Here is a 57,671-nt window from a genome sequence, read left to right as displayed (position 1 = left end):
TCCATCTTTTTATCTTTACTCATTGCTTTCTTCTCCTTCAATCATTCCTTCTGCGAATCTTTTGAGCCATGAAAAGAGAGCCAAAATTTCAATGGTTATTGCTTTGTATAATTTCGGATCTTGATTTATAATCCATTCCATAAGTTCACTATCATTATTTTTTTTATAGTTTTGCCGAAGCCAGTCATTTACTTGTTCATATATGATTTTGTAGGCTTCTTTTGAAGCACTCCCCTTACCTTTTTTAGAAAAAATAAAGGCAAAGGTTCCTGCTAAGCCATTAACTTGAACATAAGTAGGTATTTTCTTTACATAAGACTGATACTTTTCTTGTATTTCTGAACTATTTTCTAAAACACTATTTACACAATCATAAGCAAACTTAGCTCTATTTAATTCACTCTGTTTCATATTTGATAATTCAGTTGCCATTTTTGTTGACCTCCTTCACTATTAAACAAATTCACTTCTATAAATCCTTTTCCTATAGTTTCATTTCCACCGATTTGGAGGATTTTAAGATTATCTCCATCTTTTTCAAAATTTTTCTCAAAGAAATCTTTTACTTCATTTTCATCAAAATTTTTTAAATCTGTTTTACACTTAATAAAATCTTCTAATTTTCCTGTTAAACAAGTTTTATTGTCTTTTTTAATTTTCTTTATACCTTCGCAATTTTGGGAGTTATTATCAGATTCTACTTCTATATCCTTACTCCTATCTAAAAACAATGGAGAAAAAAACACTATTGAATACATTACAGTTTCAGCTGGAAGGTATTCTTCTGTAAATAAGGCTCCTTGGTCAACTGTTCCTGTTTCGTTATTTATTTTTATTCTTGTTATAACTTCTGTTGAAAGCTTTACAAAATCTGTAAAATCATCGTCGGATAGAACTATTAATCTTTCTTTTAAGCTATCTTCTTCTATTCCTGTAAGTTTTGATAGAGTTTGAGCTAATTCAGAGACTTCCTGTTTTTTCTCAACTTCAAATAAATATTCTTCTAAAACAACTTGATTTCCTTTGACAATTAATTTACTTTCGTTGGAAACAAGAGCTTTTCCTTCGTCTTCAACTTTATAGATTTCAGCCTTAAATTCTCTGTCATCTATTTTTATTTCATTTGTTAATAAAGCCATCTTTAAATCAGATTCTAATCTTTTTAGAACAGCAGGACAGGTTGCATAAGCAAAAACACCTTTTAAAGATTTAACAGGAAATAACAAAATCCTTGCATCTGCAAAGGCTATTGAACTTGAAAATTGGATGAAGTCTAAATCTTCCTCAAAAAACTTTTTTATACTTTTACTTGCATTTGTTCCATCATATCCAAAAATAAGGTGTATTTTTATTTCTTCTTTTATTTTTTCCTCTTCATTCTCTTTGCTTTTAGCTTCTAATTCAAAAGCATCTCTTATACTTCCTTTTAGCGTTGAAGCTTCTATCTTAGGAAACCCTGTATGTCCTTCTCTTTGTATAGGTAAATCAACAATTCCCAAATCATTCCCACTCCCAGCATGGACAGGAGTTATTGCCCTTATAAAAAATGGTATTGCTGTTTTGAACATAATCTATTCCTCCAAAATGTTTTTGAGATTCTGTAAGTTTTTTAATTTGAAATTTTTAAAAAGTTTTTGATAAGTTCTCGATGTTATTTTTCCCTCTTTTATATCTTTAGGTGCAAGTGATAGGCAGAAATAGCAAATTTCAAATTTTACCTTTTTATTTTCAAAAAGTTTCTCTAACTGTAAGATTTTATTTTCATTAATGAGTTTGAATTTATTTTTACAGGATTTTTCATCAATACTGAATGAATACAAAGTCAATATGTATTTATGGATTTTTTTCTTTAGAAAATTTAATTCGATCAGTTGTTTATTTTTGATTTGTTTGATCAGACTTTTAAAGTTTTTTCCTTTTAATAGATAAGTAATGGGTTTAATTTCTATCCAGACAAATTCTTCGCTATTTTCAAGATATATATCGATATCTGTTTTTTCTATATCTAAAGATTTTCCGGTTTCAACTTTCTCAAAAGTAAAATTTTCTAAACAGTTATTTTCCGTAAACTTTTTATTAAAAAATTGATTGACAAAATACTCATAGACTAAATATTCTACAAATTGTCCAAAAGCATCTTCTTTAAAGACAGTTTTTTCAGAAGTTAATAATAAAATTTTCCCTAAAGGAGTTAATTTATTTCCATCTAATAGACCTTTTTTTATTAGAAACCCTTTTTCTTCATCCGATAATTTATCTAAATTTTTTAGAAATGGATAATATAAATCTAATAAACTTTTCTCTAATTCTATTGGTAAAGGTTCTACAGAAATTAAATCATTTTCTTTTTCTATGCTTTCAAATGTATAAACTACTTCATAACAAAAAATCTGAGCTATTGTAGATATATACGGTATAACACCTTTGTATCCACCTGTGATATTAAAGATTACTTCATCGCTTCCATATACAGTTTGATTGTTTTTATCCTTTGCAACAACTTCATATATTGTGTCAATTAAATTGTTAAGTCCATTTTTAAAAGTTTCTGTGCTGTCTATTCTTAAATCTTCAATATATTTAAGTTCAACTTTATTTATCTTTAATTCTTCTTTTATACCTTCACTTTCTAAAGCTTCTTTTAAAATTTCTCCAACAAAATAACCTTCATTCGTATCAGATATTATTAGATAGATATCTAATTCTTCATCTTTTTTGTTTTCTTTATCTAAATTTTCTCTCAATTTGTGAAGACTTGTAAGTTCGGCACTTGCATTTGGAAAACAATGTGTAGAGAAATCTTTTAGATATCGATATATATCTTTCTTTTTAATGTCTTCCATCCAATTTTTACTATATTTTTCTTTTAAATTTTTATCTTTCCTAAAGTATTCTAAAAATCTTCGTATTTTTGTAAACTCTTCTTTCTTACATTTCTCAATTTTAGTAAACTTTTTTTCAAATTCTTTATCGTTTAAAAATCTAGACAAATTTTCTACTAAAGATGAACCTACTGTTGTTATTACGATCATTAGTTATCTCTCCTATCTATATAATTTCCCACAAGTGTGATTCCAAATCCTTGCTTCCTTAATTCTTTGAATTCACTAATACTTCTAAAATGAAAGCATCTTATAATTTTGCTGAAATCTGTTTCTGTAGTCTCAAAATAATATACACTTCCTCTAGGAACAGCTCTATTCATGGGTTTTAGTCTTTTTTCTTTTAAATCAAACCCTCCGATTGATAAATACTTCCCTGTGGATATTGATAAAAGTTTTAATTCGATCTCTTCATCACACCAATCAGGTTTAAATTTTTGAAATTCTTTTGAATTCATCCATTCTGCTAAGTATCCATTCTTAAACACCGCTGGTGTAAGCAAGTAAAGTTTAAAAATAGAAGAGTTTCCGTCTATATTTATAGCTTTAATTTCTTCATCGATATTTTCATTTAAACGTTGGTAGTAAACTACTTTATTTTCCCCACCTAACTTTAAATATCCTTCATCATTCAGGTCTAATCCATCAAATTCAACGAAAATTTTTATTTTTATGTCTTCTTCATTTTTTAGTCTTGTTAATTGAACTCTATATAGTTTGCTTTCTTCCACAGAATTGGTAGTTTGATTTATCCCAATACCTATTTTGTATTCAGAAGTAATAATTTCATTTGTCGAAACTTTATCTGTTACATCAGAATTTTTTGATAAATAATTTTTAAAGTCTTGCTGATATATATATCCTTTAAAGTTCTCTACATTACCATTTTTGAACATTGGAATTTTAGGTAAGTTAACATTAGATAGGGTGCTATCATTCAGATACAAAGGATATAAGTTAGAATAACTTTCTTCTCTTTTAGAAACTAAATCATATGGGGCGGGATATAGAAGATTTTTAGTAATTTCGTCGTATAACGCTATATTTAATATTTTTAAATTTTCCCTTAGCTCATTTAAAGTTTCCTGAGTTAAAGGTATGTTGTTTTGAGCGATATATGCAGATAATATCGCTCCATATATTGTAGATGGGTAAGGTAATGATAAAGTATTTGCTATGGTTTCTTCTCCTAAAGAGAAGGGCTTGCCATCTCTAAAAAACAGTGTATCAAAAGGGTTTATTAGAATTTTCATACTAAAATCTCCCTCTCTAAAAACTTAATTATGTTTAACATTCCAAAAAAGTTTTGAAGATTATAATTTTCGTAATCTATTAATTGATTTAAATGATTATTCATTAAACCTATTGCTTTTTTCTTTTCTTTTTTATCAGAAATATTACAGCTTCTTTCTAAAACTCTTTTACTTTCAGCAAGAATAAAATTTTGTTTTTCTTCTAGTTCTATTTGTTCTTTTACTTTCTCTAAATTTTTTTCTTCATATAAATAAAAATCAATAAAAATTTTCCTAAAACTTTCTTCTAATTTTGTTATAAATGAGCTATTGAATTCTTCACTTACAACTATACTTTCATATATATTTTGTATATACTTAAGCTTATCCCATTTGTATATAGCTTTTCTAATTTCTCCTGAGCGTTTTAGAACGGCTATTCCAAAAGCGTTTTTGTCATCTAAGCTTTTCGCTTCTTCTTCTAATTTATTAACCCAATCTAAAACAAGGCTTAATGGGTCTTTGTAGTGAGCTATGACTATTCCTGCTGAGAAGGTTAGGTTTTTGTTTTCCTTTTTATAGCAAACTAATGGACAATTTACTAAATCATCAAATGCTTTTCTAAAATATTCTAAAACCTCAAACAAGTATTTTAGATTTATAAAACCTAAAAAATCATCTCCACCAGCGTAAACGGTTTTGCCTCTTTGTATTCCATCTAATTCGCCATCTAAGTGTTTTCTAGAATGTTCCGCAAATTTTAACAAGTTATAAGATAAAGCTTTATGAAAATCTTTTAATTTACTCATATCTTTCAAATACTCTCCACTTAGCCATTTGCCCATATTATCACCATCAAATTTTATAAGAGCATAGTATCTGGTTATTGGTATTTTGTCTTTTTTTGCTAATTGATAAATTTCTTGAAGTTTATTCTTTGCTTCAGATAATTTATTTTTATTTAAACCGTAGTCTTCGAAATATTTTTTAGTTAAATTTTCCTCATAATAGAGTTGTTCGTTGAAAAGTTCCCCTTGTTTTAAGTCTTTTTCATATTCTTCTAATTTGTTTTTTAGTATATCTGAAGCCCTATTCTTGACATTGAGAAAAGAAATTTTTGCTGTAGATGGAAATTCTCCTGATTTGTTCTTGTTATAAAACCTTTTTACAAAGCAAATTCCACAAAGACCTTCATTGTTTTCTATAAGATAGCTATCTGGAAGTAGTAAAGAGTTTTTACATACAAATGCTGGTTCTGTTCCCTCATTTTTTTTGAATTTAATATCTCTATAAACAATTGCATCTCTTTCTCCACATATTGAACATTTTCTATGATTTTCTTCTGTATCAAACTGTTCAAAACATCGAACGTTTTTTATAGCTCCTAAATATTTTTCAGCTTCTTTATATGCGCTTTGGTAAGAATTGTTTTCTATCGGATAAAAAAGCCAATAGATATTGAAGTATTTTGTTATGTGATCATTGAATTTTAATGAAAATTCTTTTTCATTTTTAGATATAGATTTATATTTTCCTTTTATATTTTTTAAGGTTTCATTGGCTATCTTGTTTTTCCAGTAGAGTAGGGTTCTAAATTCAATATCTCTGCCAATTATTTCTAAATTTTCTTCTACCACATTTTTAAATACTACAACAAATTTATTTGAAATCGAATGGGCTTTTTCTAAATCTCCACTTGGCATTATAATTTCGGCACCTTTTTTCTTTGCTAATTTTACAGCTTCTTTCGTTAATTCCGATAAAATTTGACTTCCTGCAAATAAATCTCTTGTTTTTCTCGCTTGCGATATAAAACTTTGAACAGGTGTGATAGTGAATGTGAAAATGTATTCTTTACCCATTTAATTACTCCCTGCTTAGCATAGATTTTTCTTTTGAAGAATAGAATTTTTAAAATTTGTAATTGTATTCAATTGTTCTTTCGATACTTTTTGATTGTCTGGTAGAGCTATATTCAATGAGGTGATTATTGGATAATATTCTTTATCTTTCTTTATTACTGACACATAACAAGGAGAAACAAATCGGTCTATGTTACTAAAAACTTTTGCTTTCCCACATCTACAATCATGTGTCATTTGCCCTATGTGTTTTAAGATTTCATCATAAGAACTATAGGCTATATTTCCAATTTCTACGTTCCTAATAAAAGGATAATTTTCTTCCTTTTTCTCTTTTCTAAAGTTAAATTTAAAATTTGGATTTATAGATTTTATTAACTCTTGAATTCCTTCTATAAATTGAAGATTTGCATAATCAAACTCTGTATTATTAATTCTTGATATTCTTATACTTCCAAATCCTCTTCGGCTTCTTCTCCCAAAACCACCTATAATTGTTGATAAAATGAATAAATTTTTTATAGTTTCTTTATTTTTTAGATTTTGAAATAAAAACTCTATATTGAACTTTTGATGTGGGGCATAAGCAGGTATGTTTGCTCTATTTTTATGTGGTAATAAGTGATATCTACAAATCGATGTAATTTGTTCTACTTTTATCCTAAAACTACCCTTTCTATCAGTACTTCCAAAGATTTCATTTTCTTTTCTTTTTAATTCTGGAATAGGCAATTCTGGATGTAAAGCTCTAAACCAGAAACGAAGCATTCCTTTAAATTCGGAAGGCCTAAGTTCTAAGGTTTTCCCATCTCCACCATACATAAACATCGGAGTTATAATTTCACATTCAAATGTAATTTTTTCCATAGTAGCTCCTTTTTTTCTTTACTACTATTAACACCTTTTATTCTAATCTTCTGACATTATCTCTATCATCCCAAAGCCTTGGGAGTTTTTTGCTCCAAGTCCTGCGTCGTAAATAACTTTAAACATTTCTGGTTTTGTTTTTATTTTGAAAATTCCTTCATAAGCCTCTATTGGAAAATCTTTATATTTGAAAAGAACTTTTTTAATATTTTCAGGCTTTATTTCTATAGGGAAATTTTCAATTTCTTCCCCAGTGATGATATTGTATTTTTTTGCTAGATTTTTTCTTATCAGCTCATTAAATTCTTTTTCCTGTGGGGAGTAGTATCTATAATACTTCTTTTCGTTTTCAAATGTTCTATAAACTGTGATAGGGGATAAAGTTTTTATATAAAACTCTTCTTCAAATTCCGGCAAAGGTTGTATTTCTATAGATTCTAAGAAAAGGATATTTTTACCTAAAATTACTTTGTCCTTTTTTATAAATGTTTCTCCCAGATTTTTGGTAATGTCTGATATAGAAGAGGATACGAATAAAGTAATAGGTGTTTTGTATTTTATTTTTTTAAATTTTTTTAGAGGAACAAAATGTTCTGACTGGATTTTGGAAAAAGTAAATAGTTTAAAAGGTCTTCCTTTATAAAAAAATCCCATGTCATGCAAGAAATCCGAAAGAACTTTTGGTAAATTTTTGTATAACATAACTTGAAGTGCGTAGTTATGATGCAGTGGCAGAGATATATATTCTAAATCTGAGCTAAAAGATAATTTTAATCTCAATTTATCCCTCCCTCTCAAATTATAGAAATTTTTCATAAAGTTTTCAATTATAGGTAAAATTGTAAAAAATGGTCTTTTTGAATCAATATAACAACCCTATATTATCCGGTTTTTTTACCATTGCGAGCTACACATAGAAAAAAAGGTTTATAACGAACAACAATACACCAGCTCCAGTCCTCAGGAAATAAGTCTTCAATTTTATAACCTATTTTAAGCCAGTTTGCGCAATATATTCTAGGATTGGTCAATTTCTCCTCATTTCCATGAATTTTAAAAATTTCTGTTTCAAAACAATTTTTTTCCATAATTTTTCTCCCTATTGTTCCATTAAATCTATTTAAAACGAGGCTTTTAAAAAATATGCTTTATCTCATTTGAAACAAAAATATCATTTATATATAATAACCATCCCGCATTATTAAAATTTCATATTTTATAATACTTTGGAGGTTATAGAATGAAATATAGAAGTTATACTGTGCACAATTTCAGGGAAATACCACAGGTAAGAGAAAAACTTACCCCTGAACAGCAGTTTGATATCGAAGTTGTGGCACAGGTTTTTCCGTTTAAAACGAATAATTATGTCGTTGAAAAGCTTATTAATTGGGATAATCCCCTAGAAGACCCTATTTTTAGATTAACATTTCCCCAGAGAGGAATGCTTCTTGATGAAGATTATGAAGCAATAGCAAATTTATTAAAACAAAATGCACCAAAAGAAGTTATCAGGGAGAAGGCAAATGAGATTCGTATGAAACTTAATCCTCACCCTGCAGGGCAGAAATATAATGTTCCTCAAATAAATGGAAAAAAACTTCACGGAGCGCAGCACAAATACAGAGAAACAATTCTATTTTTTCCAAAACAGGGGCAAACCTGCCACGCATATTGTTCTTTTTGCTTTAGATGGCCTCAGTTTGTTGGAATAGATGAGCTTAAGTTTGCAATGAAAGAGGTTGAACTACTGATTGAGTATATAAAGGCTCACCCTGAAATCACAGACCTGTTATTTACCGGTGGTGACCCTCTTATTATGAAAACAAAAATTTTAAGACAATATATAGAGCCTATTCTTGAAGCAAGAATTCCTCATTTAAAAACAATAAGAATCGGTTCAAAAGCACTTGCATTTTGGCCATATAGATTCACAACCGATGATGATGCAGATGACCTTATAAAACTTTTCAGAGAAATTAGAGAAGCCGGATATCATCTTGCATATATGGCTCATTTTAATCATTATCAAGAGCTTGAAACAGAAGAAGTAAAAGAAGCAGTTGACAGGATTCTCTCAACAGGAGCTATTATCAGAACACAATCTCCTATTCTTAGACATATAAATGATAGTGCAGAAACTTGGGCAACTATGTGGAAAAAGCAGGTTCAAATGAATATGATTCCTTATTATATGTTTATGGCAAGGGATACAGGAGCCCAGCATTATTTCGGAGTTCCACTGGTAAGAGCTTGGGAAATATTTAGAAAGGCTTATAGCTCTATAAGTGGAATAGCCAGAACAGTAAAAGGGCCATCAATGTCTGCAACACCCGGAAAAGTCAGAATGTTAGGTGTAGCCGAATTTAATAATGAAAAAGTTATGGTTCTGGATTTTCTGCAAGGAAGAAATCCTGAATGGGTAGGAAAGCCATTCTTTGCAAAATATAACCCTGAGGCTATGTGGTTAGATGAGTTAGAGCCTTATGGTTCAGATAGATTTTTCTATGAAGATGAACTTGATGAGATGTTAAAATTAGAAGAGATTTTTGTCTAAGGAGGCAAACTTGGAACATCAGGGAATAGTTATTCTTGATTTTGGTTCACAGTATACACAGCTTATAGCAAGGAGAATAAGAGAGATTCATGTTTACAGTGAAATTTTGCCTTATAACGCTTCCATTGAAGAGATAAAGAAACACAATCCAAAAGGAATTATATTCTCAGGAGGTCCTGCATCTGTTTATGAACCGGGAGCACCTAAGCCTGATGAAAAGGTATATGAGCTTGGTCTTCCAATACTTGGAATATGCTATGGACTTCAGGTAATAACACAACATTTCGGTGGTGAAGTTGTAAAAGCAGAAAGACACGAGTATGGTAGAGCAGAGCTTGAGATACTAAACCATGAGGATTTATTTAAAAATATTCCAAATGAGATACATGTCTGGATGTCCCACGGGGACAGGGTAACAAAACTTCCTGAAGGATTTGAGCCTATAGCAAGAACATATAACGCACCATTTGCAGCTATAAGAAATAAAGAAAAGAAAATCTGGGGAGTTCAGTTTCATCCGGAAGTGTCCCATACATATATGGGAAAAGATATTCTTAAAAACTTTGCCGTTGAGATTTGCGGTTGCAAACAGGACTGGACAATGGGCAGTTTCCTTATGGAAAAGGAAGTGGAAATTAGAGAAATGGTTGGAAATAAAAAAGCAATATGTGCTCTGTCCGGTGGTGTTGATTCATCTGTAGCAGCTGTTTTAGTCCATAATGCTATTGGAGATAATCTTACCTGTATATTTGTTGATAATGGTCTTCTCAGAAAAGGAGAAAGGGAACAGGTTGAGAAAACATTTAGAGACCATTTCCATATTCCGCTTATAGTAGTTGACGCAAGGGAAAGATTTTTAAATGCACTAAAAGGTATTACAGACCCAGAGCAAAAAAGAAAGATAATAGGAAATCTTTTTATAGAGATATTTGAAGAGGAAGCCAAAAAAATCCCAGATGTTGAGTTTCTTGTTCAAGGGACTCTTTATCCGGATGTTATAGAAAGTGTTTCTGTAAAGGGCCCCTCAGCCGTTATTAAAACTCACCATAACGTCGGTGGATTGCCTGAAAGAATGAACCTAAAACTGATTGAACCGTTAAGAGAGTTATTCAAAGACGAAGTTAGAGAGCTTGGAAAAGAGCTTGGTCTTCCGGACGAGATTATATACAGACAGCCATTCCCGGGACCGGGTCTTGCAATAAGAATAATTGGTGAAGTTAATGAACAAGACCTGAATATCCTCAGGGAAGCAGATGCTATAGTTGTAGAAGAAGTTAAAAAAGCAGGCTTATACAGGGATTTATGGCAGTCTTTTGCTGTTTTACTGCCTATCCATACCGTAGGAGTTATGGGAGATTACAGAACATATGAAAAGGTAATAGCCGTTAGAGCTGTTGAGTCAACAGACGGAATGACAGCAGACTGGGCAAGACTTCCTTATGACCTGTTAGACAGGATAATGAGGAGAATAATAAATGAAGTTCAGGGGGTTAACAGGGTAGTTTATGATATAACCTCAAAACCTCCTGGCACAATTGAATGGGAATAAAAAGGAATTAGATATGAAAAAAACAATATTTTCTATATTAGGGCTTGCCCTAACTTTTAATTTTTCTTTTGCTGAAAGCGATTTATTAAAAACAGCAAAGCAGTATTTTAAACCTCTTCCAAAAATCTTTCCTTCTAAGGAAAATCCTTTAACTCCGGAAAAAATAAAGCTTGGGAAAATCCTATTTTATGAAAAAAGAATATCAATAGACGGCACAACAAGTTGTGCAAAGTGCCATCCAATTGAATATTACGGAACAGATAAACTTCCAAAATCACGGGGGAATTTTTCAAAGGAAAATCCAAGGAATGCCCCTACTGTTTTTAATGCAGCAGGACAGATATCAGAGCACTGGAGAGGAGATAGAAAAGACGTTGAAGATCAGGCAAAAAGGGCATTACTTGGTAAAGGATCATTTGGCGCTCCTTCTTACCAGTGGGTAGAAGAAAAACTAAAAGAAATAAAGGGATACCAAGAGCTATTTAAAAAAGCATTTCCTCACGATAAAAATCCAATAACTGTTGACAATTATGCAAAAGCGATTGGAGCATGGGAAAGGACACTTTCTACTCCTTCAAGATTTGATGAGTTTTTAAGAGGAAATGAAAATGTATTAACAGAAAAAGAGAAAAGAGGATTAAAAACGTTTATCTCCGTTGGTTGTGTAGCATGCCACTCAGGAGCACTTTTAGGGGGAACTATGTATCAAAAATTTGGTATAGTTGAGCCTTACTGGAAGTATACAAAAAGTAAAAAGATAGATTTAGGAAGGTATATTGTTACTAAAAAGGAAGAAGACAGATATGTTTTTAAGGTTCCACCTTTAAGAAATGTTGAGATGACAGCTCCTTATTTCCACGATGGTTCGGTAAAAAGTCTAAAAAGAGCAATCTGGATAATGGGGAAAGTCCAGCTGGGAAAAGATTTATCAAAAACTCAGGTTGAAGATATAGAAGCATTTTTAAAATCTTTAACAGGAAAACTATCACAAGATATCATGACAGTTCCTATTATGCCTAAATAACTATTTTTAATCGGTAGTTTTTACTTATTAATAGATTTAGACTGTTATTTGCTTCAAATATTGTTAAATTCTTTATGAGGAATAATTTTTTATAAAAGGCCTGGGAGGAGGAAAATGGAGAAATTAGTTGTCGGAAATATAAAATTCAAAAAGCCGGTAGTTGAAAAGTTAGTAGATATCCATTATGTAGTGGAAAAAGAAGGGAAAGAAGTTTTAAAACACAAGTATTTTATACTTACCTATGATGAATTTGATAAATCCAATGATGAATTAATTAAATCTCTTAATGAAAAGGATATAAAGCTACTGGTAATTGATGAAACAGTGGCTATAGATTTTGGAGATGAGGAAATACAGAAACATCTTGATACTACTATAATGTATGATAAACAATGGATTGAATCTAAATCTCCGGATAAAGCAAACTTTGAAAGATGGCTTGTTGAATTTGTTGACCAGCTGATTTTTACAGATAGAGGTAATTGTCCAGTTTAATCAGGCAACATCTGAAAAATCAAGCATGTCAGGAATTTTATAAAATTTCTTATTTTCAATATAAAAGCTGTATCTTTGCTGGAGATGTGTTTTCTTAATTCCTAAAATATCTGCAATATGATTCAAACATACTCCCTTTTCCAGCATATGAACAACGAAAGTATCCCTCAATATAGAAAAGGTATATCGTGAGGGAAGCCCAGCTTTTCTAAGACTGTTTTTGAACATTATTTCAACACTTCTTGGTGATATAGGAGTATCGGATTTTTTGGAAGAGAATATAAAATCTTTAGGTTTTTCACGTTCAATGAATAACTTGAGCTCCTGTAAGATTGTTCCAGGTAATATGATTTTTCTGGAATGTTTACCGGTTATATTAATTATTCCTTCACTCAGATCTAAATCTTTTATCTTTAGGGAAAGAATCTCATTTAATTTCATACCACAGCAATATCCGAGCCCTATAATAATTCTATGTCTTGGGTTTTTAATATGGGAAATCAGTTTTTTGATTTCAGTTCTGGTTAAAATCTCAGGTATGTTTTCATTTAACTGAGGAAGGTTTATATCTGAAAAGTTAATTACATTAAGTAATTTTTCATAAAAAAGCCTGAGTGCCATATAAGATGTTTTTATTGTGCTGGGTTTTTTATTTTCATTTCTAAGATAATTGAGGTATGCCTGTATGTCCTTTGGTTTAATATCTTGAGGTTTTTTTCTAACAAAATCTAAGAAATTTTTATTTATCTGAAAATATAGTTGTTTTGTTTTTCCTGAAATATTTTCACTGGAAATAATCGGAAAAAGATAACAGGAAGGGTCAATATCTTTCTCATCAAATAAAAACAGAATTTTATTATAGACTTTTGTAATCCCTGGAAGGACAAAATATCCCCTTTCTTTTGATAAAAACTCCTTAAAATGCTTTTCAAGGAGTTCTTTATGCTTACTGTGAACCAGAAAGTTGCCTTTGTAAGATAGTTTAACCATTAAAAGTATAATATTATAAAAACAGGAGAAAAGAAAGAGATGGAGAAAAAAAGGGTATTTATAACAGGAATAGGTTCAGGTTTAGGCTATGCTTTTGTTAAGTATTTTCTTGATGAAGGATATGAGGTATATGCTTTAAGCAGACGTTTACCAGAGGAGTTTAAGGAAAAAATTCATTTCCAGCAATGTGATTTACTTGCACTTGAAACGGTATATCCTTCTACACAAAAACTTCTTCAAAATGTTAAAAGGCTTGACTTTGTGATATTAAATGCAGGTCTTTTGACTCCTCTAAAAGATATACATGATACTCCCATATATGAAATGGAACAAATGATGGATGTTAACGTATGGGCAAATAAAATAATACTTGATTGTGTTATGGATTTGAAAATAGAAGTTCCACAGATAATAACGATATCATCAGGGGCTTCCGTAAACGGAAATAGAGGCTGGCACGGATATTCCATTTCAAAAGCTGCATTGAATATGCTTGTAAAACTTTATTCACGGGAAATGGAAAACACCCATATAATAGCCCTTGCTCCCGGTTTGATAATGACTCCAATGCTTGAGGAATTTGTTTTATCTGCAGATGAAAATAAGTTTCCATCGGTCAAAAGGATAAAAAATGCTCCTAAAATGACACCGGAAGAGGCTGTTGAAAATATTATGAATAAGATGGATAAACTTAAAGATATCCCATCTGGTAGTTATGTAGATATTCGAAATTTATGATATTTATCTTTTGTTTTTTGAAAATAGCGTATTAATTTATAATTTACTGATAATGCAAAAAAGGAGGGCATAAATGATAAAGGTCAAACCGGAAACACTGGAGAAGATGAAAAGATTTGCGGAAAATTTTGCCGAAAAATCTGGAACAGTGGTAAATCCAAATAAAGAAGCTGCAGAGGCTGTAATACAGGGGCTTGCAGCCCATGTGGATGAACTTGGGAAACCACTCTGTCCATGTAATTTCTATCCAGATAAACAGGAAGAAGTTAAAAAAAGAAGATGGATATGTGCATGTAATGAAATGCAGATTTTCAAATACTGCCACTGCTTACTATTTACTACAGAAGAAGGCCTCCCAATTACAGAATACCTTCCAGAATGGCATGAAGGAAGACAGATTTACGGTCTTGTAAAAGACCCTACTCCAGATAAAGGAAGAGCTCTTTCAAAGCCTGAAAAAATATATGAGGCATTAAAAGAGTATGTAGAAGAACATGGACTTGATATTCCAGATGAAGAAATCAGAAAATTTGCTGAAGAAACAGCTAAGAAAAAATGAAAAAAATTATATTTGCCTTTATATTTCTTTTCCTCGGGGTGCTTGGAATTGTTTTTCCGGTTATCCCGGGAATTCCTTTTCTTTTAATTTCTGCCTTTTTGTTTGGTATTATTCCCCATAGTTTTGTCCTTAAAGTTTTGAAAAAAGTAAAGACAGAAAACAAAAGGTCTCGATTTAACAAGATGATTAATTACGTATTAATCAAGTATGTCTATGAGAAGGAGCCTATCGAGATAAATGCCAAAAATTGAACCATTTGAGCATTTTTATAAAAGATATGAACAGTGGTTTGAAAAACATCATCCTGTTTATTTGTCTGAAATAGAAGCCCTTAAAAAAGTTATTCCGGAAGGAAAAGGTATAGAGATAGGAACAGGCACAGGCAGGTTTTCTGTTCCTTTTGGTATTAAATACGGAGTTGAACCTTCTTTAAAGATGGCACAGATTGCAAAAAATCGGGGAATTCAGATTGTTAGAGGAATAGCTGAAAAACTACCTATCAAAAATAATCAATTTGATTTTGTCCTTATGGTAACAACAATATGTTTTGTTGATAACCTGAAAAAATCCTTTGAAGAGGCCGCAAGAATATTAAAAAGAAACGGTTATATAGTCCTTGGATATATAGATAAAAACTCTCCTTTAGGTCAGTTTTATCTGGAGCATAAAGAGGAAAATCCCTTTTACAAATATGCAACATTTTATTCAACAGAAGAAGTGGTTTCATTGCTAAAAGAAACGGGATTTGGGGATTTTGTTTTTTATCAAACTGTTTTTAAAATGCTTGACCAGATAAAAGAGCCTGAACAGGTAATTAAAGGTTATGGGAAAGGTTCATTTGTTGCACTTCAGGCTAAAAAGCTATTTTGATAAGATTTCTATTATCTCCGATAAAGGCTCTGGTAAGGATTTTAATTGAAATTCTTTCCATTCCCCAGTTCTTGGATGCTTAAATCCTAATTTATATGCCACAAGGGCGTGGTATTCCAGCATATCTGATGCTTTTTGTGCCTCCGGTGTTGGCAGTTTGCTTTTTTTAAAACCGTAGATTTTATCATTTAGTAGTGGATGTCCTATTGTGGAAAAATGAACCCTTATTTGATGGGTTCTTCCTGTATGAAGTTTTATATCAACCATTGTTAGATTATGTTTTTCCCAAACTTGTTTAACCCAGTATTCTGTAAGTGCATTCCTGAGATTTGTTGCTACTGTTCCCATCTTTTGTCTGTTATAAATTGACCTGCCGATTGGAATATCAATTAGTCCGTAAGATTTTTCAGGGATACCGGTTATTATTGCTATATACCTTTTATCCACTTCTCTGTTTTGGAATTGCTTTTGAAGTTCCTTGTGGGCAAATTCTGATTTAGCGATAACCATTAAACCTGCAGTGTCTTTGTCAAGTCTGTGAACAATTCCTGCCCTTTCTCTGCCACCAAACTCAGACACATTTTCAAAATGATAAAGCAGTGCATTTACCAGTGTTCCGGAAGTATGTCCCGGAGAGGGATGGACAACCATATGTGGCGGTTTATATATAACGGCTATATCCTTGTCTTCGTAGTATATATCAAGAGGGATATTTTCAGGTTCTATTTCTATTTTTTCCGGTGGTGGAATGATTAACCTGACTTCCTGTCCTTCTTTTATTTTAGTTGAAGGTTTTTTAATCTGTTTGTCGTTTATATAAACCAGACCGTCTTTGATTAATTTTTGGTAGTAAGACCTTGAAAATTCCGGATATGCCGAGGCTAAAAACTGGTCTAATCTTTTTCCACTTTCTTCTGTTTTGAATGTTAAAACTTCCTGTTCCATAGCTTTATCAAATTTTATCATAGTCAAAAGTTAAAAAGCCTTTAAAATGTATAATGTATCCTGTTAAGTGCAAGGTGTAGAAATGGAAAATAAAAATAGGCTTTTTATTGCTATTGCCCTTAATGTTCTGATTGTGATAGCCCAGATTATCGCAGGACTTTATTCAGGTTCGCTGGCACTTCTTACAGATGCTATCCATAATTTTCAGGATGTCGTTTCTCTAATAATTGCATATATAGCCGTTGTTTTTATGGCAAAAAAGCCAACTAAAAGGATGACCTTTGGATATCTCCGTTCCGAAGTAATGGCAGGTTTTATAAACTCCGCATTTTTGCTTGGTGCTATATTTCTAATTATCCTTAACTCTATAGAAAGGCTATTTAAACCTGAAGAGGTTCAGAGTATATATCTGATAGTTATCGGGGGAATAGCCTTTGTAATCAATGGATTTTCTGCATGGCTACTTGGTTTTCATCATCACCATCATCACGGAGAAGAAGACCACCATCACCGCGAAGATTTGAATATAAGAGCTGCTTATCTACATCTACTTAGCGATGCGGGAATTTCTCTTGGGGTGGTTATTGGTGGAATTATTATGTATTTTTACGGGGTTTACTGGGTTGACCCTCTTATATCAATACTGTTTAGTTTGTATATTCTGAAAGAAACAATTCCTGTCCTTAAGAAAAGTTACATGATTTTGATGGAAGCCACCCCTTCAAATGTAAACGTTGCTGATATAAAAAAGGAAATACTTTCTATCCCTCAGATAAAAGATGTTCATGATATTCATGTATGGGCTTTGTCCAGTAAAGATATATATCTGTCAGCCCATATTTTACTTGAAAATCAAACCTCAATAGAGGACTTTAATAAAATTTTGGAAATGCTAAAAGAAAGACTGGATAGATATGGCATAAACCATATTACCATCCAGCCTGAAATAAAAGATTTTAAATGCGATTATACTTACTGAGTTTTTGCTTTGTATATCTGGTCAATATTAAATCTGAGCATTTGAATATAATCTTTATCTATTCCGAACGGATCTAAAAATACAACTCTTATACCTGTCTGGTCAATAATCAGTTTGGTATATCTTGGATTGTAAAACTGCTTTGCTGCAAATATAGCAGATATTTTGTATTTTTTAATCAAATAAATTATTTTCAGTAAATGCTGTGGAGTAGGCTCTCTACCATGTCCCATTTCTATAACACCTATATACTCAAGTCCAAATGCCTTTGTAAAATAAGGCCATGCATAATGATATGAGATGAATTTTTTATCAGGTAGTTTGCTGAATCTATTTTTCCCGTATTCTTTGATTTCTTTTATTTGTTTTAAAAATTTTTCAAGATTTTGTTGATAAACCTCTTTGTTGACTGGGTCTATTTGAGAAAGTTTATTTGTTATGTATTTTGCTATTACTCTTGCATTATCAGGGTCAAGCCATAGTGCAGGATGTATGTCTCCATTTTCATCTTTTAAAAGTTTTAGATTAGGGATATTTATTACTTTTATCTTTTTGTTTTTTGGAATGCTTTCCAGTAAACCTGTGAGTTTTGGCTCCCCTGTTCCCAGAAAAACAAAAAGATCTGCTTTGTATGCCTTTTTTAGCTGGGATATTCTGAATTCATAAACATGGGGAGATACTCCAGGAGGAATAAGGTATTCCACTTTTTTCCCTTCTACAGCAGAGATTATATCTGCTATTGGTTTTACTGTTGTTACAATAAGGGGTTTACCGTAAGAAAATGTTATTAAAAGCAAAAACAAAGTAAGGATTTTTCTCATTTTTCTCCACCTAAATATTTTTTCTCTAATTCTTTCATTGTTTTTTCTATCTGGGGACTGATTTCCGGTAAAACATGAACGGTTTTTTCTATATCTTTTAGTTCTTCCGGTAGTTTTTTCAGATTGTTTATTGCTTTCTCTCTGATTTCTGTAAGAGAAGGTAATTCTCTGATAAGTTTTCCATCTTTCATATATTGTTTTAGTATAGGTTCCCCACCTTCTATTTTTTCATTAAATTTAGCGATTATATCTTTATGGAATAGGCCGTCTTTGTAAAATCTATATATCTGTTTTTTGTGGGGAAGGGTTTTTTTATGTTTACTGAATTTCATAACAGCTTTTCCATCATACTCAACAAGTTTATATGCACAATCCAGATAAGGCAGGTCAGCAGAAACTACTAACTCTGTTCCGACCCCCCATCCATCTATCGGAGCCCCTGCATCTAAAAGCTGTTTTATTTTGTATTCATTTATGCCTCCGCTGGCAATAATGATTGCATCTTTAAATCCTTCCTTGTCTAAGATTTCTCTTGCCTGTTTTGAAAGTGTTAATAAATCTCCACTGTCTAATCTTATTCCTTTAAACCATTTAAAACCAAGTTCTCTTATTGCTTTAACTGCATTGTAAACACCCTGAATTGTGTCATAAGTATCAACCAGAAGTATTGAGTTTTCAGGATACATAGATGCGAAATCTTTAAATGCTTGAACTTCATCGGCATGGGCAAGGATAAATGAGTGAGCCATTGTCCCAACAACCGGAATTCCGTATTCCTTACCTGCAAGAACATTAGAAGTTCCTGCAAATCCCCCTATATATGAAGCCCTTGCAGCTTTCATTCCGGCATCTGTTCCATGGGCTCTCCTGAGACCAAAATCAACAAGGACAGTTCCCTTTGCCACCGAATAGCATCTCATTGCTTTAGTGGCAACAAGAATAGGATGCTGTAAAGTATTTATGAGAAATGTTTCTATTATCTGGGCTTCAATCATAGGTGCTTCAATCTGAACAACAGGCTCGTTAGGAAAAATTACTTCCCCTTCATCAATTGCATATAGATTTCCTGTAAAGCGGAAATTTTTTAGATATTTAAGGAAATCCTCCTGAAAAAAACCTGTTGAATGGAGATAATCTATATCTTCCTCGGTAAATCTAACATTTTCAAGGTAATAAATTAGTTGCTCCAGTCCGGCATTTATAAGATATGACCTATTTTCTACAGGCCTTGTATAAAAATCAAAAATAGCAGTTTTATTCATTCCTTTTTTAAAATAAACCTGCGCCATAGTAAGTTCATAAAGATCAGTAAGGAGGGACATATTATCTTTATTTACAAAACCAAATCTCATACCTGCCTCCTGTTTTTCAGTTTTTCAGCAAGCATATCTGCAAGTTTAGTTATACTTCCTGCTCCCATTATTAAAACCACATCATTTTTTCTGATAAGAGAACTTAAAAGATTAGCTGTTTTTTGTAAATCACCGCTGTAATAAACATTTTTACCTGTTTTACTTCTTATATCCTGTGCAAGTTTTTCGCCGCTTACGCTATCTATTGGATTTTCTCCTGCAGGATATATATCAGTAATAACGGTTATATCAGGAATATCAAAAGATTCAACAAACTGGTCGTAAAGGGAAAAAACACGGGTGTATCTGTGGGGCTGGAACACTGCTATTAGTCTTTTATCTGGAAACATTTCCTTGGCAGCTTTAATAGTTGCCTGTATTTCCGTCGGATGATGGGCATAATCATCTATTATTGTGATATCGTCTGTATGTTTAATTTCAAATCTTCTGTTGGCATTTTTGAAGTTTTCAAGGGATTCCTTAACAACACAGAAAGGAACCCCCAGCTCGTATGCAATGGATATAGCTGATAAAGCATTATAAACATTATGTTTTCCTGGGATTGAAAGATGTATTTCCCCAAAATCATTTACCTTAAATTTATATCTACCATCTATAACCTGAAGGTTGTATCCACGGATATCAGCATCTTCAGAAAGACCGAATTTTATGACCTTTTTTTCTATCTGGGGGAGTATATCCCTTATGTTTGGGTCGTCTATATTAACAGCAACAGCCCCGTAGAATGGAACTTTATTTGCAAACTGGATGAATGCCTGTTTTATATCATCAAGATTTTTATAAAATCCAAGGTGTTCCATATCTATGTTATTTATGGAAACAATTGTGGGAGTAAGCCTTAAAAAAGAACCATCACTTTCATCTGATTCTGTGACTATAAATTCACCTCTTCCTAATTTTGCATTACTACCGTAAGCCTCGAGCTTTCCACCAATAACAACGGTTGGGTCATATCCGGTTTTTCCCAGTATAAAGCCAACCATAGAGGTTGTTGTTGTTTTTCCGTGACTTCCTGCTATCGCTATACCATATTTAAACCTCATAAGTTCAGCAAGCATCTCTCCCCTTGGAATAGTTGGAATTCCAAGCTCTTTTGCCCTTACAAGTTCCGGATTGTCTGGTTTTACAGCTGAGGAATAAACTACAACATCAGCACCTTCTACATTTTTAGGGTCATGGCCTATAAAAACCTTGGCACCCATTTCTTTCAGGGATATTACTGTCTGGCTTTCTTTAAGGTCTGAGCCTGTGACGGTAAATCCTTGGTTTAGTAAAACCTGTGCGATTCCATTCATACCGGAACCGCCTATGCCAATAAAATGTATTCTTCTTACTTTTCCTCTGAACATTCAACTCTCCAAAGCCGGTTATGATTTAAATAATTTTATAATGTTTTGAAATTTTTATATACTTAGGTGGTTATGGATAGAATTGATAATTTTTATAGGAAATTAAGAATTTTTTACAAAAGGCTTTCCGGTAGGGAAAAAATAACAATCTTTTTAGTTTCTTTTCTTTTTTTTATTGTGCTTTTGAAGGCTATCCATGATGTTAGAACTTACAGAATTATTAAGAAAGAAGAATTAGAAAAGGCATTTAAGTTCAAGAAAGTTATTGTCTTATACAGAACCATCCACAGATATTCTGATATAGTCCCGGTGAACTGTTCTGCAGTAGTTCCTGTTACTTATACAAAGGTGATTTCTCTTGGCAGACTACCTATTCCTGAAAGAAAGAAAAAATTCATAGATATGGTTTTGCCTTCTATTTTAATTGTTAATTTTTATATCAAACAAAACAGAGATTTTGTCCTATATGTTAAGAAAAAAATAGAAGACGGGAAATATCTGTTACCTAATGAAGAAGAAAAAATAAAAGAACTTATGGAAAAATATAAAGCCGAAACCCTTAACGAACTTTTAGAAAAAATGAATGTCAATCCTGTTAGCATTGTTCTTGCACAGGCAGCAATAGAAAGTGGATGGGGAACATCAAGATTTTTTGTAGAGGCCAATAATATTTTTGGTGTATGGACTTTCAATAAAAAATACGCCTCAAAAATAAAAGCCAGCAAATCAAATGTTTATCTCAAAGCTTATCCAAGCTTACTTGATTCAGTATGGGATTATTACTACAGCATAAATATGAGCTGGGCTTATAAAAAATTTAGACTGGTAAGACTGAAAACAGATGATCCCCTTTTACTTTCTAACTATCTTGAAAAATACTCAATATTAAGGGAGAGGTATGTTGAAAAGATTAAAATTGTTATTAAAACTAACCATCTTACCAAATATGATAACTGCCGTCTTTCTCCTGCTTACATCCATTAAGGCTTATGCCGGATATGCAACGGTTTTAATCTATCATAGGTTTGACGAAAACAAATACCCTACAACCTCTATATCAACAAAAGTTTTTGAAAAACAGATGAGATATCTCAAAGAAAATGGATACAATGTAATTCCTTTAAAGCAGCTAATTAATTACCTTGAAAATAAAAAAGAAATTCCTCCCAAAACTGTTGTGATTACTATAGATGATGGTTATCGTTCAACTATGAAGGCTTACAGAATACTGAAAAAATACGGTTTTCCGTTTACTATTTTTCTGGGAATGGAAGGTATTGCAAGGTACCCTGCATTTTTGACCAAGGAAGAGCTAAGAATACTAAAAAAAGACAAACTTGTTTCATTTGGTAATCATTCCTATTCCCATGCCAGATTTGCCAGATTAATGGTAAAAATGTCCCCTGAAAAATATGAAGAATTTATCAAAAAGGACACAGAAAAAGCTGAAAAAAAACTAAAAAAATTACTGGGATATATTCCTAAAATATATGCATATCCTTATGGAGAATATACGAAACCATATATAGAAGTTCTGAAATCTATGGGATATAAAGTAATGCTTTCCCAAGACCCTCAAAATGTGGATAAAAACACTCCCCTGTATCTTATACAGAGGCAGGCAATTGTTGGTAGTTGGGCAAGTATGAAACATTTTAGGCTTGTTTTAAACACAGAGGTTTTGCCGGTTATAAGCCATAAACCTGATATTGGGTATCTTCCTGAAAATCCTCCTAAAATAATTCAGGTCAAAATAAAAAATCCTCAAATATACAAAAACTGTCAGATTTATCTAACTGAAATTGGCTGGAAAAGGGCTAAAAAGAAAGATGATATCCTTTTCATAGATGGAATTCAGAAACTTAGAAAATGGAAAAACAGAATAGGTATAAAATGTATTAATAAAAAAACAGGAAAAAGAGCAACATTTTTTTGGAGTGTTTATACAAAATGAGCATAATAGATGAGATTATATTTACAGGGAAGGTTTTATATAAAGAAGGCCTTGTTAATTCCCATGCAGGTAATATCAGTGTTAGAGATGGAAACACAATCTATATCACAAGAACAGGTGCAATGCTTGGGTATCTAACGGAAAATGATATTGTTAAGGTCCCTGTATATAAGGCTTCAGAAGTAGATAAAATAGCTTCTTCAGAGCTGATAGTCCATAGAGCCGTTTATCAGAAAACTGACTATAAAGCTATAATTCATGCACATCCTGTTAATGCTGTTGCTTTGAGTTTTAAAGTAGGGGAAAAGTTTGTCCCTGTTGATAATGAAGGAAAGCTATTTTTAAAGGAAGTTCCTATATTGCCTGAGTATCCCAGTGCTTCACCTGAGCTGGCTGAAGCTGTTTCTGATTTTTTCTCAAATAATCCTCACAATATTATTATCATCAAAACACATGGCAGTTTTGCTGTGCATAATTCTCTCAATTATGCTTTGAAGCTAACATCTGACCTTGAGTTTTGTGCAAAGGTGTTTAATCTCGTAAGTCATTGATAATCAATATTTGATTTTTATCAACCTTTGATTCTGATTAGTGCTAACTAACCGATATTTCCTTAATCTTAAAAGTATCACTATAATCTCAAATGGAGGGATTATTATGAAAAAATTAATTGCAGGGCTCGTTAGCTTATGTGTTCTAAGTTCCTTTGCTGTAGCCAAAGACCAGAAAGAAATTGAAAAGGAAATCAGACAGATTGCCGGTAAATATGGATGCCTTGCCTGTCATGATATTGATAAGCCTAAAAACTCTATTCCTTACAGGGTAATAGCAAAAGAATATCAAGGACAGCCTAATGCAGTTGAAAAGCTATTTAAGAGTGTTAAATTTGCAAGCTTTGGAAAATGGCAAAAAATTGGTCCTGAAAAATATGGTATGAAACCAAGGGCTATCTATATGCCGAGACAAAGGTCTATTCCACCAGATGAATTAAGAAAATTACTAAAACTTATTCTATCTTTGGATACAAGTAGTGTAAAGGTTAAACAATGATTAAGGTTTTATATAAACATACTCATCTTTATACCATCCCCAAACGGTTGGAAATACATTTTTAAGTTTATTTTTAACTGCAAGAAGTTCTTCAGGAGCAGCTATAAATATCATAGGCTGCTCCTCTCCTATTATTCTAAAAGCTTTTTTATAAAGCATATCCCTCTTTTTAGGATCAAGTTCTACAGCAGCCTGCTGGAATAATCTGTCTATTTCTGCTTCCCATTTTGTCGCAGGTTTTTTCTGGGCAGGATACCACATGTGAAGATGTCCGGAAGAAAGCCATACATTTTGGCCGAAATAAGGATCCATACTACCGGTCAAACCGATTATTACTGCTTCCCAATCGTAATTAGACATCAGCCTGCTTACAAGATTATTAAAATCTATAGCCTGAAAATTAACTTCAATGCCTATTCTTTTCAGGTCGTCTTTCAGGATATTTCCGATTATTTCCCTTTCTTTATTTCCTGAGTTTGTTATAAGGGTAAACTGTAATTTGTGCCCTTCAGCGTCATACAGATATCCATCTTTTCCTTCGTGGAAACCTGCTTCGATTAAAAGCTGTTTTGCTTTTTTTAGGTTAAAAGGGTATTTAGGATAGTAGTTTTCATCGTATAGTCTTCTGTTTGCAGGGGTAACTCCTGTATAAATCGGATATGCAAGGCCATTATAAGCTATGTTTATTATCCCTTTTCTATCAACTGCGTATGAAATTGCCTGTCTGAATTTTTTGTTTCTGAACCATTTTAGCTTGTATTTAGGAATAGGGGCTTTAGGGTTCTGATTAAAAACAACAAATGTTGTTGATGGTGTAGGACCTAAATTATAAATTGTAAAGTTTTTTTCCTTAGCCTTTGGTAATAGCTCAGGAAGATCAGAAGGTCTGACTCCGTAGTAATCTATTTCACCTGAAACAAATTTTATTAACCTAACGTCAGGGTCGCCTATTATCTGGGCTTTTATTTTTGTTATATAAGGAAGTTTCTGTTCTTTTTGGTCTTTTTCCCAATAGTAAGGATTTCTCTCGTATATTGCATACTGTCCTATTACATACTCAACAAGTTTATATGGACCTGTGCCTATTATTTTGTTAGGGTCTGTGTTTACTCCCCATGTTGAAGTGAAGGTTTTATCTTTTACACTTTTTTCCAAGATATGCTTAGGTAGTATTGGTTCCCCGACAGCCTGTAAAAAGGGTGCAAATGGTTTTGGTATTTTAAATCTAACTGTGTATTTGTCAATTTTTTCTACAATAAATTTTTTACCTTCTATATAAAGCATATCCTTAACTGAGGTGGGGATATCAGGGTTATAATAAATCTGGTTATAGGTAAATACAACATCATCTGCAGTAACAGGTTTTCCATCAAACCATTTTGCATTTTTTCTCAGATGAAAAATCCATATGGTTCCTGTTTTGTCCCTTTCCCAGCTCTCTGCAAGGTCGGGCTCAGGTAGTAAGGTTTTTACATTGGTTTTGGTTAGGCCGTTAAACATCATTCCTATCATTGCTGTTGAGGTTGTTTCCTGTGCCATTACAGGATTAAGGGTTTTTGCATCACCGGCAAGGGCTTTTTTCAGAGTCCCCCCTTCAATACCTATCTCAACATTGAACTGGTCAGGATTTACCTTTTTGATACTGTATTCAGAATTTTGTTTTTCCGATGGAGAGATTAGATATATAGGCAAAAATAGAATAACAATAAGCAAAACAGCCTTTAAAAAGGCCAGAATATTATCCTTCATTTTTTAATTTTTCCAGCTCTTCTTGTGTTATTTTTTGGGCATCATCCGGGAGAAAGTCAGGAATATCATCTATAATTTCAAATTTAAGCATACAATTTTCACAAACAAAAACATCTTTTAGGTATAAAAGTTCCCCTTTACATTCAGGACAGGCAAGTATTTGGATAAGTTCTTCAGGTATCATAGATTTACTCCAGAGTTTTATTTTAAAATATTATACAGCACTAATTTCGGAGGATAATTATGGATCCAGGTTTCTGGTTTCCGGCAATAATCATAGGCATGGTTATATTTGCTGTTGCTGTTTTTGGTCTGGTAGTTTATCTAGATAAAGGTGAGTAATGCAGGCATTTCTAAAAAAATATTATGCAATAACTGACAGAAAACAGTTCAAATATGACTTTGAAACCCAGATAAAAAGGATGCTTGATGCAGGCATCCGAATGTTTCAATTAAGGGAAAAGGATTTATCCTCTGACCAGCTTTTTTACCTTGCACAGAAATTATCAAATCTTCTAAAAGGATATGACACCTCATTTTTTATTAATGATAGAGTTGATATAGCTGTTTTGACAGGTGCTAATGGTGTTCATTTGCCTTCAAAGTCTGTTCCGATTGAGGTTATAAAGCATAAGTTTCCGGAGTTAATTGTTGGTAAATCCTGTCATTCTGTTGAAGAAGCAATTGAAGCAGAAAAGGCAGGGGCAGATTATATAACATTTTCCCCGATATTTGAAACTCCCGGGAAAGGAGAGCCTAAAGGATTAGAAGCTTTAAAAGAAGTGGTCCAGAAGGTTAATATTCCTGTTTATGCCCTTGGAGGAATTACAGAAGATAAAATACCTGAAGTTTTAAAAACAGGAGCCTATGGCATCGCAGGCATAAGAATTTTTATCAAATAGGAGGAGTTTATGAAAAAAGGAAAGGTAATTATATTAGGCAGTGGTCCAAATAGAATAGGACAGGGTATAGAGTTTGATTATGCCTGTGTCCATTGTGTATGGGCTTTAAAAGAGGAAGGTTATGAAGCGATAATGGTAAACTGCAACCCTGAAACAGTTTCAACTGATTATGACACATCGGACAAACTATTTTTTGAACCTATAGTTTATGAAGATGTTGTAAATATTATAGAGAGTGAACAACCAATAGGGGTAGTTGTCCAGTTTGGTGGACAAACACCTTTAAAACTGGCAGTTCCATTACAAAATGCAGGTATAAACATCCTCGGAACTTCTCCTGAAAGTATTGATATTGCAGAAGACAGGGAAAGATTTAGGGAACTAATTATAAAACTTGGTCTAAAACAGCCTGAAAGCGGTATAGCGAGGTCAAAGGAAGAAGCAATTCTAACAGCGGAAAAAATAGGCTATCCGGTGCTTGTTAGACCTTCTTATGTTTTAGGTGGAAGGGCAATGAGACTTGTTTATGATACAGCAGAGCTTCTGGAGTATATAGAAGAAGCTGTTTATGTATCAGAAGATAAACCTCTCTTGATAGACAGATTTCTGGAAGATGCTGTTGAACTTGATGTTGATGCTGTTTCTGATGGAGAAGATGTTCTGGTTGGAGCTGTTATGGAGCATATAGAAGAAGCAGGAATTCACTCAGGAGATAGTGCAACCTGTATTCCTCCATATACACTGCCAGATGAGATTATAAATGAAGTTAAAAGGCAAACAAGAGAACTCGCTAAATCCCTTGATGTTAAAGGTCTTATGAATGTTCAGTATGCAGTAAAAGATAATGAAATTTATGTTATTGAGGTTAATCCAAGGGCTTCAAGAACAGTTCCATTTGTAAGTAAAGCAATAGGCTATCCGCTGGCAAAAATTGCTTCAAAAATCATAATAGGTAAAAAACTTAGAGAAATAGTTCCTGAAGTGTTTGAGATAAAAGAACCCCATCCAGCCTCAGATTTCAGGGATAAAAATTTCAAAAGATACTCAATCAAAGAAGTGGTATTTCCATGGAACAGATTTCCAGAAGTTGACCCACTACTGGGACCTGAGATGAAATCCACAGGTGAGGTAATGGGAATAGATGAGGATTTTGGAATGGCATTCTGGAAAGCTCAGGCAGCAGCAGGCTCAATACTTCCAACGGAAGGGATAGTATTTATATCAGTAGCCGATAGGGATAAGCCTCAGGTCGTTGATGTTGCGAAAAAGCTTGTAGATATGGGATTTACAATATACGCAACAGAAGGAACCCATAAATATTTAACTGAAAAAGGAATTCCTTCAATAAGGGTAAGTAAATTATCAGAAGAAAGACCAAACGTTGTTGACAGAATTAGAAATAGTGAAATCAAAATGATAATTAATACCCCTTCAGGTAAAAGGGAAAGGTCTGATGCATATTTTATAAGAAGAGCTGCAGTAGAACATAAAGTTCCTTATTTTACAACAATAAGAGCTGCGAAAGCTGCTGTTGAAGCAATAAATTCTTATAAAAATAAACAGCTTACAGTTAATCCTTTACAAAGTATTTTTAGGTAAAGCAATGAAAGTTTTGGTTGGTTCACCGATAAGGCAAAAACCAGAGATTTTAAAGTATTTTCTTGAGTTCCTGACGTATCTGGAATATTTTGAGAACTTAGATTTTTTCTTCATAGATGATAATGTTGAAGAAGCATCTAAAAATTTGTTGGAAAACTTTAGAAATAAAACAGATAGGGTAATATTAGAAAAATCCTGGTATGGTTCAAATGATGAATACAAATGCGATGATATTACACATCACTGGACAGATAATCTGATTTGGAAAGTAGCTGATTTTAAGGACAGGATAATTGATTATGCAAGAGAAAAAAATTATGATTACCTGTTTTTCGTTGATTCAGATTTGCTGTTATATCCGCAAACAATAAAACATCTAATTTCTACAGGGAAAGATATAATTTCCGAGGTTTTCTGGACTAAATGGAAACCTACAGATTCTATGGAATATCCACAGGTATGGTTATCTGACCAATATAATCTTTTTGAAGTAAAGTATGTAAATGCTCCAGAAGAAATAAAATCTAAAAAAGCATTGAAATTTATAAAAAAACTGAAGAAAAAAGGAATATATAAAGTTGGAGGCTTAGGTGCCTGTACTTTAATAAGCAAAAAAGCTTTAGAGAAGGGAGTTTCTTTTAAACCACTTTATAACTTATCACTTTGGGGAGAAGATAGACATTTTTGTGTTAGGGCTGTAGCCTTAGGATTTGAACTTTTTGCTTCTACCTATTATCCGCCTTTGCATCTCTATAGAGGAGAAGATTTAAAAAAGGTAAATGATTTTAGGAGAAAGGTTTTAGAAAAGAAAGAGGGGCATTAAGCCCCTTTTTATTTATAAAGATTTTACGCAAGCTAAAACGTCGTCGTAGTTAGGCTCTTCTGTGATTTCAGGAACAAGTTGCTTATAAACAACTTTTCCTTCAGCATCAACAACAAAAACAGCTCTTGCTAAAATTCCTTTAAGAGCTCCTTCTGCAATAAGAACACCGTATTTTTCCATATCTCTGTATCTAAAGTCAGAAGCAACTGTTACATTGCCAATGCTGTAAGATTCACAAAATCTTTTTTCTGCAAATGGTAAGTCCATAGAAACAACTGTTACATCAATATCGAGTCCTGCAACAAGCTCATTGAACTTTTTAGTTTCTGTTTCACATACAGGTGTGTCAAGTGATGGAACAGTGATAATAAGTTGTGGTTTTCCTTTTGCACCACCAATTGTTTTTTCTGAAAGGTCAGAAGCAACAACAACTGCTTCTGGGGCTCTGTCTCCAACATTGATTTCAGGCCCTGCTAAAGCAACTGGATTTCCTTTTAAGTTAACTGTTACTGCCATAGTGTTACCTCCTACTTTTTTAATTAAGTTTCAAAGCATTTTACATAGCTTAAGATTTGCTTTTTATGATTTTTGTCTTAATTGTGGAAACTGGCTAATTATTGATTTTAAAGCTCATGACTCATATCAGTATAAATTTTAGTTTTTTCTACTAAAAAAACTTGACAATATTTTTATTAGAAATAAATTGTAATTATATACATTAAAAAATATAAATAGTTAGGAGAGGCCAGATGAACATTGTGGAACTAAGAGAATTACAGGCAATAAACACGCTTGTATTTGAAACACTGGGACAACCAGAAAAAGAAAGGGAGTTTAAACTAAAAGCTCTCAAAAGATGGGGGTTTGACCTTTTATTCGGTAAAAAAGGTGGAGAAACTACCTATTTCACTGCAGAGGCAGGAAAAAGAGAAGCAGGAGACAAATACACAGAAGAAGATGTTCATTACGAAGTAGAAGAAATCATCCATGAACTTCCAAAAAACAAAAAGATATTCGCCCATATTGAGATGATGCATGGAAGGGCGTATCTGGTAGGGGAATTGAGGGAAGGAGAAGAAAATATAGAAATTCTTAGAGTTCCAGCAGGTAGTATTCTTCTTGCCTATTTCAAAAAACACAAACTCCATAATCTCATTGAGGCATTAAGAAATGTAGGAACAGCTCTTGAACTTGTAAAACAAAGAGGTCAAGAAGGAAAACCTGTTCCTTATGAGCAGCTTCCAAACGTAGCAAGGAGATTTTTAAGGGGAGCAAAAGACCTTGAAAAAGACGCAGGATTTGGAAGGGTAGCTCTCTCTTACTGGGGAGAGAATAAGGATGGGGATGCAAGATTTAGGGTGTCATGGTTATTACCAACTATAGCCCTGTTTGACATTGATATAGCAGAAAAAGCAGATAAACTGCTAGCAGCATTTAAGTAGAGGGGAAGGGAGAGATGGAACTTATCTGCTGGACACCTGTTATATTCAACCGTCATGGATTTCCAAGGGATGAGGAAGGTAAACCATTCCTCCCAAGAAATCTTTTTACAGAAGCAATAACCTCGGCGGTTATTTTCTATTACGTAAAAAAAGACAAAGAGATAGAAAACAAAGTCAAAAAATATCTTTTAAGTTCAGATGTTAAATTTGAAGATGTTTCTGACAAGGTAAAGGAAATAGTCCTGAGCAAATATCCTGTTTTAGACCAGCTGGATATCCCTGAGAAAACATACCTTCCAGAAAAAGATATACAGGAAAAATATATAGAAGTCTTTGACCTAAAAAACTGGGAAGATATAAAAGGCTTTAAAACAGAAGTTTTCAAAGGCATTATTCCCCTTGAGATTAAAAGTCCACATCTTGAAAAGCTCAAAGCGGCAGCACATTCTTATGCAGAAGCACTTGCAAAAATAGAACATAGCTTTTTAAAAGACCATCCCCTTGCCTCTATTTTCTACGAACCACTAATTAATGACCTTAAAAAATGGGATATTCCACTTCGTATAGGTATGTGGACAGAGGTTTCGTTTAAAGGGGATTTGCTGTTTTTCTGGAGGATAAAAGAAGTTCGTGAAAAGCTTTTAAAAGAATTAAAGGTAGATATAAGATCCCGTTATGTCCTTTATCTGCCACAAGAAAAACAAACAACAGGTTGGGTAGAAATAAAAATCAAATAAAAGGAGGTGATAGCCATGGCAAAAAAAGAGGTAAAAAAACAACCTACAACAGAAGAACTCAGCAGAGAGCTAAGAGGATATATTGCTCAAATTGAGGCTCTCAGAGCTGAAATTGCAGTTATTGATGAAAATATAGCAACTTACAGAACTGCAATCAAAACAATAAACAATCTGAGAGACCTTGGTAAAGGTAAGAATATCCTCATTCCGATTGGAGCTGGAGCACAGATTGAGGCAAAAATAGAAAATCCAGACAGGGTAGTAGTCAGCATAGGCTCCGGAATATCTGCAGAACTTAATGCAGAAGAAGCTTTAACACAAATAGCAAAAGAAATAGCTTCTCTCCAAGCTCTTAGAAGAACACTTGAGGAAGCTATAGCAGAAGCTTATACAAAAACAGAAGAACTGCTCCAAAAAACAAGGGAAATAGGGCAGGAAGAGGGCAAATCCTCTAAATAAGAGAGGATAGTCATGGAAGAAAAAGAATTATTAGAAGAACAGCTTAAAAAGAGTCTTGAACTACTTAAACAACTGCCAGAAAATAGGAGGTTTTTTATCAACACAGGGGTTTTAATGGTAGAGGTCAGCAAAAAAGAAGCAGAAGAATATCTAAAAAAAGAATTAGAAGGCCTGAGAGGAAACACTTAATACAAAAGGGCTGCGTGCCCTTTTTATTTTTTTTGAAAAACAAAAAAATTGATTAAACCAAAGGAGGTGAGCCATGAGAAGATTATTAAGCGCTGTTTTATCGGCAGCAATTATAGCTTCACCTGTTTTTGCAAAAGAAGAAAATAAAAAATTAAACATAAAGCAAAAACAGGAAACAGCAAGCTCTCTTATAAAAAGTTCCGGTAAAAGAAGCACCCAAAAAGTAAGAGAGCAAGAATTGCAAAAAATAATCAAAGAAGCTGCAAGCATATATGCAGAAGGAAACAGAGTTCTATTTTTACTTACCCATAACAAAGTTGATGAAGCTAAAAAGGCTTTAAAGGCTCTCAAAGAAAGGGTTGATAAGTTAGAAAAACAATATCACGGTAAAATGGACAGATTACCGATTGACGCTGTAGTTAATGAAGTAGTTGGAATTACAGACATAAAACAAGCACAAAAACTTGCACAGCAGGTAAAGGAAGCAGTCAAAAATAATGATTTTGTTCAGGCAAGAATTTTATTAAATGCATTAAGAGATGAAATAGTTATTGAAACAGCTTATCTGCCAATAGGGCTTTACAAGCAAGCTATAGATCTTGCTTATAAATTTTTGGAAGAAGGAAAGGTTAAAAATGCCATTTCTCAACTTCAGGTAGCTATGAATACTATAGAAATTGATACAACTATCATTCCAGAACCTATTGCAATTGCTTCACTCCTTGTAGAAGATGCATCAAAACGCTTTAAAGACAAACCAGAGCAAGCTCTAAAACTGCTTGAGGAAGCTAAAAGACAGATTAAGTTGGCAAAAGTTCTTGGTTATGTAAGAAATGACAAAGATATTAAGCCACTTATAGACCAGATTGAAAAACTTGAAAAAGAAATTAAAGCAAAAACAGGAACTAAAGAGAAGTTTAAATCCCTTTTTGAAAACATAGAGAAACTCAAAAAAAGCTCTACACAAACAAGCATAAAATAAACTTTTCTTAAGCAGGCCTCAGGCCTGCTCATTTTTATAAAAAATCTAAATCAAATAAAAGGAGGATAAATATGAACAGAGTAGTATTGTTTTTTGTCAGTTCAATTATTGCTATTATGCTTGGCTGGGGAATAGGTAGTTATATTACTTATAACAATACCATTGAGGCTGTTGGAAAAATTCCGGCTTCTCCAATTGTTATAGGAGCTGTTTATGATAAGCCTTCACACTCGGTAATTCTATCTGTTATGAACCCAGGAACATTACCATTAACAGTTAAACAGGAATCCTTTATATTTAAACCGGGAAAACAGACCTCTCAAAAGGCTTACAAAGTTGAGAATATCCCTGTAAATATTCCACTGGTTCCTATGGGAATAACAACAGTGGCAATAAAACTGAAAAAAGGAACTCCAGAGTTAAAAACAGGAGATATCGTTAATACAACCTTAAAGTATGTTCATCCTTTATCTAAGGATGAATATTTTGTTAAGCATGGTTATGAATATGGAGTTTCAGGCAAAAAGGAGGGTAAATAATGAATTATGAAAAAATTGCCTGGTTTATATTCTGGTTTACCTTCGGCATTTTAATCTTAATGCTTTTTTATGGGTTTTCTGTGCTGGTATTAACAGCAACATCTGTTGAATTTGCATATCTGCTTGGTCTTGTATCATTTTTGATACTGGGAAATAGATTGTTGTTTGGATATGGCTGGATTGCAAATCTCCTTGACCATGTTATTTCCTTTAAGCAGATTACCTCAGCGGACAGACAAAAATTAGAAAAAAAGCTGGAAAACAAGCAACCTGAAGAGATGATAAAAGAATTTTCCTTTAAGGCTTTGCTTATTCTGGCACTTAAAGATTTAGATTACTACAGATATGCCTATTACGGAATTTTTCTACTTCTTGTGTTGATAACATTGATGGCGAAATTTAATTTATTAGGAGAGATGGTCATCGGTAAATACATAGAAGGTGTTTTTTGGGGAGCAGCAACAACTGTATTTTTTGTATGGGGACTTGAACAATTAGCTAAAGTTTCATTTGTAGAGTATAATCTTCTGAATTTAGAAGAAAAAAATAAAAATGGAGGTCAGTAAAATGGCAGTTGTTGGAGTAGCCAAGCTGGAAGCACTCATGAGGAAAGCAGCAGGCCTTGATATCGACAAAAACAAGGCTAAAGAAATTACAGACATAGTTGAGAAAAAGCTTTATGACTTGCTTTTAATTGGAGAAAGAAATGCAAGTTATAATGCCAGAGAGGTTATCTGGGAATCAGATGTTCCTCTTACAAAAGGTTTCTTAGAGTCTATGCAAAAATTTAGAAAACTTGAAGAAGAAATTGCCGTTGAAGATGTTCTAAACTTCCTTGCAACAATGCCACCTTTAAAATATCCACTGGAAGCTGAGCTTGAAAAAAGACTTCCTGAGATAGTTGGAACCCTTATCTATATTCTTGCTCAGCTTATTAAGGAAGTAGCTCCAGAAAGCAGAAAACCATCTTCAGAGGACATAGAAAAAGCCGGAAAAATCCTTGATCTTACAATGTGATATTCTTCAGGGGGCGTAATGCCCCTTCCTGTTAAAATATTTTTCAAAAAGGGAGGTTAAGTATTGTTCAAAGTAATAGAAAAAGTAGTTGAGAGGATACTATGGGAAAGTAGATTTATGGTGTTTCTGGCTGTTGTTGCCAGTGTTTTAGCTGCATTTGTTCTTGTAATAATAGGAACTTACGATATTTTTATCGTAACTAAAGAAGCATTTCATATGTTTTCTTCTATAGATTATTTCCAAGAGTTTCATAAAGAAGCTATAAAGCATATAGTATCTGCAGTTGACGTTTATCTAATATCTACAGTTTTACTTATATTTGGGCTTGGTTTATATGAACTATTTATTTCAAAAATAGATGCAATGGAACAAGATACAAAAGCCTCTAAAATACTTGTTGTTCATACATTAGACCAGCTTAAAGAAAAGCTGGCAAAAGTAATTCTTATGGTTCTAATAGTTACATTTTTCAAATATGCAATTGAGTTTAAGTATGAAGATATTAAAAATCTCCTGTTTTTGAGTATTGGTGTTTTTCTAATTGCTGTGTCAATCTACTTTATGCATAAAGGACATGGAGAAGAACACAACGAACACTAAGGGTTTTTGCCCTTCTTTTAATCAATAGAGGGATAAATAATCTCAGAATCCTATATTCCCTCAAACATTCAACAGTATAAGTTATAATAAAATAAAAATTTTTCAAGGCAAAAAATAGCCAAATTAGACATAACCTTAAGGGATGTAATTCAAGAGATACCACCAAAGTTTATCCAGATATTAACAGGTAAATCTGCAACAAAACTACTTGATACATCTCTACCGGAAGTAAAAGACAGAAGAGTTGATTTCCTTGTGGAATTGGAAGATGGAAAGATTTTTCATCTGGAACTCCAGACAACAAACGATAAAAATATGCCCTTTAGAATGCTGGAATATTACACGCTGATTTCCCAAAAATATCCATCAAAGGATATTCTTCAGATGGTCTTATATCTGGGAGAAAAACCTCTAAAAATGGAAAATAAAATTGAAAAGGAAAACCTAAAATTTAGCTATATTTTAAAAGATATAAAAGAGATAAAATGTGAAGAACTTTTGGAAAGTGAGGATTTAACAGATAAAATACTGGCAGTTTTATGTGATGTCAAAAATCCATCAAAATATTTTAGGGATATACTTACAGAGTTATCAAAACTACCGGAAAGAAAAAGAAGGGACTATTTGAAGAAGTTATTGAATTTATTATCATATAGACCTATGGAGGAGTTAAGAAAGGAGGAGAATAAGATGCCACTTACCATAGATAAAGAAACAATAAAAAAACATCCACTTTTTAAAGATGGTAAATTAGAAGCCCAAAAAGAAGCAGTAATTAATTTGCATAAAAAAACTGGATGGGATTCCAATAAAATAGCTGAAGTTTTAGAACTTCCTGTAGAATTTGTTAAAGAAGTTCTAAAAGAAAATCAGTAATCTAAACTGGTTTTAGAAAATCTTTCATAATTTGTTTTTCTCCTACCTTTTCAAAGATTACCGTTGCCTTGTTTCCTGAAATAGATTTAACAACCCCTTTTCCAAAAAGATCATGTTTAACAAGCTGTCCTATTCTTATATCTGAAGATGAAGAAAATGCCTTATTTCCATAGCTTGTAGCAGATTTTGATGATTTTTTAGATTTTTTAACAATATTTTTATCTGCCAGTATTTTTACACTGTCTTTTATATTTTTTAAAAATCTTGATGGCTTAGTTTCATTAAGATAACCGCTAAAAGATGCCCTCTGTTTTGCATAAGTCATGAATAATTTTTCCTTTGCCCTTGTAATTGCCACATAGAATAATCTTTTTTCTTCTTCCATCTGTTCAATATCTTCAAAAGACCTTCCGCTTGGGAATATTCCATCTTCCAGACCTGCGATAAATACAACAGGAAATTCCAGTCCTTTGGCAGCATGAACTGTCATAATTTTAACCGTATTTGAGTTTTCCAGATGGTCCTGAGCCTGTGATAAAGAACTTTCTTCTAAAAATTCCATAAATGTTTTTCCACTTTTTTCCACTTCTTTTAGTGCATTAAATAGTTCATGGATATTGGCAATCCTATCTTCCCAGTCTTTGTATTTATCCATTAGATAATCCTCATACTTGATAACATCTACAACATATTTTGCTGTATTTGCAGGAGAGGTATTTGCGTGGTTTCTTACATATTCAATCAGTTCAAGAAATTCTTGAAGTCTAAGTTGAATTTTTTTAGATAGAGATGGATAAGCATCATGTAAAGCTTGAAGCCAGTCTGTTTCGTAAAACTGCTTTATTTTTTGGATAGTTTTTTCTCCTATTCCTCTTGAAGGCAGATTAATTATCCTTTTAAATGCCTGTGTATCTGTTGGTATTAAGGCAAATCTAAGATATGCAAGGATATCTTTTACCTCAGCCCTTTCATAGAACTTAACCCCGCCTATAACCTGATACGGAATATTATGTTTTATAAACGCTTCTTCTATATTACGGGACAGGTAAGACATTCTAACAAGCACTGCAAAATCCGAGTATTGATACCCCTCTTCATTTACTATTGATTTTATTTTCCTTGCTATAAAATCACTTTCTTTTTTATCTGTTTCCAGAATTACCAGATATATATCCTCTCCACCTTTTTTATCTGTCCATAGGTTTAGAACCTTTTCTTTCCAGCGACCTCTTATATCTGATATTACTTTGTTTGCCACTGATAGTATTTTTTCTGTGGAGCGGTAGTTTCTTTCAAGTTTTATTATTTTTGTATTAGGGAAATCATTTTCAAAATCCAGTATGTTCTCAGGATTTGCACCTCTCCATGTGTATATGCATTGCTGGGGATCTCCTACGACGGTAATACAATCTCTGTTGCCAACAATCAGCTTTAAAATCTCATGCTGAACAAGGTTTGTGTCCTGATACTCATCTACCAGAATATAATCAAACTTTTCCTGCCATTTTTTCAAAATCTCAGGATTTTCTTTAAATAGCTTGACCACATTCAGTAGCAAATCATCAAAATCCATCGCATTACTAAATGCAAGGTGCTCCTGATATTTTTGATAGATTTTTGGAAGGTGGGGCATAGTAAATGCGTAAAAATCAAGTATAGATTCATCCAGATTTTGCTTTATTTGGCTTATTATATTTTTTAGTCTTTCAGGTTTATAAACCTCGCTATCAAGGTCTAACTCTTTTATCACATCTTTTAAAACCTTTTTGCTGTCTTCTTCATCATAAATAACAAAATCATTTTTATATCCTATATGCTGGGCCTCTATCCTAAGAATTTTTGCCGAGAGGCTATGGAATGTAGTTATCCATTCAGGTTCATTTTGTAAATCAAGGGCTTTGACCACCCTTTCTTTCATTTCATTGGCAGCTTTGTTTGTAAATGTTATAGCAAGTATTCTATTAACAGGAATACCAAATTTTTCCACAAGATACATTATTTTATGTGTTATAACCCTTGTTTTTCCTGAACCTGCCCCTGCAAGAACAAGAAGCGGTGAACTGAAATATTCTACTGCTTCTTTTTGCTGGGGATTTAAACCTTCTAATATTTCCATACTTCCTCCCTGAAAAAATCTGTATCTATTATAGGACAACGGAAGAAAAATTTGGGAAGAAAAAAGAAAAAGGCAAGGAGGAAGCCCTGCCTGATATTTTACTATGTTTTAAATTCTTCAAGTATTTTGCTGAGATTTTCTGTCATAGTGTAGAGGTGTTCCGTGGCCTTGGCAATTTCTTCAACGCTTCTTGTGTTTGCTGAGGATATCTCGTTTATATGTTCTATATCTGCTATTATGCCCTTGATTTCTTCTACTATTGCTTTTATTGATTCTGATGCATCTTCTGAAACATCTGCTGTTTCTTTCATTATTATATTAATTGTGTTTACATCTTCTTCAACATGTGAGGATTCCTCTGCAAGTTTATTAACTGTGTTGGCGTTCTGGGATATTTTCTGGGCAATGTTGTTGATATGATTCAGCAGTTCCATTATTGTGTTTGTTATATTTTCAACATATTCTCTGGATTTCTCTGCAAGATTTCTTACTTCATCAGCGACAACAGCAAATCCTTTTCCAAACTCACCTGCCCTTGCAGCCTCAATTGCAGCGTTCAACGCAAGTAGATTTGTTTGGTTTGCTATATCTTCAATAAGTTTTAGAACTTCTTTTGTTTTCTCTGTTGCTTCTTTTAGTTCCTCAAGTTCACTAACTATTTTTACTTCTTCAGCTGCACTGGTTTTAACTGTTTCAATAAGACCTGTAATTTTGTTTCTGGCTTCATCCAGGGTTGTGCTTGCCTTGATGATTTTGTCTTTTGTTTGGTCAAGTTTTTCCACAGAAACTTCAAGAGGTTTTCTTATAGAATGTGCTTTAGTTGTGGTTTGATTTACGATTTGACTTTCTTCTTCTACTCGTTTTTCTATTTCTGAAGCAGTTGCAGAAAGCTCAGCTGCGATAGATGTGTTCTCCTGTGCTGAAATCTTAGCTTGTTCTATTGCCTCTCTTGACGCTTCTATCAGATAATTAATAGAATCGGCAATACTTTTCATTTCATCGTTTGTATTCACTCTAACTTTCTTAGTGAAATCTTTTGTATCTGCTATGTATTTCAGTTCTTTTTGGATTAATGTAATTGTTGTATTTATGGATTTGTTAATTAGATAACCAATTATAACTATCACTGTTATAACTATCAGGGAAATTATAACATCTGCTATAAATTTTTCTTTTACATTAGCTTGTAAGTCATCAATAGTTTTCAGAAGTCTAGCAGACATATAATCTTCCGCTTTTTTCATCAGATTTATTTTTTGTGTGATAGTATCAAACCAATATGCTGGATCTATCCCAAAATTTCCCTCGTTTGCTTTTTGAATAGCGATTTTTTCCATTTTTTTGACTTCTTCAACTACATGGCCGCTAACAATTTGCTGATATTTTTGGAGAAAATCATCAGGGGCTATTATTTTAAATGCAGTTAGGAATGCCTTTTGTTCACTTAAAAGTGAAATGAATTTGGTATAAAGCGCAGGTGTAAAACTATTTTCTGCAAAAACTGCAGATAAAACAGCTCTTTCAATTCCCATCCTTTCTTTAGCAAAAAGAAAATCTGTGTATGCTGTAAGTTCCTTTGTTATAGTGGCATCAGAACTATTTTTGGCAAATGAACCTATTGTTTCCAAGAATAGTTTATTTAGATTTGTGTAATAATTAATGGCCTCTTCTACAGGAATACTTAGACTATCCACCTGAGACCTTATTAGATTTAATCTATTCAATTCAGATAAAGCCGTTTGAAGTTTTGTATATGTAGATTGTGGAATTTCATCTTTATCAACTTGATTTAGGTAACTTTTGAGCTGATTTATTTTTTGGTCTGTTAATTGTCTTTGTTGTTGCAGTTCAAATTTGAACTTTTTTCCACCACTTCCAAGATAACCTGCCGTTCGTCCTCTTTCTTTTTGAAGTTCATGGACAACAGCAGATATTTTTGTTGCCAGATGAACACTGTTTTCAATGATTTGAGATTCGGAATAGCTTTTGTAATGGTCATACAAAAAAATGGAGGTGTAAATTAGAATAGCAAGAAGAGGAATTACAGAAAGAATTAAAACTTTCATTTTAATGGTCATGTTAGATAAAAATTTCATTCATACCTCCATTAATATTTTTTTATCTATCCTAATAATTTTCGGTAAATTACCAAATTTTTATAGTGTTTCTGTAGAAAAATATTTCCTCATGTATTGGTTATAAAGGCCTTCTCTTTCCATAAGCTCCTGATGGGTTCCTTCTTCTACTATTTCCCCTTTATCAAGGACATAGATATAATCTGCCTGTTGAACAGTGGATAATCTATGGGCGATGATAATTGCTGTTTTTTTCTCAAGATATTTTTGCAATGCTTTAAATAGTTTATATTCTGTATGGGTATCAAGGGCTGATGTTGATTCATCAAGAATAACAATTTTAGGATCTTGCAAAATCATTCTGGCTATAGCCAGCCTTTGTCTTTGACCACCCGAAAGTCTAACTCCATTTTTTCCGATAAGTGTATCCAGCTTTTGTGGTAATGCCTCTACTACCTCTTTCATCTGGGCTATTTCTAAAGCTTCCCATATTTTATATTCAGGAATGTCTCTACCAAGTGTCAGGTTAAATCTGACAGTGTCATTAAACATCATAGGCATTTGCAAAACAAGGGACACATTTTCACGGACAACATCAAGTCCAATTTCCTCAACAGGAATATCCCCGTATAAAACCTTTCCTTTATCTACAGGATAAAATCCAACAATAATATGTGCAAGTGTTGTTTTACCACTTCCGCTTGCGCCTACTATGGCTATTTTTTGGCCTTCTTCAGCTTTAAGGTTGATATTTTTCAGGACATAGTTTTCTCCATCATAAGAAAAATAAACATCTTTCAGTTTTACTGAAGTGGTTTCTCTATTTTTAAAAGGATTTAGTATATGAGGATATTTAGGTTCTTTTCTCATCTCGAATATCTGATTTATTCTTTTTAGAGCTGCATCCCCTGAGTGAAAAGCATACTGTATCCCAAGTAGTTCCTGAACAGGTGTCATCATTACCCATAAATACCCAAAAATCGCGAGCATAAGACCGATTGTAAGGTCTGAGTATGCAACAAAGAGAATACTTGTTGCTCTGAAAATTTCATATCCGGCTAAGAAAACAAGCATAGATAGTCTCCCTGCTGCATCACTTTTCCAACCAAACTCTATAGCTGTATCTCTAACTTCTTGTGCAGTTTTTAAAACTGCATTTATAAATGATTCTTCTCTATTGCTTGCTCTTATCTGCCAGAATAAATCAAGGGTTTCTGTTAATTTTTCCTGAAATTTTTCTACAGCTTTGTTTTCAATTGCCTTGAGTTTCCCTATCCTGCGTCCAACAAGGGTGGTGAAATATATAACTACAGGGTTTAAGAAAACTATAAGCAGCCCAAGTTTCCAGTTAATCATAATCAAAACAGCAGCTACACCAATAATTGTTAAAACAGAGATAAGCAATCTACTAACTGTTTTTCCTATAAACTCATCAATGGTGTTAACATCTGTAATAAGCTTAGAAGCAATAGCCCCGCTTCCTACCGTCTCAAATTCAGCCATTGATAAATCTTTTATATGTTTAAGCAGGTCTTCCCGAATTTTATATGTAACGCTTTTGGATATTTTTGTGAAAATCTTTGCCTGTAGTGCGTTAAACACAAAAAACAAGGTTCTCATGATTAAAACAATAATTAGAGCTGCAAGGGTATATGTTACAGGATTACCTTGCCCAAAAATCATGTTGTATGTATGGACAAAAATCCCCGGTTTGTTTAGTAATACTTCATCTACCAGTAAAGGTAGAAACAGAGGAGTCGGAACACTTACAGCAATTGCCAGAAGGGCAAAAATATGCCCCAAGATAAGTTCCCTTTTGTATTTTTTTATCTCAGAAAAAATCTTTTCCCAGGTATACATTGGCAATTCCTTAGAGATCTGCAAACATATCTAAAAACCATTGAGGATAAGGTCTTTCCGGTGCAGTAATTTCATCAAGATAAGATATATCTTCTTCTGATAAATCCCAGTTAACACAGCCTAAATTATCCTTTAATTGTTCAAGACTTCTAACCCCAATAATAATTGAACTTATAAATGGTTTTGCTTTTATCCAGTTTAAAGCCACTTGTGAAACTGTAGCATTGTATTTCTCTGCCAGTTTTCTAAGTTCATCAACCACAAAATATCCTTTTTCAAAATCAAATCTTAAAAATGGTCTTTCCATTCTGGCGTATCTGCTACCTTCAGGAATATTATCACGGCTGTATTTTCCTGTAAGAAAACCGCCGGCCAGTGGACTCCACGCCAGTATTCCCAGTCCTAAAGTTTCACATGCAGGAACAACTTCAAATTCAATATCTCTACCCAGTAGAGAATAATACATCTGGGCTGATACAAATTTTGCATAGTTTTTAGCTTCCTGCAGTGATACTGATCTTGCTATCTGCCAGCCTGCAAAATCAGATATTCCTATATACCTGACCTTTCCTATCCTAACAAGGTCATTTAAAGCATCTATTGTCTCTTCTATAGGTGTTGAATTATCCCACCAGTGAACCTGATACAGGTCTATATAGTCTCTACCTAATCTTCTCAAAGAAGTATCTATAGATTTAAAGATATGATATCTGGAAAGTCCTCTGTCATTCGGGTCATCTGACATAACACCTCTAACTTTTGTGGCAATAATCACATCATTTTTCCTGTTTCCAAGAGCTTTACCAAGCAGTTCTTCACTTTCTCCAAATGCGTATATATCTGCAGTATCAAAAAAATTCACACCGTTATCTAAGGCATAGTCAACGACCTTTTGTATTTCAGAAAAAGACATTGTTCCTGCAGAACGCCAGCCTTTTTCTGTAAATGTCATAGCACCGAGACATATAACAGATACCTTTAGACCTGTATTACCTAAATTTCTGTATTCCATAACTACTCCTTCTTGAATTATTACATTTAAAAATTTTAAAGCCTTTCCATAACCAGTTTTAGTTTTTCAACAAATATTTTGTTTTCTTCAGGTTTACCTATAGAAACCCTCAAACAATTTTCCATATAGGGCAGATGTGACATATTTCTGACAAGCACCCCTTCCTTAATCAGCATTGTATGAACAAGATTTCCATCTGGAACTTTTATCAAGAAAAAGTTGGCATCTGAAGGGTAAACTTTAACATTTTCTATCTTAGAAACCTCTTCCATTACTTTTTTTCTTTCCTGTTTTATGGTCTGAATCTGATTTTTTATAACCTCTCTACCTTCACTTAAAACTATTTTCCCTATTACCTGTGTAGGATATGTAATATTAAAAGGTGGTCTTGCCCTATCCAGTAATGAAGCAATTTCCTCATTGGCAATTAAAGCACCTAATCTTATACCTGCAAGACCTATTTTTGACATTGTCCTGAGAACAACGATATTTCCAGAAGATAGAGCTTCTTTCACAAAATCCTCTTTATCGGAAAAGTCTATATAAGCCTCATCAACGGCGGTAAAAATATTCTGGTTAGCAACATATTTAATAAGCTCTTTATCAAAACTATTTCCTGTCGGATTATTGGGAGAAGCAAAAAAAGCAAGCACTGGAGAGTAAGACAATCCGTTGTCTATATTTTCCTTTTTAAGCTGAAAATTCTCATCAAGGGGAAACTCAACTTTAGGTCTTGTTAATATATCAGCTGACACCTGATACATGGGAAATGTAGGGACAGGATACATAACAGGCTGTTTAATATCCCCGACCACAGTAACAAGTAGATGAATTAACTCATCTGAACCATTTCCAAGAACAAGGTTTTCAGGTTTTATCCCGTAAAAATCAGCTATTACTTCCTTTAGTTCCTGTGATGTTGGGTCAGGATATCTATTAAATGGAATTTTCTTTACATTTTCGGCTATTTTTTCTTTGAGCCATTCCGGCAGTTCAAATGGCATTTCATTGGAAGAAAGTTTTATCTTACAAGGTGTTGTTTCAGTTTTATAACTCTTGAAATTTTTCAGCCTGTCTAAAAACATTCTATCCTCCATAGAAAAATCATCAGATATATTATAATCATTGAGATTTACAAATAATATGTTTTAGAATGGAAAGAGATTTTTCCTGAGGAGGTTTACTATGAGAAAAATAAGCTTAGCTATGGCAGGGCTTTTAATCAGTTATACAGCTTTCGGTGCTGCATATAAAATTCCAGAACAATCCACAAGGGCAATGGCAACTGCCGCTGCCTATTTTGCAAGTGCAGACCATGCGGACACTGCCTACTATAACCCTGCAGCAATGAGCTGGCTTGAAAACAAAACCTTAACTGAATTAGGGATTAAATATATTTATTTGCCAAGAATACATTTTAAAGGATATGCAAGAGACCAGATAACAAATGTTTTCTTTATATCTGACGCAAAAACCAAAAAAGAAGAGTTTGTCGTTCCATATTTTCATCTGGTAATACCTTCAACAGATAATCTTAGACTCGGTTTTTCATTTACAACACCATTTGGACTGTCAAAAAGATGGTCTTCAAGTCTCCAAAAACAGACAGCAGAAGAATTTACACTAAAAGTCTTTGAGTTTGATACAACTGCAGCATACAAAATAAATGAAAACTTTTCGCTGGGCGCAGGATTAAGAACCGTTTATGCTTCCGGAAAAATAAAAGCTGTAAGGGAACCAGGATACAAACTACATTTGAGCGGAGATAGTGGTCTTTCTTTTGGATATATACTATCCGCAGCACTTAATTTTGATAAAGTAAAGGTTGCAACTATTTATAAATCAGAGATAAAGCCTGAAATAAACGGTCAGGCAACCGGTAATGTTATACTTCCGGGACCTACACTTTATCCTATATCCACAGAGGGAAGTGTAAAAGTTGTTTTGCCTGCAGAATGGAGGCTTGGATTTGCCTATACTCCAATCCCGTCAACTACATTTGACCTGACCTATGAAATTACTTTCTGGGGAGGCTATAAAAAATTAGACTTTAATTTTGATGACCCTGTTGCAGAAAATACATTAGGACAACCTAAAGACAAACACTGGCATGACAGTAAAACAATAAGGTTAGGAGTCCGACACCAATTTAATGAAAAATTCACAGGAATGGCAGGTATAGCCTATGATGAAACACCGATCCCTGAAAAAACACAGGGCTTTGAACTACCGGATGCAAACGGATGGATATTCTCATTAGGTGGTCTGTGGAAACCAACAAATAATCTTGAAGTAGGGCTTGCATACCTTTATGTGACAAAAATAGATAGAAATATCCATAACACAAATATAGAAGGTAAATTCACAGATATGGACGCCCATCTTGTGAATCTTTCTGTTGGATATAAATTTTAGAGGTGAAAGATGGGAGAGAAATACCCTTATCAGAATTTCTACCAGTTACTTGAAAAAAACACTAAAAAATACAGAAAAAAACCTGCATTATTTGAAGACAAGCTCAAGATAACCCATTCTGAACTTAAACATTATGTTGATTCATTTGCCAGATATCTGGAATTATCTGCCGGTATCCAAAAAGGAGACCATGTTGCAATATTAATGCAAAACTCAAAAGAGTTTATAATCGCTTTACTTGCCATTACCAAATTAGGTGCTGTTGCAATTCCTGTAAATACATTCTTAAAAAAGAATGAGATTGAATATATTCTTGATCATAGTGACTCAAAACTACTAATAACACAGGATAAATTCCAGAAAGAACTGGCACATATTTTTCAAAATACAAAAGTTCAAAAAATAATCTGGACTGGAGATTACAAAAATTTTGACCAAAGGAACCTTCCTTTTGATGAAGGACTTTCAATGGAAGATTACGAACATATCCAGCCACAGGGAGAGCTTGATGATGTTGCCATAATGGTTTATACCTCCGGAACCACAGGAAAACCTAAAGGTGTAATGCTAACCTATAGAAATATCTTTTCAAATCTGGTGAATATAGAAAAACTATTTAAACTCACCCATAAAGACAGATTTATAGTTTATCTTCCTATGTTTCACACATTTACATTGACAGCAACTGTTATGCTGCCAATCTATGTTGGTTCGGCAATCGTAATCATCAAATCTATACTGCCATTTTCAAATATCTTGAAACAGACACTGCTTAAAAGGGTTACCATCTTTATGGGCGTTCCGGAAGTCTATAACGCATTATCAAAAGCTAAACTCCCTTGGTATTTTATGTGGTTTAACAAACTAAGGGTTTTTATATCAGGGGCTGCCCCATTACCTGAAGCCACATTAAAAAGAATGAGAGAAAAATTCCCTAAAGTTCCTTTATTAGAAGGATACGGTCTTTCAGAAGCTTCTCCGGTGGTATCAATAAACAGACTTGAAAAACAAAAACCCCTTTCGGTAGGACCACCACTGCCTGACTATCAGGTAAAAATAGTAGATGATGAGCTTATGGAACTTCCTACAGGCGAAATAGGAGAGATTATCGTAAAAGGTGATAATGTAATGAAGGGGTATTACAAAGACCCTACAGCTACAGAAGAAACAGTGATAAACGGATGGTTGCTTACAGGGGATATGGGATATGTAGATGAGGAAGGATATATTTATATTGTTGACAGGAAAAAAGACCTGATAATTTCAAAAGGTATCAATATTTATCCCCGTGAGATAGAAGAGGCTCTGATGTCCCACCCTGAGATTGAGGAAGCTGCCGTAGTAGGCAAAAAAGACGAAACTCAGGGAGAAATTCCTGTTGCGTTTATTAAATTGGCTGAAAATTCAAATCTGACAGAAAAAGAGATAAGAAATTTCTTAAAAGATAAATTAGCCAATTACAAAATCCCGAAATTATTTTACTTTGTGGAAGATATGCCAAGAAATGCCACAGGTAAAATACTCAAAAGGGTTTTAAGGGAAAAAGTAAACAAAGGCGAGTTTGATTAATTTTCCTCCACTAATAATACGAAAAAGTAAAAAATAACTGCATCAGGGTATAAAAATGTCAGGAGCTTATATTGACAGGATAAATGTTTATGGATTCAAATCCTATGGAAACCGCAGATTATCTATTCCCATCGGTAATGGCTTTGTTGGAATAGTTGGTCCAAACGGTTCTGGTAAAAGTAATATAGGGGATGCTATAGTTTTTGCCCTTGGTCTTGCAACTGCAAAATCAATGAGAGCCCTGAAACTATCTGACCTGATTTTCTCATCACGGGGAAAATCAGCAGAATATGCAGAAGTTGAAGTGATTTTCAAAAATGAGGGAGCATTCCCTTTAAATGATGAAGAAGTATCAATCTACAGAAAAGTAGAACACAACGGAAAATCAACATATAAGATAAACGGTAGACCTGCAAAACAGTATGAAGTAGAGGAACTCCTTTCCTATGCAGGAATACCAAAGCAGGGCTACAACATAGTTACACAGGGGGATATTTTTAAATTTATCAAAATGACCCCTTCCGAAAGAAGAGACCTTCTCAGTGAAATTGCAGGTATCACAGAATATGAAGAAAGAAAAGAAAAAGCCCTTAAAGACCTTGAAGAAACAGAGGAAAAAATATCATCTGCAAAACTAATTTTGAAGGAAGTTAAATCAAACCTGAAAAGACTTGAAGAAGAAAGGGAAAACGCACTTCTTGCCTCCCAGTTAGAAGAAAAGATTAAAGAAATTCAGGAAAAAATCAAAGGGGTAAAACTGTATTTCCTTCTAACTGAACAAGAAAAAGCCCTGCAGGAATTAGGACAGGTAGAAAACAGAATAAACCAGCTATATCTGGACAAAGAAAAGTCTATAGAAAAACAAAAAGAAAAGATATCCCAGATAAAAGAACTGGAAAACAAACTTAACGAACTTCAGGAATCACTTTTACCAGTCAAAGAAAAAGAAGGGGCAATAACTTCTCAGATTAGACATCTCAACGAAAAGAAATCAGAAATAGAACAGCAGCTTCAGGAACTTCAAGAACTATTAAAAGAATTGGCCAAGGAAAAAGAGGAAAAAGTAAAAGAAGTAATCCAGCTTGAAGAGGAAATAAAAAATCTAAAAAGAAAACTTCCAGAAATAAAAAGGGAGCTTGAAGAAGCAGAAAAAGAATTAGAAGAAAAAAACAAAAAGCTAAAAGAGATTGAAATAGGCGGTTCAAAAGCAAAACTTGACCTTGGTCAGATAGAAAAAGAAGAAAAAGAGCTTAAAGAAAAACAGGGATACCTCCATAAAGAAAAACTCCATCTTGAGATGGAACTAACCAGAACACTGGAAAAAATAGAAAGCTACAAACAGGAAATAGATCAGCTTACAGAAGAATTAGAAGGCCTGAGAAAATCCAAAGGAAATATCAAAAACTTCGTTGAATCACAGGAAAGAAAAATAAAAGGCCTTCAAAGTGAACTCCAGAGATTAAAAATCAGAAAAGAAACTCTTACCAAAAAATTAAAAGAAAACAGGGAAAAAATAGAACAAAATTTCCAGAAACTTGCCCAAATTTTAGCCCAGCTTTCCCAGATTAGAAAAGATAAAGTAATGACCCTTATCAGAGACGTAAAAGGAGTCTACGGACAGGTTGCTGACCTGATAGGAGTAAAAGACCCTGAGCTAACAACAGCAATAGAAGCGGCAGCAGGAGGAAGGCTAAAAAATATTGTTGTTGAGGATGACAAAGTTGCAGAAGAGTGCATAAGAATACTAAAGCAAAACAAAGCAGGGAAAGCCACATTTATACCTTTAAACAGAATTAGAGTTCAGCAAGCTACAAAGCCACCTCTAATGAGAGGTGTTATCGGCCTTGCTGCAGATTTTGTTGAGTATAGCAAAGATATAGAAAAAGCCATTAAATACGTTTTTGGCGAAACAGTTATAGTAGAAAGCTTTGATGCTGCAAGAACACTTGGCATAGGAACCTTTAGAATGGTAACCCTCGAAGGTGATATCTTTGAAAAAAGTGGAACAATCACAGGTGGAGCAGACAAACACAAAGGGGCTTCCCTTGGCAGAGGAACACTGGAACAGGAAAAAATCAGACTGGAAAAAGAAGATGACAGACTGAAAAAAGAAGAAGAAATGATGGAGGAGGAACTGAAAAGAATAGACCAGAAAACAGCTTTAACAGAAAAAGAGTTATACCAGCTTCAAACAGAAAGCCAGAATGTCCTTGAGAGAAACAGGGAAATAGAAGAAAAAATCCAGCAAAACGCCTCCAGAATAAACATCCTTGAAGAAGAAATAATGAACCTGAAGAAAAAACAGCTTGATATAGAAAACAAACTGGAAACGGCTCAAAAACACCTAACAGAACTGGAAAGGCAGCTAAAATCAGTGGAAGAAAGAAAGCAGGAAATACTTGAAAAAATGGAAAGTGAAGGGCTCCATAAACTCAGAAAAGAATGGGAAGAAGCAACCCAAAAAGTTTATTCCCTAAGAGAAAAGAAAAACGAGCTGGAAAATCAGATTGAAAAATTAACAGACAGACTGGAAAACAGCCTGAAGGTAAGAATATTCCAGATTGAAAATGAGAAACTCAAAACAGAGGACAGCATAAAACTTAAACAAAAACAGATTGAAGAGATAAAATCCCAGATTGAACAACTTAGCAATGAATTGTCTAACCTGTGGAAAGGCCTGAAAGAAAAAGAAAAAGAAAGGGATACACTCCTTGAAAAGATAGAAAGTCTCAAAGAAGAGCTTAAAATCCTCAGATATGAGGAAGAAAATATAAACAAAGAAATTACATATCTGCTGGAAGACAAAGGTAAATATGAACAAAAGGTTGAAGACCTGAAAGAAGAATTAATGCTCCTAAAAGAAGAGTATGACGGAGAAGCAATAGAAGGAGATTTAAAACAACTGGAAAAAGAGCTTAGAGAGTACCAAGAAAAAAGACAACAGATTGGAGCAGTTAACCAGAAAGCACTGGAAGATTACGAAGAAATAAAAGAAAGATACGAAGACCTTAGCCAGAAATTAAAAGTTCTAACAGACGAGAAAAAATCAATAGAAGAACTTATAGAAAATCTTGAACAAAAGAAAATTCAGGCATTTATGGAAGTGTATGAAGCAGTTAATAAAAATCTTGGAAAGATATTCAAAAGATTATCTCCCGGAGGAAAGGCCTATCTGGAGATTGAAAATGAAGAAGACCCTCTTTCAGGTGGAATACTCCTGAAAGCAAGACCAAGGGGAAAAGATGTAAAAAGGCTGGAAATTATGTCAGGTGGAGAAAAAACATTAACGGCACTTGCATTCCTGTTCGCAGTTCAGCAGTATAGACCTGCACCATTTTATTACTTTGATGAGGTGGATGCACACCTTGATGACGCAAATGCCAGAAAAATAGCAGAGCTGATGAAAGAACTTTCTCAGGAAGCCCAGTTTATAGTTGTTACCCTTAGGGATACAATGGCATCTTATGCAGATAGATTACTGGGAGTATCTGCAAGGGAAGGAATATCAAACGTATACAGCCTTGAACTTGCAGAAGTATTATAAAAAAACGGAGGGGAGCTATGAATTTAAAACTACTTATTACCGGTGCTTTTGCCGCAGGAAAAACACAATTTATAAATACGCTTACTGGGGATGCTGTTAAAACAGAAGTTCAACTGTCCCAGAAAACAGAAAAACTGCAAAAAGACAAAACCACTGTTGCAATGGATTACGGAAAAATTGAGATAAACGGCACAAATATACATCTTTTTGGGACACCTGGACAGGACAGATTTGATTTTATGCTTGATATCTTAAGCCAGTATAAAGACGGTGCAGTGATTATTGTAGATAGTGCTAATCCTGAAAGTATCTACAAGAGCAAAAAGTTTATTGATTTTATAAAAAATACAGGAAAGCCTTTTGTAATTGCCTGCAATAAACAAGATTTGGATGGTAGCCTATCCCCTGAAGAAATTGCAAAAATACTTGGAATACCGTCAAATATGGTAAAACCTCTTATTGCAAAGGATAAAGATAGCTGTTTAAATATATTAGGATTTTTTCATGAGTTTATCCTAAACAAGAAAGTAGCTTAAATCTTAACTTAAAATCAGGAGGATACTATGCAAAAATCATCAATTTTTCTTGGTTTAATTTTTTTATTTATTTTTTCTTTTTCTTTTGCAAATAGCAATTTGAATCAACAATTAATTGAAGCCGTTAAGAAAAATGACTTACAACAGGTAAAAAAACTTATAAAAAATGGAGCAGATGTAAACTTCAAAGATAAAAAAGGTTTTTCAGTATTGCATTATGCGGCCTATTTTGGCGATATAAAACTGGTTAAATATTTGGTAGAAAAAGGAGCAGATGTTTGTGTAAGGAACAAAAAAATAAGGGAACCATGGACTTATGCTTTTAAGAGAAAACCTTTTAACAAAGAAATAGTTGAGTATCTAAAATCACCTGTAAAATTATTTAAGTGTATGGATAAGTATTTTTATGATAATAATAAGGGTTGTTTTAAGAGAATTAAAAAATTCTTAAAAAAGGGAGTAAGTCCGAATTTTGTCTGCAGAGGAAAAACCCCCTTACAATGGATTGAAGAACGCTGGCATGAATATGTAAAAGAAGACAATTCATTTAGAGAAAGATATGAAAATCTTATTAAACTTTTAAAATCTTATGGAGCCAGATAGTAGATAATTCCTAATTTCTAATTCTGTCATACTTATACCAATTTTTCAAAAATGGTAAAATATACATAAACTATGTGGAGGTAATTCTAAAATTGGAATTACTAATAGATAAAACTGACCTTCAAAATGTTCTAAAGAAAGCCATATCAGCCACAGAAAAAAAATCAGCCCTTCCAATACTATCAAACTTTCTCCTTGAGGCAAAAGACAGCAAACTTATAGTTCAGGGAACAGACCTTGAGGTTCATGTTTCCGTATCGGTTTTTGCAAAAGTTGAACAAGAAGGAACTGCCTGTGTAAACGCAAAAAAACTGACAGACATATCCCGTCTTTTACCGGGAAATGAGGTTTATATAAAACTTGAGGACAATACCCTTAAAATAAAAGCTGGAAAAACAAAATATAATCTTCCAACTGTATCTCCGGAAGACTTCCCTATGATGTATCCATTTCCTGAAGACAATGCATTTATAGTATCCGGAGATGAGATACAGAAAGCCATTGCAAAAACTGCCTACGCCACATCAAAGGAAGAAAGCAGATTTGCACTACAGGGTGTTTTGTTCAAATCAATGGATGGAACAATTGATGTTGTTGCAACAGACGGACACAGGCTTGCCCTTTACACAATAAACAGAAATGGTAGCGGAGATATAAACATAATTGTTCCACAAAAAGCCTTAAATGAGCTAAAAAAACTGCTTACCGGACTTGAAGATGTTGAAATGGCAGCTTCAGGACAGGAGGTATTCTTCAGAACACCGGAATGGATATTAATGTCAAGGCTGCTTGAAGGAGCATTTCCAGATTATACAAAGGTAATTCCTACAGAATTTTCAATAGAGATACATTTAGATAAAAAAGAATTCCTTGATGCAGTAAAAAGGGTTTCTGCAATTATAGAAGGAGACCCTAAACCTATAAAACTAACCCTCAAAGAAAATCTACTTGAACTTAAATCAACCTCTGCAGAATACGGTGAAGCTGTAGATGAAATAAATGTTGAGTATTCAGGAGAAGAATTTGCCATTGGATTTAATGCAAGGTATCTAATAGAAGCTGTTGAGGCCATAGATGGAGACAGAATAATAATCAGATTTACAAATCCAAATGCCCAGACCCTTATACTTCCGGAAGATGAAAATGAAAAATATAAGGCTATTGTAATGCCTATGGAAATTGCATAAATTTCCATCAGGTCATAATCATTAAGGAGGTAAAAACTTGTCAGAAGAAATAAAGAAGAAACAAGAAGAATACGGAGCCGAAGCAATAGATGTGGTTGAAGGTCTTGACCACGTTCGTGCAAGACCTGCCATGTATATCGGTGATATCTCCGAAAGGGGACTTCACCATCTTGTATGGGAGTTGGTGGACAACGCCGTTGACGAAGCAATGGCAGGTTATGCCAAAAATATCTCTGTTATAATCAATGAGGATGGCTCTATAACAGTTGAAGACGATGGTAGAGGAATTCCTGTAGATATTCACCCCAAAACAGGAAAACCTGCTGTTGAGATGGTATTTACCGTTTTAGGGGCAGGTGGTAAATTCTCCAAGAAGGCTTATCAATATTCCGGTGGTTTACACGGTGTAGGTGCTTCAGTAGTTAATGCCCTTTCCAGATGGCTGGTAGTAGAGGTTTACAGAGATGGAAAGGTTTACAGACAAGAGTATGAATTTGGAAAACCAATAACACCTTTAAAAGTTGTCGGAGAAACTGTCAAAACAGGAACAAAAGTAACATTTATGCCAGACGACACAATATTTGAAACAGTTAATTTTAAATATGACACAATAGCTAAAAGGCTTAGAGAACTGGCATTCCTTAATCCTGGAGTAAGATTTTTCGTTGCAGACAGAAGAAAGGATATAGAAGAAGAATTCCTTTACCACGAAGGTATCAAAGACTTTGTAAGAATTTTAAATCAGGCAAAAGACCCATTATTTGATGAAGTCATTTATATAAAAGATGAAAAAGAGAGAATAATTGTTGAAGTGGCTTTCCAGTATACAAAAAGCTATAACGAGGTTATAGAAAGTTTTGTTAACAATGTAAAAACAGTTGAAGGTGGAACCCACGTAACAGGTTTTAGAGCTGCTCTTACCAGAGCAATGAACAAAACCCTTTCATCTATGAGACTACCAAAGGAATTAAAAAGTGGTGTAAAAGGTGAGGATTTAAGAGAAGGTCTTACAGCTGTAATATCAGTAAAAGTTCCAGAACCACAATTTGAAGGTCAGACAAAGGCAAAACTGGGAAATCAGGAAGTTAAAAAAGTTGTTGAAACAGTAGTAGGAGATTATCTCCTTGATTACTTTGATAAAAACAAAGATATAGCTGTAAAAATAGCAGAAAAAGCCATTGAGGCAGCAGTAGCAAGGGAAGCTGCCAAAAAAGCTAAAGAAATCTCAAGAAGAAAATCATTCCTTGAGGATACATCTCTCCCAGGAAAACTGGCAGACTGTTCAGAAACAGACCCGGAAAAATGCGAACTGTTTATTGTTGAGGGTGAATCTGCCGGCGGTTCTGCAAAACAGGGAAGGGACAGAAGAACACAGGCAATACTGCCACTAAAGGGTAAGATCCTCAACGTTGAAAAGGCAAGAATAGACAAAATTCTATCTAACGAAGAAATCAGATCTATTATAAATGCCATAGGAACAGGGATAGGACTGGGAACAGAAGAGGATGAAGAAGGATTTGACCTTAGCAAACTGAGATACCACAAAATAATCCTCATGGCAGATGCTGATGTTGACGGTTCACACATAACAACTCTGCTTTTAACCCTCTTTTACAGATATTTCCCACAAATCATAGAAAATGGCTTTTTATACATTGCACAGCCACCACTTTATAAACTGAAAAAAGGCAGGTCAGAAATATACGTCAAAGATGATGAAGAACTGGCAAGAATAATAATAGATTTTGCTTCAGATGAGATTAAGTTTGAGAATATAAACCTGACAAAAATACAGGTCAAAGAACTGGCAAAACTGGCAAAAGAATATGCAGACCTAAAGAAAAGCCTTACAAAGAAAAAAGATGAAAATGTGGTTGAAGCTGTTCTGGACACTGCAATAAAAGATGATGAGCTTTCAAACGAAGAGAGGGTAAAAGAGATAGTTCAACAACTCCAGGAAAAATTAGGGGACAACTACAACGTTTATTATGAATATGACCCGATAGAAGGGGAATATGATATATTCTGTGATAGAAAAGAAAGATTTGGCAAAGTTTCAACTAAAATAGATGCAAACTTCCTGACCTCTTACGCATATAGAAGACTCCTTGAGCTTAGAAAAGAAATAATGAGCATAATAGGAGAGCTTCCTGTAAAAGTTACCTATAAAAACAAAGAAGACACAGTGGATAATCTTGATAGGCTTTATGAAATTATCTGGGAAGCAGGTATTCAAGGGGTAGAAATACAGAGGTACAAAGGTCTTGGAGAAATGAACCCAGAACAGCTATGGGAAACAACAATGAACCCAAAAACAAGGAGACTTATGCAGGTAACCCTTGAGGATGCGGCACTGGCAGATGAGGTATTCTCAATCCTGATGGGTGATAAAGTTGAACCAAGAAGAGAGTTCATTATGAAATATGCAAGGGAAGTTAGAAACCTTGATGTCTAAATAAAAGGGGCTTTTGCCCCTTTCTTAAAAAGGCGACAAAATGGAGAATTTCATAAATCTGGCACGCTCTTTAAATCGGCTAAAGGTAATAGATGAACCTCTTGATGTTAATCTGGAAATTCCCCATCTGGCATATATAGAGATAAAAAAAGAAAAACCTAATGTTCTTTTATTTACAAATCCCATAGATAGAGAAAAAAATATAAAATATCCTATTCCTGTTTTAATGAATGCCTTTGCAGGATTTGACATTACCGAAAAAATTTTCGGCAGACATCCTGATGAAATTGCAGCTGAGATTGAGGAACTCCTCCATATAAAACCACCGGAGAGTCTAAAAGAAAAATTATCAGCTTTAGGTCTGCTATTTAAACTGAAAAATGTTTTTCCCAAAAGAACAAACAAAAGAGGAAAATCACAGGAAGTTGTAATCACAGGAAACCAGATTGATTTAGACCAGCTTCCTATCCTCAAGACATGGGAAAAAGACGGAGGTAGATTTATAACCGCAGGACAGGTTTATACAAAAAGTCTGGACGGAAAATTAAATAATCTTGGACTTTATAGAATCCAGCAGATAAGCAAAAACCAGCTTATAATGCACTGGCAAGTGCATAAAGACGCCAGTCATTTTTTTGATCAGTATTATAAAGCAAAGAAAAAAATGCCTGTCGCCATTGCAATAGGTGGTGACCCTTTATATACATGGTGCGGACAGGCACCTCTGCCTTATGGTCTGTTTGAACTGCTTTTATACGGCTTTATAAAAAATCAAAATCCCCGTTTAGTAAAATGTATCACTAACGATATTTATGTTCCTGAAGATGCAGATATAGTTATAGAAGGAGAAGTTGATCCTACAGATTTCAGACCTGAGGGGCCCTTCGGCGACCATACCGGTTATTACACACCTGTTGAAAACTTTCCTGTCCTTACGGTAAAAGCAATAACAATGAAAAAAAATCCTGTATATTATGCAACAGTTGTAGGTAAACCCCCTGTGGAAGACAAATATATGGGCTGGGCTACAGAAAGGATATTTCTGCCACTGCTTAAGACCACAACCCCAGACCTGATAGATTACCACATGCCCGAAAATGGAGTTTTCCATAATCTACTGATTGCGAAAATAAATCCTCTTTATAAAGGGCATGCAAAACAAATTATGCACGCTTTCTGGGGCGTTGGACAGATGAGTTTCTTAAAACATGCAATCTTTGTAAATGAGGACGCTCCACCTTTAACGGATTATCCTGAACTTACAAAATATATATTAAATAGACTTTCTGAAAAATCATTTTTAATCACAGAAGGAATTGTTGACCAGCTTGACCATTCCAGTTATGAAGCATTGGTAGGTGGGAAACTTGGAGTAGACGCTACGGGAAAACCTGTTGAAAAACAGGTAGAGATTTTATCTGACGAAAAACTCTTTGAAAAAATAAAAATCCTTGATGAAGATATAGTAGAGCTAAAACAATATATGACTGACACAGCAAATCCAATAACTGTTATAAAGGTAAATAAAACAAAACCTGTCAGGGAAATATTTAACAAACTAAAGCAATTTAAACAACATTTAAAAATAGTTGTTTTTGTAGATAATGAGCACAACGACCTGAATAATCCTTATATGCTGATCTGGAGAATAACAAACAATATTGATGCCCTAAAAGATGTATGGATTAAGGAAATATGGGGCTTAGATGCCACAAGAAAATGGGAGATAGATGGATACTATCGCCAGTGGCCTGATGATGTATTCTGCACTCCGGAAGTTATTGAAAAACTAAAAGAAAAAGGCCTGATTGATGTTAGTGATGAATTCCTAAAAAAATACCAGATAATTCCATTATAAATTTTAATTCTGCCGTAAATCTACCTCAATATAGTTACTATGCAGATTTATAGAGTCTTATCTCAACTTCGTGGAATTTTTTAGTTAATCCTTGATAATCTTACTTTATTTGTCTCCTTTCTTTAAAACATCTTTAACAAAACTAAGAGGAACTTTTAAAATTTTGGATATCTTCTCAGGTTCTAAATTTAATTCTTTATGTAAATTTAAAATATCTTCTTTTTTAGCTTCTAATTTGCCTTTCTCTATCCCATCCTTATAAAGTGGATGTTTTTCCATTGTCTCTTTATCTATGGTAAGTGGCATATTCCTTTCCTCCTTTCTTAACTCCTCCATAGGTCTATATGATAATAAATTCAATAACTTCTTCAAATAGTCCCTTCTTTTTCTTTCCGGTAGTTTTGATAACTCTGCATAAAACTGCCAGTATT

57 protein-coding genes (1 of these 57 running past the window's edge) are annotated in these 57,671 nt (G+C 33.6%); 34 read left to right on the top strand and 23 right to left on the bottom strand.

Annotated elements, in window-relative coordinates:
• The 9 genes from cmr6 to MVE07_RS10145 form a co-directional block, all read right to left on the bottom strand.
• Positions 1–23, bottom strand: the beginning of a protein-coding gene (gene cmr6, locus MVE07_RS10185; protein WP_297457209.1) for a type III-B CRISPR module RAMP protein Cmr6. Its footprint begins 1,156 nt before the window's first position; 23 of the gene's 1,179 nt are visible here — the first part of the coding sequence; it begins with the start codon at positions 21–23; the stop codon falls past the left edge of the window.
• Positions 16–432, bottom strand: coding sequence for a type III-B CRISPR module-associated protein Cmr5 (gene cmr5, locus MVE07_RS10180; protein ID WP_297457206.1), 417 nt, complete (start codon positions 430–432; stop codon positions 16–18). Before cmr5 ends, cmr6 begins: the two co-directional genes overlap by 8 nt.
• On the bottom strand, positions 408–1,568 hold the full coding sequence (gene cmr4, locus MVE07_RS10175; RefSeq protein ID WP_297457203.1) for a type III-B CRISPR module RAMP protein Cmr4: 1,161 nt from the start codon (positions 1,566–1,568) through the stop codon (positions 408–410). Before cmr4 ends, cmr5 begins: the two co-directional genes overlap by 25 nt.
• 3 nt (positions 1,569–1,571) lie before the next feature.
• Positions 1,572–3,032 carry a hypothetical protein gene (locus tag MVE07_RS10170; protein ID WP_297457200.1) on the bottom strand — a complete coding sequence of 487 codons (1,461 nt, stop codon included), beginning with the start codon at positions 3,030–3,032 and terminating at the stop codon, positions 1,572–1,574.
• Positions 3,032–4,135 (bottom strand): type III-B CRISPR module-associated protein Cmr3, encoded by a 1,104-nt coding sequence (gene cmr3, locus MVE07_RS10165; RefSeq protein WP_297457197.1) that lies wholly within the window; start codon positions 4,133–4,135, stop codon positions 3,032–3,034. Before cmr3 ends, MVE07_RS10170 begins: the two co-directional genes overlap by 1 nt.
• The gene (gene cas10, locus MVE07_RS10160; protein ID WP_297457194.1) at positions 4,132–5,976 is read right to left on the bottom strand and encodes a type III-B CRISPR-associated protein Cas10/Cmr2; all 1,845 of its coding nucleotides are present in this window, start codon (positions 5,974–5,976) and stop codon (positions 4,132–4,134) included. The genes cmr3 and cas10 overlap by 4 nt, the downstream gene beginning before the upstream one ends.
• 15 nt (positions 5,977–5,991) lie before the next feature.
• Positions 5,992–6,843: a type III-B CRISPR module RAMP protein Cmr1 gene (gene cmr1, locus MVE07_RS10155; RefSeq protein WP_297457191.1), complete on the bottom strand. Its 852-nt coding sequence runs from the start codon at positions 6,841–6,843 to the stop codon at positions 5,992–5,994.
• Positions 6,844–6,885: 42 nt separating this feature from the next.
• Positions 6,886–7,623 carry a CRISPR-associated endoribonuclease Cas6 gene (cas6, locus tag MVE07_RS10150; RefSeq protein WP_297457188.1) on the bottom strand — a complete coding sequence of 246 codons (738 nt, stop codon included), beginning with the start codon at positions 7,621–7,623 and terminating at the stop codon, positions 6,886–6,888.
• A 101-nt stretch (positions 7,624–7,724) separates the two neighbouring features.
• Complete coding sequence (locus MVE07_RS10145) at positions 7,725–7,931, bottom strand: hypothetical protein (RefSeq protein WP_297457185.1); 207 nt, start codon at positions 7,929–7,931, stop codon at positions 7,725–7,727.
• Between the two features lie 152 nt (positions 7,932–8,083).
• Here MVE07_RS10145 and MVE07_RS10140 point away from each other — a divergent pair, with 152 nt between their 5' ends.
• From MVE07_RS10140 to MVE07_RS10125, 4 genes are all read left to right on the top strand, one after another.
• Positions 8,084–9,400: a lysine 2,3-aminomutase gene (locus MVE07_RS10140; protein WP_297457182.1), complete on the top strand. Its 1,317-nt coding sequence runs from the start codon at positions 8,084–8,086 to the stop codon at positions 9,398–9,400.
• Between the two features lie 10 nt (positions 9,401–9,410).
• Positions 9,411–10,949 (top strand): glutamine-hydrolyzing GMP synthase, encoded by a 1,539-nt coding sequence (guaA, locus tag MVE07_RS10135; protein ID WP_297457180.1) that lies wholly within the window; start codon positions 9,411–9,413, stop codon positions 10,947–10,949.
• Positions 10,950–10,962: 13 nt separating this feature from the next.
• The gene (locus tag MVE07_RS10130) at positions 10,963–11,973 is read left to right on the top strand and encodes a cytochrome c peroxidase (protein WP_297457178.1); all 1,011 of its coding nucleotides are present in this window, start codon (positions 10,963–10,965) and stop codon (positions 11,971–11,973) included.
• Between the two features lie 114 nt (positions 11,974–12,087).
• Positions 12,088–12,468, top strand: coding sequence for a hypothetical protein (locus tag MVE07_RS10125; RefSeq protein WP_297457176.1), 381 nt, complete (start codon positions 12,088–12,090; stop codon positions 12,466–12,468).
• Here MVE07_RS10125 and MVE07_RS10120 read toward each other — a convergent pair whose 3' ends face one another.
• The gene (locus MVE07_RS10120; protein WP_297457174.1) at positions 12,469–13,458 is read right to left on the bottom strand and encodes a tyrosine-type recombinase/integrase; all 990 of its coding nucleotides are present in this window, start codon (positions 13,456–13,458) and stop codon (positions 12,469–12,471) included.
• A 39-nt stretch (positions 13,459–13,497) separates the two neighbouring features.
• On the opposite strand from MVE07_RS10120, the gene MVE07_RS10115 reads away from it, so the two are divergent.
• From MVE07_RS10115 to MVE07_RS10100, 4 genes are all read left to right on the top strand, one after another.
• Entirely contained in the window at positions 13,498–14,196 is a 699-nt protein-coding gene (locus MVE07_RS10115) for an SDR family NAD(P)-dependent oxidoreductase (protein WP_297457172.1), read from the top strand.
• 73 nt (positions 14,197–14,269) lie between these two features.
• A complete protein-coding gene (locus MVE07_RS10110; protein WP_297457169.1) occupies positions 14,270–14,755 on the top strand; it encodes a ferredoxin-thioredoxin reductase catalytic domain-containing protein in 486 nt (161 codons plus the stop codon).
• Entirely contained in the window at positions 14,752–15,006 is a 255-nt protein-coding gene (locus tag MVE07_RS10105; RefSeq protein WP_297457167.1) for a hypothetical protein, read from the top strand. The genes MVE07_RS10110 and MVE07_RS10105 overlap by 4 nt, the downstream gene beginning before the upstream one ends.
• Positions 14,993–15,625 (top strand): class I SAM-dependent methyltransferase, encoded by a 633-nt coding sequence (locus MVE07_RS10100; protein ID WP_297457165.1) that lies wholly within the window; start codon positions 14,993–14,995, stop codon positions 15,623–15,625. Before MVE07_RS10105 ends, MVE07_RS10100 begins: the two co-directional genes overlap by 14 nt.
• On the opposite strand, the gene MVE07_RS10095 is transcribed toward MVE07_RS10100, so the two are convergent.
• Positions 15,617–16,591 (bottom strand): RluA family pseudouridine synthase, encoded by a 975-nt coding sequence (locus tag MVE07_RS10095; protein WP_297457163.1) that lies wholly within the window; start codon positions 16,589–16,591, stop codon positions 15,617–15,619. The genes MVE07_RS10100 and MVE07_RS10095 overlap by 9 nt on opposite strands.
• 61 nt (positions 16,592–16,652) lie before the next feature.
• On the opposite strand from MVE07_RS10095, the gene MVE07_RS10090 reads away from it, so the two are divergent.
• The gene (locus MVE07_RS10090) at positions 16,653–17,549 is read left to right on the top strand and encodes a cation diffusion facilitator family transporter (RefSeq protein ID WP_297457161.1); all 897 of its coding nucleotides are present in this window, start codon (positions 16,653–16,655) and stop codon (positions 17,547–17,549) included.
• On the opposite strand, the gene MVE07_RS10085 is transcribed toward MVE07_RS10090, so the two are convergent.
• Genes MVE07_RS10085 through murC form a run of 3 tightly spaced genes read right to left on the bottom strand, consistent with a single transcriptional unit; the run spans position 17,543 to position 21,092 of the window.
• Positions 17,543–18,370 carry a metal ABC transporter substrate-binding protein gene (locus tag MVE07_RS10085; RefSeq protein ID WP_297457159.1) on the bottom strand — a complete coding sequence of 276 codons (828 nt, stop codon included), beginning with the start codon at positions 18,368–18,370 and terminating at the stop codon, positions 17,543–17,545. The two genes, MVE07_RS10090 and MVE07_RS10085, sit on opposite strands and share 7 nt — an antisense overlap.
• Complete coding sequence (locus MVE07_RS10080; RefSeq protein WP_297457157.1) at positions 18,367–19,722, bottom strand: nicotinate phosphoribosyltransferase; 1,356 nt, start codon at positions 19,720–19,722, stop codon at positions 18,367–18,369. The genes MVE07_RS10085 and MVE07_RS10080 overlap by 4 nt, the downstream gene beginning before the upstream one ends.
• Positions 19,719–21,092 (bottom strand): UDP-N-acetylmuramate--L-alanine ligase, encoded by a 1,374-nt coding sequence (gene murC / locus MVE07_RS10075; protein ID WP_297457155.1) that lies wholly within the window; start codon positions 21,090–21,092, stop codon positions 19,719–19,721. The genes MVE07_RS10080 and murC overlap by 4 nt, the downstream gene beginning before the upstream one ends.
• A gap of 72 nt (positions 21,093–21,164) precedes the next feature.
• Between murC and MVE07_RS10070 the strand changes: the two genes are divergently transcribed.
• From MVE07_RS10070 to MVE07_RS10055, 4 genes are all read left to right on the top strand, one after another.
• On the top strand, positions 21,165–22,076 hold the full coding sequence (locus MVE07_RS10070; protein ID WP_297457153.1) for a glucosaminidase domain-containing protein: 912 nt from the start codon (positions 21,165–21,167) through the stop codon (positions 22,074–22,076).
• The gene (locus tag MVE07_RS10065; RefSeq protein ID WP_297457151.1) at positions 21,994–23,046 is read left to right on the top strand and encodes a polysaccharide deacetylase family protein; all 1,053 of its coding nucleotides are present in this window, start codon (positions 21,994–21,996) and stop codon (positions 23,044–23,046) included. The genes MVE07_RS10070 and MVE07_RS10065 overlap by 83 nt, the downstream gene beginning before the upstream one ends.
• Positions 23,043–23,597 (top strand): class II aldolase/adducin family protein, encoded by a 555-nt coding sequence (locus MVE07_RS10060; protein WP_297457149.1) that lies wholly within the window; start codon positions 23,043–23,045, stop codon positions 23,595–23,597. The genes MVE07_RS10065 and MVE07_RS10060 overlap by 4 nt, the downstream gene beginning before the upstream one ends.
• A gap of 106 nt (positions 23,598–23,703) precedes the next feature.
• Positions 23,704–24,096, top strand: a complete 393-nt coding sequence (locus MVE07_RS10055; RefSeq protein ID WP_297457147.1) for a flagellar biosynthesis protein FlgI — start codon at positions 23,704–23,706, stop codon at positions 24,094–24,096.
• Here MVE07_RS10055 and MVE07_RS10050 read toward each other — a convergent pair whose 3' ends face one another.
• Together MVE07_RS10050 and MVE07_RS10045 are read right to left on the bottom strand one after the other, a co-directional pair.
• The gene (locus MVE07_RS10050; RefSeq protein ID WP_297457144.1) at positions 24,097–25,845 is read right to left on the bottom strand and encodes an ABC transporter substrate-binding protein; all 1,749 of its coding nucleotides are present in this window, start codon (positions 25,843–25,845) and stop codon (positions 24,097–24,099) included.
• Entirely contained in the window at positions 25,835–26,029 is a 195-nt protein-coding gene (locus MVE07_RS10045; RefSeq protein WP_297457141.1) for a Trm112 family protein, read from the bottom strand. The genes MVE07_RS10050 and MVE07_RS10045 overlap by 11 nt, the downstream gene beginning before the upstream one ends.
• A 157-nt stretch (positions 26,030–26,186) precedes the next feature.
• Between MVE07_RS10045 and thiE the strand changes: the two genes are divergently transcribed.
• From thiE to MVE07_RS10030, 3 genes are read left to right on the top strand one after another with little or no spacing between them, the layout of a single operon-like run.
• Positions 26,187–26,747, top strand: coding sequence for a thiamine phosphate synthase (gene thiE, locus MVE07_RS10040; RefSeq protein WP_297457139.1), 561 nt, complete (start codon positions 26,187–26,189; stop codon positions 26,745–26,747).
• A 9-nt stretch (positions 26,748–26,756) separates the two neighbouring features.
• Positions 26,757–28,346, top strand: coding sequence for a carbamoyl-phosphate synthase large subunit (gene carB / locus MVE07_RS10035; protein ID WP_297457136.1), 1,590 nt, complete (start codon positions 26,757–26,759; stop codon positions 28,344–28,346).
• Between the two features lie 4 nt (positions 28,347–28,350).
• Entirely contained in the window at positions 28,351–29,169 is an 819-nt protein-coding gene (locus MVE07_RS10030; protein ID WP_297457134.1) for a glycosyltransferase family A protein, read from the top strand.
• 12 nt (positions 29,170–29,181) lie between these two features.
• On the opposite strand, the gene tpx is transcribed toward MVE07_RS10030, so the two are convergent.
• Positions 29,182–29,685, bottom strand: a complete 504-nt coding sequence (gene tpx / locus MVE07_RS10025; RefSeq protein ID WP_297457131.1) for a thiol peroxidase — start codon at positions 29,683–29,685, stop codon at positions 29,182–29,184.
• A gap of 233 nt (positions 29,686–29,918) precedes the next feature.
• Between tpx and MVE07_RS10020 the strand changes: the two genes are divergently transcribed.
• The 10 genes from MVE07_RS10020 (at position 29,919) to MVE07_RS09975 (ending at position 36,010) form a co-directional block, all read left to right on the top strand.
• Entirely contained in the window at positions 29,919–30,611 is a 693-nt protein-coding gene (locus tag MVE07_RS10020) for a TIGR00703 family protein (protein WP_297457128.1), read from the top strand.
• 14 nt (positions 30,612–30,625) lie between these two features.
• Positions 30,626–31,348: a hypothetical protein gene (locus MVE07_RS10015; protein WP_297457126.1), complete on the top strand. Its 723-nt coding sequence runs from the start codon at positions 30,626–30,628 to the stop codon at positions 31,346–31,348.
• Between the two features lie 15 nt (positions 31,349–31,363).
• Positions 31,364–31,807, top strand: a complete 444-nt coding sequence (gene pfdA, locus MVE07_RS10010) for a prefoldin subunit alpha (protein ID WP_297457123.1) — start codon at positions 31,364–31,366, stop codon at positions 31,805–31,807.
• 12 nt (positions 31,808–31,819) lie between these two features.
• Positions 31,820–31,996, top strand: a complete 177-nt coding sequence (locus MVE07_RS10005; protein ID WP_297457121.1) for a hypothetical protein — start codon at positions 31,820–31,822, stop codon at positions 31,994–31,996.
• 73 nt (positions 31,997–32,069) lie between these two features.
• Positions 32,070–32,978, top strand: coding sequence for a YfdX family protein (locus tag MVE07_RS10000; RefSeq protein WP_297457118.1), 909 nt, complete (start codon positions 32,070–32,072; stop codon positions 32,976–32,978).
• Between the two features lie 71 nt (positions 32,979–33,049).
• On the top strand, positions 33,050–33,517 hold the full coding sequence (locus MVE07_RS09995) for a hypothetical protein (protein WP_297457106.1): 468 nt from the start codon (positions 33,050–33,052) through the stop codon (positions 33,515–33,517).
• Complete coding sequence (locus MVE07_RS09990; RefSeq protein WP_297457105.1) at positions 33,517–34,083, top strand: hypothetical protein; 567 nt, start codon at positions 33,517–33,519, stop codon at positions 34,081–34,083. Before MVE07_RS09995 ends, MVE07_RS09990 begins: the two co-directional genes overlap by 1 nt.
• Position 34,084: 1 nt before the next feature.
• Positions 34,085–34,534: a DUF1931 family protein gene (locus MVE07_RS09985; protein ID WP_297457104.1), complete on the top strand. Its 450-nt coding sequence runs from the start codon at positions 34,085–34,087 to the stop codon at positions 34,532–34,534.
• A 63-nt stretch (positions 34,535–34,597) separates the two neighbouring features.
• The gene (locus tag MVE07_RS09980) at positions 34,598–35,134 is read left to right on the top strand and encodes a YqhA family protein (protein ID WP_297457103.1); all 537 of its coding nucleotides are present in this window, start codon (positions 34,598–34,600) and stop codon (positions 35,132–35,134) included.
• Positions 35,135–35,395: 261 nt separating this feature from the next.
• Positions 35,396–36,010, top strand: coding sequence for a hypothetical protein (locus MVE07_RS09975; protein ID WP_297457102.1), 615 nt, complete (start codon positions 35,396–35,398; stop codon positions 36,008–36,010).
• 1 nt (position 36,011) lies between these two features.
• On the opposite strand, the gene MVE07_RS09970 is transcribed toward MVE07_RS09975, so the two are convergent.
• The 5 genes from MVE07_RS09970 to hisC form a co-directional block, all read right to left on the bottom strand.
• Positions 36,012–38,126 carry a UvrD-helicase domain-containing protein gene (locus tag MVE07_RS09970; RefSeq protein ID WP_297457101.1) on the bottom strand — a complete coding sequence of 705 codons (2,115 nt, stop codon included), beginning with the start codon at positions 38,124–38,126 and terminating at the stop codon, positions 36,012–36,014.
• A 101-nt stretch (positions 38,127–38,227) separates the two neighbouring features.
• On the bottom strand, positions 38,228–40,222 hold the full coding sequence (locus tag MVE07_RS09965) for a methyl-accepting chemotaxis protein (RefSeq protein ID WP_297457100.1): 1,995 nt from the start codon (positions 40,220–40,222) through the stop codon (positions 38,228–38,230).
• Between the two features lie 60 nt (positions 40,223–40,282).
• On the bottom strand, positions 40,283–42,061 hold the full coding sequence (locus MVE07_RS09960) for an ABC transporter ATP-binding protein (protein ID WP_297457099.1): 1,779 nt from the start codon (positions 42,059–42,061) through the stop codon (positions 40,283–40,285).
• A 10-nt stretch (positions 42,062–42,071) separates the two neighbouring features.
• A complete protein-coding gene (locus MVE07_RS09955; protein ID WP_297457085.1) occupies positions 42,072–43,073 on the bottom strand; it encodes an aldo/keto reductase in 1,002 nt (333 codons plus the stop codon).
• 35 nt (positions 43,074–43,108) lie between these two features.
• On the bottom strand, positions 43,109–44,158 hold the full coding sequence (hisC, locus tag MVE07_RS09950) for a histidinol-phosphate transaminase (protein ID WP_297457083.1): 1,050 nt from the start codon (positions 44,156–44,158) through the stop codon (positions 43,109–43,111).
• A 100-nt stretch (positions 44,159–44,258) separates the two neighbouring features.
• Between hisC and MVE07_RS09945 the strand changes: the two genes are divergently transcribed.
• The 8 genes from MVE07_RS09945 (at position 44,259) to MVE07_RS09910 (ending at position 57,240) form a co-directional block, all read left to right on the top strand.
• The gene (locus tag MVE07_RS09945; RefSeq protein ID WP_297457078.1) at positions 44,259–45,488 is read left to right on the top strand and encodes an OmpP1/FadL family transporter; all 1,230 of its coding nucleotides are present in this window, start codon (positions 44,259–44,261) and stop codon (positions 45,486–45,488) included.
• A 9-nt stretch (positions 45,489–45,497) separates the two neighbouring features.
• The gene (locus tag MVE07_RS09940) at positions 45,498–47,057 is read left to right on the top strand and encodes a fatty acid--CoA ligase (protein WP_297457076.1); all 1,560 of its coding nucleotides are present in this window, start codon (positions 45,498–45,500) and stop codon (positions 47,055–47,057) included.
• A 55-nt stretch (positions 47,058–47,112) separates the two neighbouring features.
• Complete coding sequence (gene smc / locus MVE07_RS09935) at positions 47,113–50,601, top strand: chromosome segregation protein SMC (protein WP_297457074.1); 3,489 nt, start codon at positions 47,113–47,115, stop codon at positions 50,599–50,601.
• Between the two features lie 17 nt (positions 50,602–50,618).
• Positions 50,619–51,137 carry a GTP-binding protein gene (locus tag MVE07_RS09930; RefSeq protein ID WP_297457072.1) on the top strand — a complete coding sequence of 173 codons (519 nt, stop codon included), beginning with the start codon at positions 50,619–50,621 and terminating at the stop codon, positions 51,135–51,137.
• Between the two features lie 27 nt (positions 51,138–51,164).
• Positions 51,165–51,740, top strand: a complete 576-nt coding sequence (locus MVE07_RS09925; RefSeq protein ID WP_297457070.1) for an ankyrin repeat domain-containing protein — start codon at positions 51,165–51,167, stop codon at positions 51,738–51,740.
• 92 nt (positions 51,741–51,832) lie between these two features.
• A complete protein-coding gene (dnaN, locus tag MVE07_RS09920) occupies positions 51,833–52,927 on the top strand; it encodes a DNA polymerase III subunit beta (protein WP_297457068.1) in 1,095 nt (364 codons plus the stop codon).
• Positions 52,928–52,964: 37 nt separating this feature from the next.
• Positions 52,965–55,382: a DNA topoisomerase (ATP-hydrolyzing) subunit B gene (gene gyrB, locus MVE07_RS09915; protein ID WP_297457066.1), complete on the top strand. Its 2,418-nt coding sequence runs from the start codon at positions 52,965–52,967 to the stop codon at positions 55,380–55,382.
• 40 nt (positions 55,383–55,422) lie between these two features.
• A complete protein-coding gene (locus MVE07_RS09910; protein WP_297457064.1) occupies positions 55,423–57,240 on the top strand; it encodes a menaquinone biosynthesis decarboxylase in 1,818 nt (605 codons plus the stop codon).
• Between the two features lie 105 nt (positions 57,241–57,345).
• On the opposite strand, the gene MVE07_RS09905 is transcribed toward MVE07_RS09910, so the two are convergent.
• On the bottom strand, positions 57,346–57,612 hold the full coding sequence (locus tag MVE07_RS09905) for a hypothetical protein (protein ID WP_297457062.1): 267 nt from the start codon (positions 57,610–57,612) through the stop codon (positions 57,346–57,348).
• Positions 57,613–57,671 lie beyond the last annotated feature (59 nt).

The organism is Persephonella sp. (assembly GCF_027023985.1).
In the GTDB taxonomy this organism is placed as follows: Bacteria; Aquificota; Aquificia; order Aquificales; family Hydrogenothermaceae; genus Persephonella_A.
The sequence above is the reverse complement of the archived record's forward strand: the minus strand, read 5'-3'. Positions and strand labels throughout refer to the sequence as shown.

Excerpts from the sequence above, each read along its gene's own strand:
- cmr5 (WP_297457206.1), bottom strand. The coding sequence starts at position 432 with ATGGCAACTGAATTATCAAATATGAAACAGAGTGAATTAAATAGAGCT.
- cmr4 (WP_297457203.1), bottom strand. The coding sequence starts at position 1,568 with ATGTTCAAAACAGCAATACCATTTTTTATAAGGGCAATAACTCCTGTC.
- MVE07_RS10170 (WP_297457200.1), bottom strand. The coding sequence starts at position 3,032 with ATGATCGTAATAACAACAGTAGGTTCATCTTTAGTAGAAAATTTGTCT.
- cmr3 (WP_297457197.1), bottom strand. The coding sequence starts at position 4,135 with ATGAAAATTCTAATAAACCCTTTTGATACACTGTTTTTTAGAGATGGC.
- cas10 (WP_297457194.1), bottom strand. The coding sequence starts at position 5,976 with ATGGGTAAAGAATACATTTTCACATTCACTATCACACCTGTTCAAAGT.
- cmr1 (WP_297457191.1), bottom strand. The coding sequence starts at position 6,843 with ATGGAAAAAATTACATTTGAATGTGAAATTATAACTCCGATGTTTATG.
- MVE07_RS10145 (WP_297457185.1), bottom strand. The coding sequence starts at position 7,931 with ATGGAAAAAAATTGTTTTGAAACAGAAATTTTTAAAATTCATGGAAAT.
- MVE07_RS10140 (WP_297457182.1), top strand. The coding sequence starts at position 8,084 with ATGAAATATAGAAGTTATACTGTGCACAATTTCAGGGAAATACCACAG.
- MVE07_RS10130 (WP_297457178.1), top strand. The coding sequence starts at position 10,963 with ATGAAAAAAACAATATTTTCTATATTAGGGCTTGCCCTAACTTTTAAT.
- MVE07_RS10125 (WP_297457176.1), top strand. The coding sequence starts at position 12,088 with ATGGAGAAATTAGTTGTCGGAAATATAAAATTCAAAAAGCCGGTAGTT.
- MVE07_RS10120 (WP_297457174.1), bottom strand. The coding sequence starts at position 13,458 with ATGGTTAAACTATCTTACAAAGGCAACTTTCTGGTTCACAGTAAGCAT.
- MVE07_RS10115 (WP_297457172.1), top strand. The coding sequence starts at position 13,498 with ATGGAGAAAAAAAGGGTATTTATAACAGGAATAGGTTCAGGTTTAGGC.
- MVE07_RS10110 (WP_297457169.1), top strand. The coding sequence starts at position 14,270 with ATGATAAAGGTCAAACCGGAAACACTGGAGAAGATGAAAAGATTTGCG.
- MVE07_RS10105 (WP_297457167.1), top strand. The coding sequence starts at position 14,752 with ATGAAAAAAATTATATTTGCCTTTATATTTCTTTTCCTCGGGGTGCTT.
- MVE07_RS10100 (WP_297457165.1), top strand. The coding sequence starts at position 14,993 with ATGCCAAAAATTGAACCATTTGAGCATTTTTATAAAAGATATGAACAG.
- MVE07_RS10095 (WP_297457163.1), bottom strand. The coding sequence starts at position 16,591 with ATGATAAAATTTGATAAAGCTATGGAACAGGAAGTTTTAACATTCAAA.
- MVE07_RS10090 (WP_297457161.1), top strand. The coding sequence starts at position 16,653 with ATGGAAAATAAAAATAGGCTTTTTATTGCTATTGCCCTTAATGTTCTG.
- MVE07_RS10085 (WP_297457159.1), bottom strand. The coding sequence starts at position 18,370 with ATGAGAAAAATCCTTACTTTGTTTTTGCTTTTAATAACATTTTCTTAC.
- MVE07_RS10080 (WP_297457157.1), bottom strand. The coding sequence starts at position 19,722 with ATGAGATTTGGTTTTGTAAATAAAGATAATATGTCCCTCCTTACTGAT.
- murC (WP_297457155.1), bottom strand. The coding sequence starts at position 21,092 with ATGTTCAGAGGAAAAGTAAGAAGAATACATTTTATTGGCATAGGCGGT.
- MVE07_RS10070 (WP_297457153.1), top strand. The coding sequence starts at position 21,165 with ATGGATAGAATTGATAATTTTTATAGGAAATTAAGAATTTTTTACAAA.
- MVE07_RS10060 (WP_297457149.1), top strand. The coding sequence starts at position 23,043 with ATGAGCATAATAGATGAGATTATATTTACAGGGAAGGTTTTATATAAA.
- MVE07_RS10055 (WP_297457147.1), top strand. The coding sequence starts at position 23,704 with ATGAAAAAATTAATTGCAGGGCTCGTTAGCTTATGTGTTCTAAGTTCC.
- MVE07_RS10050 (WP_297457144.1), bottom strand. The coding sequence starts at position 25,845 with ATGAAGGATAATATTCTGGCCTTTTTAAAGGCTGTTTTGCTTATTGTT.
- MVE07_RS10045 (WP_297457141.1), bottom strand. The coding sequence starts at position 26,029 with ATGATACCTGAAGAACTTATCCAAATACTTGCCTGTCCTGAATGTAAA.
- thiE (WP_297457139.1), top strand. The coding sequence starts at position 26,187 with ATGCAGGCATTTCTAAAAAAATATTATGCAATAACTGACAGAAAACAG.
- carB (WP_297457136.1), top strand. The coding sequence starts at position 26,757 with ATGAAAAAAGGAAAGGTAATTATATTAGGCAGTGGTCCAAATAGAATA.
- MVE07_RS10030 (WP_297457134.1), top strand. The coding sequence starts at position 28,351 with ATGAAAGTTTTGGTTGGTTCACCGATAAGGCAAAAACCAGAGATTTTA.
- tpx (WP_297457131.1), bottom strand. The coding sequence starts at position 29,685 with ATGGCAGTAACAGTTAACTTAAAAGGAAATCCAGTTGCTTTAGCAGGG.
- MVE07_RS10020 (WP_297457128.1), top strand. The coding sequence starts at position 29,919 with ATGAACATTGTGGAACTAAGAGAATTACAGGCAATAAACACGCTTGTA.
- MVE07_RS10015 (WP_297457126.1), top strand. The coding sequence starts at position 30,626 with ATGGAACTTATCTGCTGGACACCTGTTATATTCAACCGTCATGGATTT.
- pfdA (WP_297457123.1), top strand. The coding sequence starts at position 31,364 with ATGGCAAAAAAAGAGGTAAAAAAACAACCTACAACAGAAGAACTCAGC.
- MVE07_RS10005 (WP_297457121.1), top strand. The coding sequence starts at position 31,820 with ATGGAAGAAAAAGAATTATTAGAAGAACAGCTTAAAAAGAGTCTTGAA.
- MVE07_RS10000 (WP_297457118.1), top strand. The coding sequence starts at position 32,070 with ATGAGAAGATTATTAAGCGCTGTTTTATCGGCAGCAATTATAGCTTCA.
- MVE07_RS09995 (WP_297457106.1), top strand. The coding sequence starts at position 33,050 with ATGAACAGAGTAGTATTGTTTTTTGTCAGTTCAATTATTGCTATTATG.
- MVE07_RS09990 (WP_297457105.1), top strand. The coding sequence starts at position 33,517 with ATGAATTATGAAAAAATTGCCTGGTTTATATTCTGGTTTACCTTCGGC.
- MVE07_RS09985 (WP_297457104.1), top strand. The coding sequence starts at position 34,085 with ATGGCAGTTGTTGGAGTAGCCAAGCTGGAAGCACTCATGAGGAAAGCA.
- MVE07_RS09970 (WP_297457101.1), bottom strand. The coding sequence starts at position 38,126 with ATGGAAATATTAGAAGGTTTAAATCCCCAGCAAAAAGAAGCAGTAGAA.
- MVE07_RS09965 (WP_297457100.1), bottom strand. The coding sequence starts at position 40,222 with ATGAAATTTTTATCTAACATGACCATTAAAATGAAAGTTTTAATTCTT.
- MVE07_RS09960 (WP_297457099.1), bottom strand. The coding sequence starts at position 42,061 with ATGTATACCTGGGAAAAGATTTTTTCTGAGATAAAAAAATACAAAAGG.
- MVE07_RS09955 (WP_297457085.1), bottom strand. The coding sequence starts at position 43,073 with ATGGAATACAGAAATTTAGGTAATACAGGTCTAAAGGTATCTGTTATA.
- hisC (WP_297457083.1), bottom strand. The coding sequence starts at position 44,158 with ATGTTTTTAGACAGGCTGAAAAATTTCAAGAGTTATAAAACTGAAACA.
- MVE07_RS09945 (WP_297457078.1), top strand. The coding sequence starts at position 44,259 with ATGAGAAAAATAAGCTTAGCTATGGCAGGGCTTTTAATCAGTTATACA.
- MVE07_RS09940 (WP_297457076.1), top strand. The coding sequence starts at position 45,498 with ATGGGAGAGAAATACCCTTATCAGAATTTCTACCAGTTACTTGAAAAA.
- smc (WP_297457074.1), top strand. The coding sequence starts at position 47,113 with ATGTCAGGAGCTTATATTGACAGGATAAATGTTTATGGATTCAAATCC.
- MVE07_RS09930 (WP_297457072.1), top strand. The coding sequence starts at position 50,619 with ATGAATTTAAAACTACTTATTACCGGTGCTTTTGCCGCAGGAAAAACA.
- MVE07_RS09925 (WP_297457070.1), top strand. The coding sequence starts at position 51,165 with ATGCAAAAATCATCAATTTTTCTTGGTTTAATTTTTTTATTTATTTTT.
- MVE07_RS09910 (WP_297457064.1), top strand. The coding sequence starts at position 55,423 with ATGGAGAATTTCATAAATCTGGCACGCTCTTTAAATCGGCTAAAGGTA.